General features: G+C 63.3%; 46 protein-coding genes and 1 tRNA gene (2 of these 47 cut by a window edge). 19 read left to right on the forward strand and 28 right to left on the reverse strand.

Features of this window, described 5'->3' with window-relative positions; translation table 11 throughout:
* The 8 genes from K8I04_08350 to leuC all read right to left on the reverse strand — a co-directional run.
* Positions 1–599 carry the 5' portion of a phosphoribosylanthranilate isomerase gene (locus tag K8I04_08350; protein ID MBZ0071716.1) on the reverse strand. The gene continues 37 nt to the left of window position 1, outside the view, so 599 of the gene's 636 nt are visible here — the first part of the coding sequence; the start codon lies at positions 597–599; the stop codon falls past the left edge of the window.
* A 96-nt stretch (positions 600–695) separates the two neighbouring features.
* On the reverse strand, positions 696–1475 hold the full coding sequence (truA, locus tag K8I04_08355) for a tRNA pseudouridine(38-40) synthase TruA (protein MBZ0071717.1): 780 nt from the start codon (positions 1473–1475) through the stop codon (positions 696–698).
* A gap of 62 nt (positions 1476–1537) precedes the next feature.
* The gene (locus K8I04_08360; protein MBZ0071718.1) at positions 1538–2221 is read right to left on the reverse strand and encodes a hypothetical protein; all 684 of its coding nucleotides are present in this window, start codon (positions 2219–2221) and stop codon (positions 1538–1540) included.
* Between the two features lie 166 nt (positions 2222–2387).
* Positions 2388–4886 (reverse strand): hypothetical protein, encoded by a 2499-nt coding sequence (locus K8I04_08365; protein ID MBZ0071719.1) that lies wholly within the window; start codon positions 4884–4886, stop codon positions 2388–2390.
* 137 nt (positions 4887–5023) lie between these two features.
* Positions 5024–6046 carry an aspartate-semialdehyde dehydrogenase gene (locus K8I04_08370; protein MBZ0071720.1) on the reverse strand — a complete coding sequence of 341 codons (1023 nt, stop codon included), beginning with the start codon at positions 6044–6046 and terminating at the stop codon, positions 5024–5026.
* Positions 6047–6202: 156 nt separating this feature from the next.
* On the reverse strand, positions 6203–7279 hold the full coding sequence (leuB, locus tag K8I04_08375; GenBank protein MBZ0071721.1) for a 3-isopropylmalate dehydrogenase: 1077 nt from the start codon (positions 7277–7279) through the stop codon (positions 6203–6205).
* Between the two features lie 169 nt (positions 7280–7448).
* A complete protein-coding gene (leuD, locus tag K8I04_08380) occupies positions 7449–8090 on the reverse strand; it encodes a 3-isopropylmalate dehydratase small subunit (protein MBZ0071722.1) in 642 nt (213 codons plus the stop codon).
* 248 nt (positions 8091–8338) lie between these two features.
* Positions 8339–9742 (reverse strand): 3-isopropylmalate dehydratase large subunit, encoded by a 1404-nt coding sequence (leuC, locus tag K8I04_08385; GenBank protein ID MBZ0071723.1) that lies wholly within the window; start codon positions 9740–9742, stop codon positions 8339–8341.
* A 112-nt stretch (positions 9743–9854) separates the two neighbouring features.
* Between leuC and K8I04_08390 the strand changes: the two genes are divergently transcribed.
* Positions 9855–10739, forward strand: coding sequence for a LysR family transcriptional regulator (locus K8I04_08390; GenBank protein ID MBZ0071724.1), 885 nt, complete (start codon positions 9855–9857; stop codon positions 10737–10739).
* Between the two features lie 124 nt (positions 10740–10863).
* Here K8I04_08390 and K8I04_08395 read toward each other — a convergent pair whose 3' ends face one another.
* The 9 genes from K8I04_08395 to prmB all read right to left on the reverse strand — a co-directional run bounded on the left by K8I04_08395 (position 10864) and on the right by prmB (position 20723).
* Positions 10864–12018 (reverse strand): MFS transporter, encoded by a 1155-nt coding sequence (locus K8I04_08395; protein ID MBZ0071725.1) that lies wholly within the window; start codon positions 12016–12018, stop codon positions 10864–10866.
* A gap of 92 nt (positions 12019–12110) precedes the next feature.
* On the reverse strand, positions 12111–13211 hold the full coding sequence (aroC, locus tag K8I04_08400) for a chorismate synthase (protein ID MBZ0071726.1): 1101 nt from the start codon (positions 13209–13211) through the stop codon (positions 12111–12113).
* 377 nt (positions 13212–13588) lie between these two features.
* The gene (locus tag K8I04_08405) at positions 13589–14854 is read right to left on the reverse strand and encodes a hypothetical protein (GenBank protein ID MBZ0071727.1); all 1266 of its coding nucleotides are present in this window, start codon (positions 14852–14854) and stop codon (positions 13589–13591) included.
* Positions 14855–14940: 86 nt separating this feature from the next.
* On the reverse strand, positions 14941–16776 hold the full coding sequence (locus K8I04_08410; GenBank protein MBZ0071728.1) for a carbamoyltransferase: 1836 nt from the start codon (positions 16774–16776) through the stop codon (positions 14941–14943).
* Between the two features lie 14 nt (positions 16777–16790).
* On the reverse strand, positions 16791–16940 hold the full coding sequence (locus K8I04_08415) for a DUF5989 family protein (GenBank protein ID MBZ0071729.1): 150 nt from the start codon (positions 16938–16940) through the stop codon (positions 16791–16793).
* 49 nt (positions 16941–16989) lie between these two features.
* Complete coding sequence (locus tag K8I04_08420; GenBank protein ID MBZ0071730.1) at positions 16990–17406, reverse strand: hypothetical protein; 417 nt, start codon at positions 17404–17406, stop codon at positions 16990–16992.
* Positions 17407–17824: 418 nt separating this feature from the next.
* Entirely contained in the window at positions 17825–19207 is a 1383-nt protein-coding gene (gene hemN, locus K8I04_08425; GenBank protein MBZ0071731.1) for an oxygen-independent coproporphyrinogen III oxidase, read from the reverse strand.
* A 249-nt stretch (positions 19208–19456) separates the two neighbouring features.
* A complete protein-coding gene (locus K8I04_08430) occupies positions 19457–19774 on the reverse strand; it encodes a hypothetical protein (GenBank protein ID MBZ0071732.1) in 318 nt (105 codons plus the stop codon).
* Between the two features lie 19 nt (positions 19775–19793).
* The gene (gene prmB, locus K8I04_08435; GenBank protein MBZ0071733.1) at positions 19794–20723 is read right to left on the reverse strand and encodes a 50S ribosomal protein L3 N(5)-glutamine methyltransferase; all 930 of its coding nucleotides are present in this window, start codon (positions 20721–20723) and stop codon (positions 19794–19796) included.
* Positions 20724–20875: 152 nt separating this feature from the next.
* Between prmB and K8I04_08440 the strand changes: the two genes are divergently transcribed.
* The 6 genes from K8I04_08440 to K8I04_08465 all read left to right on the forward strand — a co-directional run bounded on the left by K8I04_08440 (position 20876) and on the right by K8I04_08465 (position 24942).
* Entirely contained in the window at positions 20876–21538 is a 663-nt protein-coding gene (locus K8I04_08440) for an SCO family protein (protein ID MBZ0071734.1), read from the forward strand.
* Positions 21535–21999, forward strand: a complete 465-nt coding sequence (locus K8I04_08445) for a copper chaperone PCu(A)C (GenBank protein ID MBZ0071735.1) — start codon at positions 21535–21537, stop codon at positions 21997–21999. The genes K8I04_08440 and K8I04_08445 overlap by 4 nt, the downstream gene beginning before the upstream one ends.
* A 15-nt stretch (positions 22000–22014) precedes the next feature.
* Positions 22015–22899, forward strand: a complete 885-nt coding sequence (gene asd / locus K8I04_08450) for an archaetidylserine decarboxylase (protein MBZ0071736.1) — start codon at positions 22015–22017, stop codon at positions 22897–22899.
* A 149-nt stretch (positions 22900–23048) separates the two neighbouring features.
* Positions 23049–23846: an inositol-1-monophosphatase gene (gene suhB / locus K8I04_08455; protein ID MBZ0071737.1), complete on the forward strand. Its 798-nt coding sequence runs from the start codon at positions 23049–23051 to the stop codon at positions 23844–23846.
* Between the two features lie 152 nt (positions 23847–23998).
* Complete coding sequence (locus tag K8I04_08460; protein MBZ0071738.1) at positions 23999–24259, forward strand: hypothetical protein; 261 nt, start codon at positions 23999–24001, stop codon at positions 24257–24259.
* A 350-nt stretch (positions 24260–24609) separates the two neighbouring features.
* The gene (locus K8I04_08465) at positions 24610–24942 is read left to right on the forward strand and encodes a hypothetical protein (GenBank protein MBZ0071739.1); all 333 of its coding nucleotides are present in this window, start codon (positions 24610–24612) and stop codon (positions 24940–24942) included.
* A 145-nt stretch (positions 24943–25087) separates the two neighbouring features.
* Here K8I04_08465 and secF read toward each other — a convergent pair whose 3' ends face one another.
* The 5 genes from secF to queA all read right to left on the reverse strand — a co-directional run bounded on the left by secF (position 25088) and on the right by queA (position 30753).
* On the reverse strand, positions 25088–26020 hold the full coding sequence (secF, locus tag K8I04_08470) for a protein translocase subunit SecF (protein ID MBZ0071740.1): 933 nt from the start codon (positions 26018–26020) through the stop codon (positions 25088–25090).
* Between the two features lie 15 nt (positions 26021–26035).
* The gene (secD, locus tag K8I04_08475; protein ID MBZ0071741.1) at positions 26036–27901 is read right to left on the reverse strand and encodes a protein translocase subunit SecD; all 1866 of its coding nucleotides are present in this window, start codon (positions 27899–27901) and stop codon (positions 26036–26038) included.
* A gap of 239 nt (positions 27902–28140) precedes the next feature.
* Entirely contained in the window at positions 28141–28464 is a 324-nt protein-coding gene (gene yajC, locus K8I04_08480; GenBank protein MBZ0071742.1) for a preprotein translocase subunit YajC, read from the reverse strand.
* Positions 28465–28547: 83 nt separating this feature from the next.
* Positions 28548–29684 (reverse strand): tRNA guanosine(34) transglycosylase Tgt, encoded by a 1137-nt coding sequence (gene tgt / locus K8I04_08485; GenBank protein MBZ0071743.1) that lies wholly within the window; start codon positions 29682–29684, stop codon positions 28548–28550.
* A 25-nt stretch (positions 29685–29709) separates the two neighbouring features.
* On the reverse strand, positions 29710–30753 hold the full coding sequence (gene queA, locus K8I04_08490; GenBank protein MBZ0071744.1) for a tRNA preQ1(34) S-adenosylmethionine ribosyltransferase-isomerase QueA: 1044 nt from the start codon (positions 30751–30753) through the stop codon (positions 29710–29712).
* Between the two features lie 104 nt (positions 30754–30857).
* Here queA and K8I04_08495 point away from each other — a divergent pair.
* Both K8I04_08495 and glgP read left to right on the forward strand, forming a co-directional pair.
* Positions 30858–30944 (forward strand) — tRNA-Leu (locus tag K8I04_08495).
* A 174-nt stretch (positions 30945–31118) separates the two neighbouring features.
* Positions 31119–33680, forward strand: a complete 2562-nt coding sequence (gene glgP, locus K8I04_08500; GenBank protein ID MBZ0071745.1) for an alpha-glucan family phosphorylase — start codon at positions 31119–31121, stop codon at positions 33678–33680.
* 40 nt (positions 33681–33720) lie between these two features.
* On the opposite strand, the gene malQ is transcribed toward glgP, so the two are convergent.
* From malQ to glgC, 3 genes are read right to left on the reverse strand one after another with little or no spacing between them, the layout of a single operon-like run.
* Positions 33721–35205 carry a 4-alpha-glucanotransferase gene (gene malQ / locus K8I04_08505; protein MBZ0071746.1) on the reverse strand — a complete coding sequence of 495 codons (1485 nt, stop codon included), beginning with the start codon at positions 35203–35205 and terminating at the stop codon, positions 33721–33723.
* Between the two features lie 11 nt (positions 35206–35216).
* Positions 35217–36938, reverse strand: a complete 1722-nt coding sequence (locus K8I04_08510; GenBank protein MBZ0071747.1) for a glycoside hydrolase — start codon at positions 36936–36938, stop codon at positions 35217–35219.
* The gene (glgC, locus tag K8I04_08515) at positions 36928–38196 is read right to left on the reverse strand and encodes a glucose-1-phosphate adenylyltransferase (protein ID MBZ0071748.1); all 1269 of its coding nucleotides are present in this window, start codon (positions 38194–38196) and stop codon (positions 36928–36930) included. Before glgC ends, K8I04_08510 begins: the two co-directional genes overlap by 11 nt.
* 181 nt (positions 38197–38377) lie before the next feature.
* Here glgC and glgB point away from each other — a divergent pair, with 181 nt between their 5' ends.
* The gene (gene glgB / locus K8I04_08520) at positions 38378–40567 is read left to right on the forward strand and encodes a 1,4-alpha-glucan branching protein GlgB (GenBank protein ID MBZ0071749.1); all 2190 of its coding nucleotides are present in this window, start codon (positions 38378–38380) and stop codon (positions 40565–40567) included.
* Between the two features lie 156 nt (positions 40568–40723).
* Here glgB and mog read toward each other — a convergent pair whose 3' ends face one another.
* From mog to amrS, 3 genes are all read right to left on the reverse strand, one after another.
* A complete protein-coding gene (gene mog / locus K8I04_08525) occupies positions 40724–41263 on the reverse strand; it encodes a molybdopterin adenylyltransferase (GenBank protein MBZ0071750.1) in 540 nt (179 codons plus the stop codon).
* A 123-nt stretch (positions 41264–41386) separates the two neighbouring features.
* Positions 41387–41881 (reverse strand): retroviral-like aspartic protease family protein, encoded by a 495-nt coding sequence (locus K8I04_08530; protein ID MBZ0071751.1) that lies wholly within the window; start codon positions 41879–41881, stop codon positions 41387–41389.
* 206 nt (positions 41882–42087) lie between these two features.
* On the reverse strand, positions 42088–43185 hold the full coding sequence (gene amrS, locus K8I04_08535; protein MBZ0071752.1) for an AmmeMemoRadiSam system radical SAM enzyme: 1098 nt from the start codon (positions 43183–43185) through the stop codon (positions 42088–42090).
* A gap of 535 nt (positions 43186–43720) precedes the next feature.
* Here amrS and K8I04_08540 point away from each other — a divergent pair.
* From K8I04_08540 to K8I04_08580, 9 genes are all read left to right on the forward strand, one after another.
* A complete protein-coding gene (locus K8I04_08540; GenBank protein ID MBZ0071753.1) occupies positions 43721–44803 on the forward strand; it encodes a tellurite resistance/C4-dicarboxylate transporter family protein in 1083 nt (360 codons plus the stop codon).
* The gene (locus tag K8I04_08545; GenBank protein ID MBZ0071754.1) at positions 44800–48552 is read left to right on the forward strand and encodes a nitrate reductase subunit alpha; all 3753 of its coding nucleotides are present in this window, start codon (positions 44800–44802) and stop codon (positions 48550–48552) included. Before K8I04_08540 ends, K8I04_08545 begins: the two co-directional genes overlap by 4 nt.
* Entirely contained in the window at positions 48549–50111 is a 1563-nt protein-coding gene (gene narH, locus K8I04_08550) for a nitrate reductase subunit beta (protein ID MBZ0071755.1), read from the forward strand. The genes K8I04_08545 and narH overlap by 4 nt, the downstream gene beginning before the upstream one ends.
* Before the next feature lie 8 nt (positions 50112–50119).
* Positions 50120–50836, forward strand: coding sequence for a nitrate reductase molybdenum cofactor assembly chaperone (gene narJ, locus K8I04_08555; protein MBZ0071756.1), 717 nt, complete (start codon positions 50120–50122; stop codon positions 50834–50836).
* Positions 50836–51525, forward strand: a complete 690-nt coding sequence (gene narI / locus K8I04_08560) for a respiratory nitrate reductase subunit gamma (protein MBZ0071757.1) — start codon at positions 50836–50838, stop codon at positions 51523–51525. Before narJ ends, narI begins: the two co-directional genes overlap by 1 nt.
* A gap of 74 nt (positions 51526–51599) precedes the next feature.
* Positions 51600–54311, forward strand: a complete 2712-nt coding sequence (locus K8I04_08565) for a glucosidase (GenBank protein MBZ0071758.1) — start codon at positions 51600–51602, stop codon at positions 54309–54311.
* A gap of 2 nt (positions 54312–54313) precedes the next feature.
* Complete coding sequence (locus K8I04_08570; protein ID MBZ0071759.1) at positions 54314–55852, forward strand: GMC family oxidoreductase; 1539 nt, start codon at positions 54314–54316, stop codon at positions 55850–55852.
* Positions 55849–57078: an MFS transporter gene (locus K8I04_08575; protein ID MBZ0071760.1), complete on the forward strand. Its 1230-nt coding sequence runs from the start codon at positions 55849–55851 to the stop codon at positions 57076–57078. Before K8I04_08570 ends, K8I04_08575 begins: the two co-directional genes overlap by 4 nt.
* A gap of 214 nt (positions 57079–57292) precedes the next feature.
* Positions 57293–57671 carry the 5' end (the start) of a peptidylprolyl isomerase gene (locus tag K8I04_08580; GenBank protein ID MBZ0071761.1) on the forward strand. The gene runs 389 nt beyond the window's last position, so 379 of the gene's 768 nt are visible here — the first part of the coding sequence; the start codon lies at positions 57293–57295; the stop codon falls past the right edge of the window.

Consider the following 57671-nt stretch of genomic DNA (forward strand, 5'->3'; position numbering starts at 1 on the left):
CGAATGAATTCCATCATCTTGGCCGGATCCTTGACGCCCTTACTCGCCTCGACACCGCTGCTGACATCCACCGCGAACGGCCGCACCTGGCGCACGGCAGCGATGACGTTGCCCGGATGCAGGCCGCCGGCCAGCACGATGGGCGCCGGCCGCTGCGCCGGCACCCGCGACCAGTCGAAGTGCTCGCCGCTGCCGCCGGGTACCGCCGGGTGATAGGCATCGAGCAGAAAGCCGCTGGCGCTGGGATACGCGCTCATATAGGTGCTGACATCCCGCTGCGGGTGCATCCGCACGGCCTTCAGATACGGGAGGCCGAACTGCACACAGTACGGCTCGACCTCGTCACCGTGGAACTGCAGCAGATCCAGGGGCAACTGCACCAGGACCGCCTCGACCTCCGTGACCGCGGCATCGACGAACAACCCCACCCGGGTGACGAATGGCGGCAGCATGGCGGCGATCGCCCGCGCCTGTCCGACCGTCACGGCCCGCGGGCTTTGCGGATAGAACACCAGACCGACTGCGTCGGCACCCAGCGCTGCCGCGCGCACGCCGTCCTCGGGACGGGTAATGCCGCAGATCTTAACCCGCGTCCGCACGCTGGAGCCACCCACTTTTAAACTGATTTTCCATTGATCTGCTGCGATCAGGCCGGTAAACGGCTATTGTGCCACCGTCCGGCGACCAACTGCCACTCACCCCACGCACGGCAACCGCGCCGCCTGCGGCACGCCGAACCGTTCCGGATACTGCACCTGCACCAGGTACAGACCCGTGGCCGAAGCGGTTATCCCGGCGACACTGCGGTCGCGGGCGGCCAGCACCTCGGAGACCCACTCCGCCGGCCGCTCGCCCCGGCCGACCGCCATCAATGTGCCCGCGATATTGCGCACCATGTGGTGCAGAAACGCGTTGGCCGCGACGTCGAGATAAATGAATTCACCCTGCCGCCATATATCCAGGGAATAGATCTCGCGCCGGGGATGCCGGGCCTGGCAGCCCTGGGCACGGAAGGAGCTGAAATCGTGGTCGCCGCGCAGGCAGACCGCGGCCGCGGCCATGCGTGTGTCATCCAGTGGCCCGTACTCCCAGCACACGCGCCCGTGCAACAGGGCGGGACGGACCGGACGGTTGAGGATGACGTAGCGGTAGCGGCGGCCGGTCGCGGAAAAGCGCGCGTGGAAGGCCTCAGTGACCGGCTGCGCCCAGGTCACGCACACCTCGGGGGGCAGTTTGCAGGTGGCGCCCAGAACCCAGGCCCGCGGGCTGCGCTCGGCCTCGGTGTCGAAATGCACCACCTGCGCCGTCGCATGCACACCGGCGTCGGTGCGTCCGGCGCACACGACCTTGACCGGGTGGTCCGCCACGCTCGAGAGGGCCTCTTCCAGCACCTGCTGTACGCCGACGGCGTGCGTCTGGCGCTGCCAACCGCTGAAGCGGCTGCCGTCGTATTCGATCCCCAGCGCGATGCGCATGCCCCTTGACCCGGAAACACCTGACCGGCGCGCATGGTAGCAGACCAACCACGGGTGCGCCCTCAGCCCAGTAACAGGCCCGCGAACAGTACCACCAGGGACAGGGGCACCAGCCACTGTCCAACCGGTACCGGCGATCGCTCCGGCACCTCGATCGGACCGTGCGCTGCATCGGCCTGCTGCAGGGTCGCGCGCAGGGTCTCGCCGGCGGCGCCCGCCAGACGCTCGAGGCGCGAATGTCCGGTCTGCCGCCGCAGGGCATCGCGCGCCAGATCCTGCACCTGCGGCACGGCCTCCAGCGCCAGGATCAGGCGCACGGCGAAACGGTGATCATCCAGCCCCAGACGACGCGCCGGCGCACCGAACCAGAGCAAACCGCCGACCAGTGCGCCGCGTGCCGTGGTCGCAAGCAACAGATAGACGGCGGCCACGATCACGACCAACGCCACCACCCGGATCGCGCCCAGTCGCATCCCTTCGGCACTCGGCGACCAGGCACTCAGGATCGGCAGCAATGGTTCACCTGGCGTGAGTCCGCCGTATACCAGCAGGATGGCCAACAGCAGCCAGCGCACCCGTCGCAGCATGCGACCGACGCCGCGGGCATCGAAGCCGGGGACCCTGATCGCCGCCACGGCCCAGCCGGCGAATACCACCAGGGTCCCGGCTGCCAGCAACAGCGGCCGCCCCGTCGCCAGGGCGGCGGCCACCACCAACAGAGTCAGGATACGCACCGGTGGTGCCATCGGCGGGCCTCCGAATCAGGCGTCTGTCACGACGCCGGGCAGAGTATGTAAGACCGGGGAAGGATAAACCTTCCGTGGCTGACAGGGGGTTTCTGGATGAAACGAAACCCCGCCGAGGCGGGGTTCGATGGTGGTCAGGGACTCGGGGTGTCCGGCATCCGGGGCGTCAGGAGACCTTCTGCAACAGCGATTCCGCCTCCGACCGCTGGGTGTCGCTGCCTTCCTCCATGACTTCCTGGAGGATGCCGCGGGCACCGTCGGGGTCGCCCATTTCCATATAGGCACGCGCCAGATCCAGCTTGGTCGCCACCTCGTCGGACGCGGTGAGGGTCCCCTCGTTGGCGGCCTCGTCGTCCTCGGCCACGGTGCTCAGGTCGAACTCCAGGTCATCCGCGACCGCCGCTTCCGACTCCGCGGTTGCTGCGGGCCTGGCAAAGGCTTCGAAATCGCCCAGATCGAAGTCCAGACTGTTGTCGTCGTCGCCCGACATCGAGGCCTCCGACGACTCCAGGTCGGCATCTCCCACTTGCTCGCCCATGCCAGCCATGTCGCCCATGTCGCCCATGTCGAAGGCGAGGCCGTTGTCCGCAGCGAGTTCCTCATCGACAGGCTCGGGCTCGGCGGCCTCCGCAACGGCCACAGCCGCTACGGGGGATCTGGCCGCACTCACGCTGCCGGATTGATACAGGGGATTCGACGGACTCAGTTCGCGCCCCATTTCAGCCACGCGCTTCCAGGTCTCGTCATCCTGGTCACCCAGGTCGGCCAGCAGGGCCTCCGCCTCGGTATCGAACGGACCGCTGTTCTGAGCGGCAGCCAGGATTTCGAACAACTTCAGCCTGACATCGATCCGCTCGGGTGCACGCGCCATGGCACTGCGCACCAGTTCCTCGGCCTGCTGGTAACGTCCATAGGCGAGATAGACATCCGCCTCGGCGATCGGGTCGGCCTCATCGTCGTTCTGGATCGCGCCCATGTCGCTGACGGCGAAATCGGTGAACAGCGACGAGTCCGAATGGCTGGATGTCGCCGCTTCCGCGGCCTCCGGTTCGGCCGGGGCAGGTGCAACGGCCGCAGCCGCAACCGCCGCAGGGGCCGCGCTGGGCGTCGCAGTCACCGACTGTCTCTCCGCCAGGATGCTCTCCTGGAAGCGGCCGTCCTGCATACGCCGGCGACGGTTCGCCAACCAGGCGAACAGCGCCACCAGGATCGCACCACCGGCCGCGCCCCACTTCGCCATGGGGTTGGCAAGCAGGCTGGCGACCAGACCTTCATCCTGTGACGCTGCGGGTGCCGGGGGCTCCGCGTCAGTGGCAGCGGGCTCAATGGCCGGCAGGGGCGTTACCGCGGGTGTCGTGCTCTCTTCTGCCAGAGTATCGTCCGCCAGTTCCATGGCCGATTCGACCGGGGCCTGCTCCGGAACTGCGTCATCCATGCCGGGCGCGCCTTCGGCCGGCGCCTCCGACCCGATGCCGGCCACCGCCATTTCCACGCCTGTGTCTGCGGCCGGAATGCTATCCGTGGCCGTGTCCGCAGGCATGTCTGGCGACGTACCGGGTACCTCCGGCATTGGCGTTACCGTACCGCCCAGCTGGGCGAGTTCGTTGTTCTTCAGCTCGACGAGGCGGTTCAGGGTGGCAAGCTGCTCTTCGAGCTGCTGCACGCGCGCATTGAGTTCCTGATTCTGCAGGCGCTCGGCCGCGACGGCCTCGCTCGCCAACGCCAGCTCTTCCCGCAGCCCCGCTACGCCGGCGGCATCCTCAGCACCGCTCCCGGGCACGCCCTCCGGCGCAACGAGCTTCAACTGCGGCTCCGCTGCGTCGATGGTCGGTGCGGCTACGCCGTCGGTCACAGCCGGATCGTCCCCCGCGACCGGGGTGTCTGGCGCCGCGACGGCCGCTGTGCGACCGTCACGCCAGAGACGATTCTGCCGACGCACATCGGCGAGCGCGTCGGCCTGTTCGATTGCGGCCAATTCGTCTACACCCGGCACGCGCAGGACATAACCGGCCTTCAGATTGTTGATATTCTGATCGTAGAACGCCTCGGGATTGGCCGCGAGCAGGCCGAGCATGGTCTGTTCCATGCTGACGGCATCGCTGGGCCGTACCTCAGCGGCAATGCGCCACAACGTATCGTGGTGGCTGGTGCGATATTCACCACCGCTGTAGCCGGCTGCCGGGGTGGCGCCGCGCGGGGCGGGTGCAGCCGCCGACACCGGCGGGGGCGCCGCCACGGCCGGGGCGCGGGTCACAGGTACCGGGCCCGGCATCAGGGCCGGCGGATCCACCAGCACGGTGTACTCGCGCAGCACCTGACCGGAGCCCCAGGTCGCCTCGACCAGAAAGTCCAGATAAGGTTCGCGTACTGCATCACGGCTGGTGACCTTGATCACCGCCGACCCATCGGGCCGGGGTACCACCGCGAAGCGCAATTTGGTGTGGAAGAATGCCCGTTCGACACCGGCCCGGCCATACGCTTCCGGTGACGCCAGTACGACCCGCAGCTGCGCGAGGTCACCGGCCGTCGGTGAGAGTAATTCGATCTCTGCGTTGAAGGGCTGATTGAGGACGGAGTTGAGGCGGATGTCGCCGAGTCCCATCGCATAGGCTTGGTTCGCGAACGCTGCCAGCATGGCCGTCACCAGGGCCGTTTTCCTTACCATGTTGCTTCCTCTTGTGGCCGACCGGCTCGCCTTTGGCGACAAGCCGATCCTATCTGCCGAAGGTGAGTGAGGTTCGTAGTGCAACCAAATCGTTCTAGTCGGTAGTTTTCGTTAACAAACCCGGAGACGACTATAGTCTATAAGTGATCTCTTACCAGCAGCTCCGCGATCTGGATGCTGTTCAAGGCCGCCCCCTTCCGCACGTTATCGGCGACCACCCACAAATCTAAACCGGTGGGGTGGGAAATATCCTCCCGGATACGACCGACATAGACCGGGTCATGGTTGGCGCCCTCGGTGACTGCAGTCGGATAGCCACCATCCTTACGCTCATCCACGACCACGATGCCCGGGGCTTTGGCAAGCAATTCACGTGCCTGATCTGCTGTGATCTTCGTACGGGTCTCGATGTGCACCGCCTCGGAGTGCCCATAGAAGACCGGCACCCGCACCGTCGTCGGGTTCACCTGGATGCTGTCGTCGCCCATGATCTTGCGGGTCTCCCAGACCATCTTCATCTCTTCCTTGGTGTAGCCGTTGTCCATGAATACGTCGATCTGCGGCAGCACGTTGAAGGCAATCTGGCGCGGATAGACCTTGGCCTCGCATGGCTTGGCGTTGAGCAGGTTGGCGGTCTGGGTTGCCAGTTCCTCGATCGCCTCCTTGCCGGTGCCGGACACGGCCTGATAGGTACAGACGTTGATGCGGGTGATGCCCACGGCGTCATGGATCGGCTTGAGCGCCACCAGCATCTGGATGGTCGAGCAGTTCGGGTTGGCGATGATACCGCGGCGCTTATACTGCGCGATGGCCTGCGGATTGACCTCCGGCACGACCAGCGGGATGTCGTCGTCGTAACGGAACTGCGAGGTATTGTCGATCACCACACAGCCGGCCGCCGCCGCCTTGGGCGCATACACTGCCGACACCGATGCACCCGGCGAGAACAGACCGATCTGGACCTTGGAGAAGTCAAACTCCGCCAGGTCCTGCACCACCAGCCAACGATCGCCGAACTTGACCCGGCTGCCTGCCGAACGGCTGCTGGCCACGGCATAGACCTCGCCGACGGGAAATTTGCGCTCCGCCAGGATCTCCAGCAGGGTCTCACCGACCGCACCCGTCGCACCCACCACCGCCACATCGAACTTCTTGCTCATGTCCGCTCAGACCTCGAATTGAAGAATGCCAAATTTAACCGCAAAGGACACAAAGGCGCGCAAAGGTGTTTTCAATAAAAGCTTCTTTGTGGAAGTTCTTTGCGTCCCATCGCGTCCTTTGCGGTAAAAGTTCTTTGCATGTCAGTGCGCCAGGGTTCAGCGCAATGCCGCGACCACCGCGTCGCCCATCTCTGCCGTACCCACCTGCTGCATGCCGGGGGACATGATATCCGCCGTGCGCAGGCCCTGATCCAGCACGCGGCCGACCGCAGCCTCGATACGCACGGCCAGGTCCGCGCGCTCCAGGCTGTAGCGCAGCAGCATCGCCACCGACAGGATGGTCGCCAGGGGATTGGCCACACCCTTGCCGGCGATATCGGGGGCCGAACCGTGGATGGGTTCGTACATGCCCTGCCCCCGCTCGTTGAGCGAGGCCGAGGGCAGCATGCCGATGGAGCCGGTGAGCATGGCCGCTTCGTCGGAGAGGATATCCCCGAACATGTTCTCCGTCACCAGCACGTCGAACTGCTTGGGCGCGCGCACCAGCTGCATGGCGGCGTTATCGACATACATATGCGAAAGTTGGATGGCCGGATACTCCTTGGCCAGATCCGTCATCACCTCGCGCCACAATTCGGTGCATTCGAGCACGTTGGCCTTGTCGATGGAGCACACCCGACCGTCACGCCTGGCGGCAATCTCGAAGGCGACCCGGCCGATGCGCCGGATCTCCGACTCGGTGTAGGTCAGGGTGTTGAATCCCTGGCGTTCACCGCCATCCAACTGGCGCACTCCGCGCGGCTGACCAAAATACATACCCCCGGTCAACTCGCGCACGATCATGATATCCAGGCCGGCAACCACCTCCGGCTTGAGCGAGGAGGCATCGGCGAGCTGCGGATAGAGGATCGCCGGGCGCAGGTTGGCGAACAGCCCCATGCCGGCGCGCAGGCCGAGCAGCCCCTTTTCCGGGCGCACGGCGATCGGCAGCGATTCCCACTGGTGGCCGCCAACCGCGCCGAGCAGCACCGCGTCCGCGGCCTTGGCCTGTTCCAACGTCGCCGCCGTCAGCGGCTCGCCGTGGGCGTCGTAGGAGGCACCGCCGACCAGGCCCTGCTCGATCTCGACGTCGAGCCCGCCGTCTTTGCGCAGATGGTCGAGGACCTTCAACGCCTCGGCGACGATCTCGGGACCGACGCCATCGCCGGGGAGTACCAGGATTTTTTTTGTCATGTGCGGTTCCTGAAATGCTTTGTTTTAACCACCAAGGACACGAAGGACACAAGGAAAAATCATCAATGAATGTCGAACGGCAAGCCCCCTCCCCGTTGATGGGAGAGGGAGAACTCACGGTTTTACATTGTTCGGGATTTCCTTTGTGCCCTTGGTGTCCTTCGTGGTTCTAATTACCAAATAACCACGGCGCCTCGGTGCGGCGGCGTTCCTCGTAGGCACGGATCGCGTCGGCGTGCTGCAGGGTCAGGCCGATGTCATCGAGCCCTTCCAGCAGACAGTGTTTGCGGAAGGGATCGACCTCGAAGCCCAACACCTCACCGTCCGGTGTGGTCACGGTCTGGGCCTGCAGGTCCACCGTCAACCGGTAACCGGGCGTCGCCGCCACGGCCTCGAACAACGCATCGATTCTGGCCGGGTCCAGCACGATGGGCAGCACGCCGTTCTTGAAGCAGTTGCTGAAGAAGATGTCGGCGAAGCTCGGTGCGATCACGACGCGGAAGCCATAATCCTCCAGCGCCCACACGGCATGCTCGCGCGAAGAACCGCAGCCGAAATTCTCGCGCCCGAGCAGGATGCGCGCGCCTTGGTAGCGCGGCTGATTCAGCACGAAATCCGGGTTCAGCGGCCGGCCACTGTTGTCCTGACCCGGCTCCCCATGATCCAGATAGCGCCACCCATCGAACAGGTTCGGGCCGAAGCCACTGCGGCGGATCGACTTCAGGAATTGCTTGGGGATGATCGCATCGGTATCGACGTTCGGCCGATCCAGCGGTACGACCAATGCCTGCAATGTCGTGAACTTTTCCATTACCACCTCGTTTGTGAACCGCCAAGACACCAAGAAAAGACAGTGTTGAACCGCCAAGGCGCCAAGACGCCAAGAAAACCGTTACTAATGTTGATCAGCTTTTTCATTAAGCATTCTTGGCGTCTTGGCGTCTTGGCGGTTCCCATAGCATTCTTGGCGTCTTGGCGCCTTGGCGGTTCCCATAGGCTTCTTGGCGTGCTTGGCGTCTTGGCGGTTCAATAACATTTTCGGTGCCCTGGCGGTTCAATTCATACATTCCGCACATCGACGAAGTGACCGGCGATCGCCGCCGCCGCGGCCATTGCGGGACTGACCAGGTGAGTGCGGCCGCCCTGGCCCTGCCGGCCCTCGAAATTGCGGTTCGAGGTCGAGGCGCAACGCTCGCCCGGTTCCAGGCGGTCGGCATTCATCGCCAGGCACATGGAGCAGCCCGGCTCACGCCATTCGAAGCCGGCAGCCGTGAAGATCTCGTGCAGGCCTTCCGCCTCGGCCTGGTGCTTCACCAGACCGGAGCCCGGCACCACCAGCGCCTGCTTGATGTTGGCCGCGACCCTGCCACCCCGGATCACCGCGGCCGCCGCGCGCAGGTCTTCGATGCGCGAGTTGGTGCAGGATCCGATGAACACCTTGTCGAGGCGGATGTCGCGGATCGCGGTGCCCGGCTCGAGAGCCATGTAGTCCAATGCGCGACGCATGCCATTGGCCTTGACCTGGTCTGTCTCAGCGGCGGGATCGGGTACGCTCGCATCGACGCCCACGACCATCTCCGGCGAGGTACCCCAGGTCACCTGCGGCACGATGGCGGCGGCGTTCAGCACGACGGTCTGGTCGAACACGGCGTCGGCGTCGGAATGCAGGTCGGACCACGCGGCCACGGCCTGCTCCCAGAGATCGCCTTGCGGCGCATAGGGGCGGCCCTGTACGTATTCGATCGTGGTCTCATCGACGCCGATCAGGCCGGCGCGCGCACCGGCCTCGATGGCCATGTTGCATACGGTCATGCGCCCTTCCATCGACAGCGCACGGATCGCCTCGCCGGCGAACTCCAGTGTATAGCCGGTGCCGCCGGCGGTACCGATACGACCGATGATCGCGAGTACGATGTCCTTGGCGGTCACGCCCGGCGGCAACATACCGGCCACGCGCACCAGGAAATTCTTCGCCTTCTTCTGGATCAGGCATTGCGTGGCCAGCACATGCTCCACCTCGGAGGTGCCGATGCCGAAGGCCAGTGCACCGAACGCGCCGTGCGTGGCGGTGTGTGAGTCACCACACACCACGGTCATACCCGGCAGGGTCGCACCCTGCTCCGGTCCGATCACATGTACGATGCCCTGGCGCCGATCGTCCATCTTGAATTCGGTGATGCCGAACTCGGCGCAATTGGCGTCCAGGGTCTCGACCTGCAGGCGCGATATCGGGTCGGCGATGCCGGCGGCACGTGCGGTGGTGGGCACATTGTGGTCGGGCACCGCCAACACGGAACTGGTCCGCCAGGGCCTGCGACCGGCCAGACGCAGGCCCTCGAAGGCCTGCGGCGAGGTGACTTCGTGCACCAGATGGCGATCGATGTACAGCAACGTGGTACCGTCGGCATCGCTGCGCACCACATGGGCATCCCAGAGTTTGTCGTAGAGGGTCTTACCGGCCATGTCTGTCTCTCCCGCTCAGGCAACCGATGGTAGACTCGGCAATAAGATAACTCAAATTCATATTTTTCATGTTATATATAACCATTAAGAATTCCAGTATGAGATTTTCAGTATGGACATCGCCAACCTGCGCGCCTTCGTCGCCGTCGCTGAATCCCAGTCGTTCTCGGCCGCCGCGACCCAGCTGCACCTGACCCAGCCGGCGATCAGCAAGCGCATCGCGACCCTGGAGACGGGCTTCCAGACACGGCTGTTCGACCGCATCGGCCGCGCGGTGGACCTCACCGAGGCGGGTCGGGCGCTGCTGCCGCGGGCGCGGCGCATCCTCGCCGAACTGGACGACAGCCGGCGCGCCCTCGCCGATCTGAGCGGGACGGTCGGCGGCACGCTGCGCCTGGGCACCAGCCACCACATCGGGCTGCATCGCCTGCCGCCGACGCTGCGCACCTTCGCCGCCCGCTACCCCGCAGTCACCCTGGATTTGCATTTCATGGATTCGGAGGCCGCCTGCCACGCGGTGGAGACCGGTGACCTGGAACTTGCCATTGTCACGCTGCCGCCGGAGGCGCACGCCCCACTGGACCTGCGGCCGGTCTGGGACGATCCGCTGGTGGTGGTCTGCGCCCCGGATCATCCCCTGGCGCAGCGCCGCCGGATGCAGATCGCCGACCTCGCCGCCCACCCGGCGATCCTGCCGGCCAGTTCGACCTATACCCGACAGATTGCCGAACGCGCCTTCCACGACCTCGGCATCGGGTTACGCAGTTCGCTGTCCACCAATTATCTGGAGATCATCAAGATGCTGGTGTCGGTGGGGCTGGGTTGGAGTCTGCTGCCGCAGACCATGGTCGACCGGCAACTGCACATGCTGCCGGTGCGTGATCTGCGTCTGCGGCGCACCCTCGGCACCGTCCGGCATCGCGAGCGTACCTTGTCGAATGCGGCGCGGGCGATGATCGAACTGCTGCCCGTCCCCACCCACACGGCCAGCCGGTAGACGGCATCGAGATACCGCCTGACGCACCGGGTTCGGGTGCCGATACGGTGTCGCTGTACCAACGCACCCTGTAGCGGACCTGCTGATTCATCCACGTCATGGGTACCCGGATGCAGGTCCGCTCTCAACCGAACCGAACGGGCTTCAATCTCCTCCAGGCGACTGCCCAGGCGAGCCCACTGATGGCGGCGGCGGCAACATAGGTCCACTGTGCACCGACGGCCGTCCAGAGATAACCCGCCGCCAGGCTCCCGACCGCACCGCCTGCACCGAAACTGAGGCTGCTGTAGAGCGCCTGGCCGCGCCCCTGGTTGCGACCGACGAAGTACTGATGAATGAGGTGGATGGCGACGGCGTGGTGAACGCCGAAGCTTGCCGCATGCAGCAACTGCGCGCCGAGGATGATCGACAGGTGATCACCGCAGCCGGCGATGAGCAGCCAGCGCAGCGTCGTCAGTGCCAGGCTGGCGATCAGCAGCCGGCACGCACCGAAGCGCGGCAGCCAGCGATGCATCATCAGGAACACACCGATCTCGGCGATCACCCCCAGCGCCCAGAGCTGGCCGATGGCGGAGCGGCTGTAGCCGTAATCTTCTAGATAGAGTGTAAAAAAGGTGTAGTAGGGCCCATGGCTGGCCTGCATCAGAAAACACACGAGCAGCAGCGCCACGACCTCGGGGCGGCGCAGCACCTGCCGCAACGGCGCGTGTGGCTGAGACGAGGCCAGTCCCGGGTGATCCGGCACCAGCAGGCTCGCCACCCAGATCCCGCCCAACAACAGCAACAGGATGTAGGGCAGAAGACCCGGGCCGTAGGCGTCCAGCAGCGGTCCCAATCCCGCCACTGCGAGAATGAAGCCGATGGACCCCCACAGGCGGACATGGCTGTAGCGGTGACTGGACGCACCGAGGTGCGAGAGGGTGATCGCCTCGAACTGTGGCAGGGCCGCATTCCAAAAGAAGCTGAAGCCGATCATGACCAGCGCCAGCCATCGGTAGCTGCTATCGACCAGCACACCGGCGAAGATCAGCGCGGCCAGCAGTGAGGCGATCTGGATGATCAGTATCCGCCGCCCGCTGCGGTCGGCAAGCCAGCCCCAGAGGGCGGGTGCGATCAGGCGGGTGGCCATGAGGATCGCGACCAGCTCGCCGATCTCGGCTGCGCCGAAACCCTCACTGCGGAGATACAGGCTCCAGTACGGCAGCAGCGCGCCCAGCGTCGCGAAGTAAAACAGATAAAAGCCGGACAGACGCCAGTAGAGGAAACGCGGTTGAGTCACGACGAAGATATGGGTCCGATGCGGCCGCCTGCCACCGCGAGGATTCTATCAATACTTGAATGGGCCGCGACCGCGGCTGTTGCCAGCCGAGGTCACTCCGCTGCAGCCGGAATGATCGGCGTGCGGGACTTCACGTCCGGATTCTGCGCGCGCTGGCGCAACAGATGATCCATCAGTACCAGGGCAACCATGGCCTCGGCGATCGGCGTGGCACGGATGCCGACACAGGGATCATGGCGGCCGTGAGTGACGACCTCCACCGGCGCGCCGTCGAGGTTCACGGAACGTCCCGGCAGACGGATGCTGGACGTCGGCTTGAGCGCGATACTGGCGACGATGTCCTGCCCGGAAGAAATGCCGCCGAGGATACCGCCGGCATTATTGCTCAGGAAGCCCTGCGGGGTGATCTCGTCGCGGTGCTCGGTACCCTTCTGTTCCACGCAGGCAAAGCCGGCACCGATCTCTACGCCCTTGACGGCATTGATGCTCATGAGCGCGTGGGCGAGTTCGGCATCGAGGCGGTCGAAGATCGGCTCACCGAGGCCGGGAGGCACGCCGTCCGCCACCACCGTGACACGTGCACCGATGGAATCACCGGACTTGCGCAGCGCATCCATATAGGCCTCCAGCTCGGGCACCCCGGCCGCATCCGGCCAGAAGAACGGGTTATCCTCGACCACCGACCAGTCGAAGGCGCGCGGCCGGTTGGGGCCGAGCTGTGACAGGTAACCACGGATGCGCAGGCCGTGGTGTGTGCGCAGATACTTCTTGGCGATGGCGCCGGCGGCCACGCGCATGGCGGTCTCACGCGCCGAGGAGCGGCCACCGCCGCGATAGTCGCGGAAGCCGTATTTCTGCTGGTAGGTGTAGTCCGCGTGCCCCGGCCGAAAGCGGTCGAGGATATTGGAATAGTCCTTGGAACGCTGATCGGTGTTGTGGATGACCAGACCGATGGGGGTGCCGGTGGTGCGGCCCTCGAACACGCCGGAGAGGATCTGCACCGCATCGGCCTCGCGGCGCTGGGTGGTGTGCCGGCTCTTGCCGGGCTTGCGCCGGTCGAGGTCATGCTGCAGATCCGCTTCGCTCAGCTCCAGTCCGGGCGGACAGCCGTCAACGACGCAGCCGATGGCCGGGCCATGGCTCTCGCCGAAGGACGTGACGATAAAGAGTTTGCCGAAGCTGTTTCCTGACATGGCGGCTATTGTAGCCGCTTCACCCGGCGCCGTCGCTACCTCAGATAAAAATTCCTGGCTCCGCGCAGACAGCTCCCACACGGGTGCATACAGAAGCTCCGATCAAACCTCTCGGCGATCATCCATCGAGCATTTCCCTCGATGGGGTAAAGCACGGTGAATCGCAGAAACTGTAAGCTCGACTCCAAGATCGACAATCACGCGAGGAAGCGAACCCTCAAGACCACCTGCTGCTCGATCAGCTGGGGAAGCATGACCTAGTGATTCCGGAGAGCTTGATGTATCGGCACCGCTCCTGGGCCCCTGTTCGGTAGCATGGCATACCCGACGACGCACGAACCAATCGAAAAAAATCAATACAGTATCGTAGACAGACATCACTCAGAAGAGCCACTGCATGTGACCTTTCTATGTGCTGCCAGGGCACGTGCCAGTTCTTGCGCAGCAACCTCGATGCCTGCACGGTTCCAATGCGTATCGTCACGCCAGTAGGTCAGTTCGCCCTGCTGCAGCAGTTCGCGTGAACGCTCGAGCATCGGATTGGTTAAATCCAAGAGCGGCACATCCAGTACAGCTGCAACCTTGGCCAGGTGGTTGAACTGCGCCTGTGGCATCCCGACGGCTGGGTGCTCATCCAGCAATTGCCCGTACACCCGATACTTCTCTGGAACAAACACGATCAGATCGGGCGTTCCCCTAGCAAATTGATCCTGGATATAATTGAAATCGTCATAGCTATCACGCTGCACGACCTCGGTGTAACCTCGCAGGAATATCATCGGCGCGCCTGCGACGTTACTCACGAATGTCACCCCTGACCCCGCATTCGCCATAGTATCGACCTCCGGCACACGCAATCGTTCGATTGCCTGGGTATACAACCCATAGAAGACTTTTGATACCTCGAACGGCGCCTTGATCGCACCGAAATAGGCTTTCACGAACTCTTGGGCGCCTCTCGGCACGGCCTTGCGCGCCGCCAATTCGGCGGGATCGATAAGCTGAAAATCATTGCCTTCGAACATCACCACGACGATGCATGCGTCCCCATCCAGTTCGGTGCGGGCAGCCTCGACGGTATTAGCGTACTGAAACGGGCCCGCCGGGAAACTCATGCTGTAGGCAGCAATACCGTACTCCCGCCTCAGTTGGGCCGTGAGCATATCCGCCTGCGTGTTTCCCGTTCCGACGACGAAGGAATCACCGACAATGAGCAATCGCTCGGATTCGAGATCGGCATCGTTGCGGAATCCGCGGGAATCCGTATTGAAGACGACCTCTCTCGGCTGCGACAGCGCGCGATCAAGACGCGGGTCTATCGCCAGCAGATCACCATGTTGTTCGAGTATTTCGATATGCTGATTTGCACGATAGCGGGTTTCCTCGGCGAGCATTTCATGCGCCCGGTAGTAAGGAGTTATGACACTCCCGCCACTGAGGCGTACAAAGACCTCCAGCGTGAGCACCAGCATGAAAGAGGAAACGACCAGCAGCAAACCATTGCGATGATCGATCAGCAGGGTCACGGCTGCGACCAGCATGACGAATAGCAACCCGTAGGGCGTAATCGGCGCGAAGATCGCAACGACATGAAAGGCGATGAATGCAACCAGAATACGAAGTGCAAACTTTTTCAAAGTCATGGGCAGGCACCCTTGTTTCGATGACCTTCGAATCACCTATGGGTTATAGACAATCCAAAATCCATGGTCAGCGGAAAAACCGGCCATCAATCAAGTTCGAATGCATTCTTATAATCAAGCAGCAGGGACTGGTCCTGTTCCGACTTCTCCAGGATGCAGTTCTCGACCACGAGCACGTCGAGGTTGGTCCCCATGAAGCACCGGAACGCGTCCTCCGGCGTACAGACGATGGGTTCGCCGCGCACATTGAAGCTGGTGTTCACCAGCATAGGACAGCCTGTGAGGCTCTTGAACTTTGTCAGCAGCGCATGATATCGCGGATTGACGTCCTGCTCGACCGTCTGGATACGCGCCGAATAATCGACGTGGGTCACTGCGGGGATTTCTGAACGAGGCACGTTCAGTTTGTCGATGCCAGAAAGGCGCTGCTCATCATCGGTTATCTGTCGCCGCCGCGATGGTTTCACATCGGCGACGATGAGCATATAGGGCGATTCACCATCCAGATCAAACCAGTCTGCGACATCTTCAATCCGCACAGAAGGTGCGAAGGGGCGGAAACTCTCCCGAAATTTGATCTTGAGGTTCAGATCACGCTGCATCGACGGCGAACGCGGATCGCCCAGAATTGACCTTCCGCCGAGCGCGCGCGGACCAAACTCCATTCGACCCTGGAACCAGCCGACCGCAAGGCCGTCGGCGAGTGCCTGGGCCGTGCGCTGTACAGTCTGATCCTCTGACAGAACTTGATACCTGGCACCCGCTGCCGTGAGCCGCCGCTCAACGTCGGCCTGTTTGAAGCGGGGGCCGAGGAACGCGCCCTGCATCCGGTCGCCCTTGCCGCGCGCCTCCCGGGGCAGGCCAAGTTGCATGTGCGCCGCCACCATCGCAGCACCCAACGAACCACCGGCATCGCCAGCTGCAGGCTGAACCCAGATCGACTCGAAGGCACCATCTCGCAGAATCTTGCCGTTGGCTACGCAATTCAAAGCTACCCCGCCGGCCAGGCAGAGATTGGGGATACCGTACTCCTTGGCGAGGGAGCGAGTCAGACGCAGCACGATTTCTTCCGTGACGGCCTGCACGGAAGCAGCGAGATCCATCTGCCGTTGTTCGACCCGATCCTCGGACATGCGGGGTGGTGCACCGAATAACGCGTCGAAACGCGTGTTGGTCATCGTCAGCCCGGTGCAATAGTTGAAGTAGTCCATATCCAGACGAAAAGTGCCATCCGGCTTGAGGTCCACGAGCTTGTCCAGGATCAGGTCCTTGAACCTGGGCTCGCCGTACGGGGCAAGCCCCATAACCTTGTATTCACCGGAATTCACCTTGAAACCGGTATAATACGTGAAGGCCGAATACAGCAGACCCAGGGAATGCGGGAAATGTAGCTCCTTCTGGATCTCCAGGCTGTCGCCGATACCGAGCGCAACCGAGGTCGTGGCCCACTCGCCGACACCGTCCATGGTCAGCACCACAGCCTTGTCGTAGGGTGAAGGGAAATATGCGCTCGCAGCGTGGCTGAGATGGTGCTCCGAGAACAGCAGCCGGCCGGACCAGTCCACACCGGGATAACGCTTCTTGAGCTCACTAGATAGCAAGTCTTTCTGAAAAAGCTTCTCCCTCAACCAGAGCGGAATCGCCATCTTGAAGGATTTGAAGCCCCGCGGCGCATAGGCGACATAGGTCTCCAGCAGCCGCTCGAATTTGAGAAACGGCTTGTCATAGAACGCAACATGATCGATGTCTTCGGGGCCGATACCGGCCTCGTCGAGACAGAACGCCACGGCATTGCGTGGGAAGGATGAGTCATGCTTCTTGCGTGTGAACCGCTCCTCCTGTGCTGCGAAGCGTATTCGCCCGTCCTCGACCAAGGCCGCTGCACTGTCATGGTAGTAAGCCGAGATGCCCAGCACTCGCATGACTCTAGCGCCCTTTAGAACAAAGTGTAGATGAATGGCGCGACCGCTGAGCCCTTGGTCAGCACTACCAACCCGCCGAGCACAAGCATCATGAACATGATGGGCAGCAACCAGAATTTCTTGCGAACCCGCATGAACATCCATAATTCTTTTACCATACTCATCGCATCTCCCCGGCTATCTTAATAGTTTGAATTTTTATTCTGTTTTTGTTCAAAATTGGTTGTCAAAGCTGTCGCGCGCAGGACCTGGCGGATCACGCTTGATCCAATAGGACTCTGCCTCAGGGTCAAATTTCAAACGTAGAAGGTCTTTGCCCAGAAGCCGCATCACCAGCCCAGTCGGAGTCACAGCGAGGTAGAAGAGCAATCCCATGATCAGCGGGCTGATGATGGCGTGCAGCAGGAGCCCGAACCGGAACCAGAGCTGATTGAGCGACGCCAATGCCCAAGGCGTGAGGAAAGCTGCAATCAGGAAGGCAGCCGCAACGCCAAACGACCAGTAAAACGGTGAATGAGAGCGTAGGAGCGGTAACAGACCGATGATCGCGAACACCACCGCAAACACGATACCGAACGACCGCTCGGAGCCTCGCCGCACCTCTGTGCGGTCCACGAGTTCCTCATGCATGCGGCCGGCTTGCTTGGGATTTGTCATACCAATCATCGGATACCGCCCGTTTTATTGTTGTCTAGTCGATCCGGCGCCTTTATTCAAAGATGCGCACCCGATCGCTCCGTCCCACGCTGACCCGGCCCTTGACACGGTTGCGCAGGCTCTGTCCATGACTCGCCACAGGGGCGGCTCCCAATCAGCGTCCGCGGGTAGCGTATGGGGAAGGGTATTAGTCCATTGCTATCAAGTCTATGTAAATGAGCTTGTACGATCACGGAATTTTACTTATATCGCTGTCAGGCAATGCTGAAAACCACAGCCTGCCCCGGCCGCCGGCTAGTCGACACGAGGGCGATATAAGTAATTACAGCGGAATAAATGAGTTACACCGTTAAGCTCACAGCCGATCCAGCCTCAAACTGTAGGAAGCAGGTCAGATGACTTTAGAGAAGCGCTGCTCGCGGCCGGTCTTGAGGTAGCGATCGAACTGCATGCAGATGTTGCGGATCAGCAGGCGGCCGCGCGGCAGCACCCGCAGTCCGTCGCTGCGACGCTCCAGCAGACCGTCGTCCTCCATGGTCTGCAAGGCCGCCAGTTCCGGCTGGAAGTAAGTCTCGAAGCTGATGCCGAAGCGACGGCCGATGGCCGCGTAGTCCAGCTCGAAATTGCAGATCAGCCGGGTGATGACCTCGCGTCGCAGCAGATCGTCGGCCTGTAGCTCCACGCCGCGGAACACCGGCAGCGAACCGGCGTCGATGCGCACCGCATAATCCTCCAGCGACTTGAGATTCTGGCTGTAACTGTTGCCGACCATACTGATCGCGGTCGCACCCATGGCCACCAGATCACAGTTCGCGTGGGTCGAATAGCCCTGGAAGTTGCGGTACAGCGTACCCTCGCGCTGCGCCACTGCCAGCTCGTCGTCCGGGCGCGCGAAATGATCCATGCCGATGTACAGATATCCCGCCCCGGTGAGTTTCTCGATGGTCAGGCCGAGGATCTCCAGTTTCTCCTCGGCGCTCGGCAGCTGCGCCGTGTCGATCTGGCGCTGTGTCTTGAACATCTGTGGCAGGTGCGCATAGTTGAACACGGACAAGCGGTCCGGTCCCGCTGTGATGACCTTGTCGAGGGTCACGGCGAAGCTGTCCAGTGTCTGCAGCGGCAGACCGTAGATCAGATCCACGCTGGCCGACTTGAAGCCCTCGCGGCGAGCCGCGTTCATCACCGCCCAGGTCTCCTCCTCGGACTGGATGCGGTTGACAGCCTGCTGCACGCGCGCGTCGAAATCCTGCACCCCCAGGCTGAGACGGTTGAAGCCCAGCTCACGCAACACCGCAATGGTCTCGGCATCGGCCTCGCGCGGGTCCACCTCGATGGAATATTCGCCGCTGTCGTCGTCGCGCAGCTGGAAGTGCTCGCCGGTCACGCGCATCAGGTCGCGCATCTGCTGATGGCTGATGAAGGTGGGCGTGCCGCCGCCCCAGTGCAGCTGGTCCACCGGACGGCTGCGGTCGAACAGCGCACCCTGCAGCGCGATCTCGCGGAACAGCTGGTCCAGATAGGGAACGGCACGCTTGCGGTTCTTGGTGATGATCTTGTTGCAGGCACAGTAGAAGCACACCGTGTCGCAGAAGGGGATGTGGAAATACAGCGACAGCGGTGCCCCACCCGCATTGCTCGCCTGCGCCAGCTCGCGGTAGCGCGACTCACCGAATTCTTCGGTGAACTGCACCGCAGTTGGATAGGAGGTGTAGCGCGGGCCGCTGGCGTCATAACGCCGGATCAGGTCCGGATCGAATTCGAGTGTCTGGTGCATGCGGGCCTCTCGCGGGTTGCGCTCAATCAACCTGAAAACTCATTTCAGTCACCGAAGCACACGGCAGGCGCTGAAATGAAACCACGTCGTGAAGCCCCGGCTCAGCGCTTGGCGGATGAGAAGGGCTGTAGCTGTGAAGCGTAATGACCTTGTCAGTGTTTTTCCGTGTGCTTCCGTGGCAAATGCGGTTTTCAGGATCATAGGGAATGGTCGGTGACATAGGCGATGACTTATATCAAGCCGACCGGCTCACCTCGGGCCGGTGTTCAACCCCAGTAGATGCGTGGCATTGACCATGCGCAACAGGTCCTTCGAAGACAATACCCGGCCACTCTGTTGCTCGACAATGCGCATGAACGGCAGGTCGATCTTGCCGAACGGGTAGCGACCTGCGATCAACACCTGCTTGAGCGCAACCACATCGCGCTCGAGCAAACTGCGAAAATCCAGGACGTCACCCATGGAGTTCGTGTCGTATTCGTCGGCGACGCGCAGATCGCCGAACTCGAGCCGGGCCTGGTCGAGCCGGTCCACATGCTGTTCAGCGGTCTTGGGACGGTGATCCATATCCTGCTCCGGTGCGCGATTACGTCAAGGCGGCATCGAAATCGGCCTGGTGCTCGGCCAGCTGCTCGGTCGTCAGCAACAGCACGCCGTCGCCCCCGCGGGCGAATTCCAGCCACACGAAGGGAACCTGCGGGAGGCGCTCGATCAGTGCCGGCGCGCTGTTGCCGACTTCGACCACCAGAATGCCCCGAGGGTTCAGATGAGCGCCGGCGGCCTGCAGTATGCGTAGTACGAAATGCAGGCCGTCTTCCCCGCCCGCAAGCCCGAGGACCGGCTCATGGCGATACTCCAACGGCAACGCCGCCATGGCGGCCGCATCCACATAGGGTGGATTGCTGACGATGATGTCGTAGCGGCGCCCCTCGAGTGCGGCGAACAGATCGGATGAGATCAGCTCGACCCGGTCGGCCAGTTGGTGGCGCTCGACATTGCGCCAGGCCACCGCCAGCGCGTCCACCGACAGGTCCGTACCATCGACCCGGGCATGCTCGAAATAATGCGCACAGGCGATGGCGATGCAACCGCTGCCAGAGCACAGATCGAGGACTGCGGACACCCGCTGCGGCTCGATCCAGGGCGAAAACTGTGTCTCGATCAGTTCTGCGATCGGCGAGCGCGGGATCAGCACGCGGTCATCCACGTGGAAAGGCAAACCGGCGAACCAGGCCTCACCCATGAGATAGGCGGCCGGGATCCGTTCCTTGAAGCGAGTGCGCAGCAGGTCGACCACGGCGTGCCGTTCGTCGAGGGTCAGGCTTGCATCCAGGTAGGCGCCGGGCATGTCCATGGGCAGGTGCAGGGCGTGCATCACCAGGATGCCCGCCTCATCGATGGCATTGTCAGTGCCATGGCCAAAGGCGAGTTCATGCTCGTTGAAGCGACTCGCCCCCCAGCGGATGAAGTCGCGCACCGTACCCAGCACCTGCACTACGGAATCCGGATTGTCCATCGTTACTGTTTCCTGGCCCGCGCCTGGCCTGATCGGGCCTTGTATGATAACGGATTCCCCGCCCCCGTGAAGGATCACCGCCCGCTGTCGCCAGGCACTGCCGGAAACGACGGGATAGGCCGGACCGACCGACTGTGGGATAATCCCGCCTCATGCACAGCACCGCACACCGACAAGGGGGCAAAGGCCTGGCCGTCTGGCTCCTGGGTATCGCCGCCCTGGCTGCCGGCCTGTGGCTCGCGTTGCAGTCGCGGCAGGCGCCGCCACCGCCGACGCTCAGCCCCGGTACGGTCCGCCTGGATGAGCCGCGCCCCCTGCAGGCCTTCGACCTCGTCGACCATCATGGTCAGCCCTTCGACCTGGACCGACTGCGTGGGCACTGGACCTTCCTGTTCTTCGGCTACACCCATTGCCCGGACGTGTGTCCGACCACCATGGCCACGCTCAATGCCGCGGCCCGGCGCATGGCCGAACTGGAAGAACCGCCGCCACTGGCGCAGTTCGCCTTCGTCTCCGTCGACCCTGAGCGCGACACGCCCGAACAGTTGAGCAAATTCGTGCCGTACTTCAACAAGACATTTCTCGGCGTGACCGGGACGCCGCCGGCCATCGACGCCTTCACCCGACAGCTCGGCATCATGCATATGAAAGTGGATACCGACAGCCCCGATGGCTATCTCGTGGACCACAGCGCCTCGGTGGTGCTGATCGATCCCCAGGCACGTTTCCACGCCCTGTTTTCCGGCCCGCTGGATCCGCTCGTCATCGCCCGTGACTACCAGCAGCTGACACACTACTACGAGGCCCAGCAATGAGACTCCGCACCCTGCCGTCGATCGCCCTCGCCGCCCTGTTCCACACCGCCGCACAGGCCGCCCCGCTCGTCGTCAATGATGCCTGGGTGCGCGAGGCCCCGCCGACCGCGCAGGTGCTGGCTGCTTACATGCAGATCACCAACCCCGGCGACCAGGCGCGCATCATTACCGATGCCACCAGCGCGTGCTGCCAACGTGCCGAGATCCACCGCACCGAGATCGTCGCTGGCATGGCGCGCATGATCCCGCAGCCGGAACTGACCGTGGAAGCAGGCACCACCGTTGCGCTGGAACCCGGTGGCCTGCACCTCATGCTGATCGCACCGCAGGCGCCCGTGGTGCAGGGTGACCATGTCGTGATTGAACTGCGGCTGGACGACGGCGCGACGCTGGAGGTCCATGCCGAGGTACGCCGTGACGGTGAGCCGGCCACGGACCACAGCCATCATATGCATCACTGACGCCAGCCGTTGTCCATGTCCCCCGACGACCGCGCTGCCGTCAGTGACTTTCTGTATGTCTGGCCGCAATACCTGCTACCCCATCATGCCCTGTCACGGCTGGTGTTGGCCGCGACCCGCGTCGAACAGCGCTGGTGGACGCAACGGCTGATCGGTGCCTTCCGCCGTCGCTTCGGCATCAGCCTCGCCGATGCCGTGCACACCGACCCGCGCGACTACCGCAGCTTCAATGCCTTTTTCACCCGCGCACTGCAGCCCGACGCACGCCCCATTGATGCCACCCCCGGGGCAATCGTCTCGCCGGTGGATGGTCGCGTCAGTCAGGCCGGCCGCATCGACGCCGACCGGATCTTTCAGGCCAAGGGCCGCGACTACAACCTGTTGGAACTGCTGGGCGGTGACGCCGAGCTGGCGGCACCCTTTCGCAACGGCTCCTTTGCCACGCTCTATCTGTCGCCGCGCGATTATCACCGCATCCATATGCCGCTGGCCGGCACGCTGACGGACACGGTGTACGTCCCCGGCCGGCTGTTCAGCGTCGCGCCGCACACCGTGCGCCGGGTACCACGCGTGTTTGCCCGCAACGAACGCCTGGTGGCCCGGTTCGATACCGAGGCCGGTCCCATGGCGATGGTGCTGGTGGGTGCGCTGTTCGTCGCCTGCATCGAGACCGTCTGGGCGGGCGTCGTCACGCCGCCCCACGGGCACCGTATCCGCCGGCAGTCGTTCAGCACCGCCACACCGGCGGTCCAGCTGGCGCGCGGCACGGAAATGGGCCGCTTCAATATGGGCTCGACGGTGATCCTGCTGTTCGGCGAGGACCGCGTCCGCTGGGAGGCCGGGCTCAGCGCCGGCCAGGCACTGCGTATGGGGCGGACGATCGGCCGCCTGGAAAGATAAGGAAGGATAAGGGTGGGACGGGAACGGCACGTACTTTAACCGGTTGTTGCCACGGAAACCGCTGCGCCGCGGCAGGTATTTTCCGGCACGTCCCGGCGAACTCTGCTATCCTTGCCCGCCGATGTAGAGACACCCTCCGGACTCCGGCCATGCACCCGATGCTCAATATTGCCACGCGCGCCGCGCGCGCCGCGGGCGACCTCATTGTGCGCTACGTGGATCGACTCGATCAGGTAGCGGTAATCAGCAAGGACCGCAACGATTTCGTGTCCGAGGTCGACCGCCAGGCCGAGGACACGATTATCCGCGTGCTGCGCAAGGCCTATCCGCAGCATTCCATTCTGGCCGAGGAAAGCGGCAGCCATGCCGGTAATGAGTTCCAGTGGGTCATCGATCCGCTCGACGGGACCACCAACTTTCTGCACGGGTTCCCGCAGTTCGCCGTCTCCATCGCCCTGTTGCACAAGGGCCGCCTGGAACAGGGGGTGGTCTACGATCCACTGCGCCAGGAGCTGTTTACCGCCACCCGCGGCGCGGGTGCCATGCTCAACAACCGCCGGCTGCGCGTGAGCCCGCGCACCACCCTGACCGGGGCCCTGCTCGGTACCGGCTTCCCCTACAAGGACCACCAGCATCTGGATGCCTATCTGGGGATGTTCAAGGACCTCATCCAGGAGACCGCCGGGGTGCGTCGCCCCGGCTCGGCGGCGCTGGATCTGGCCTATGTGGCCGCCGGCCGGCTCGACGGTTTCTGGGAGATCGGACTACGCCCCTGGGACCTGGCCGCCGGTGCGCTGCTGATCCAGGAGGCGGGTGGCATCGTCGGTGATTTCACCGGCGGCCCAAGCTTCATCAAGAACGGCAACATCGTCGCCGGCAATGCCAAGATATTCGCGGCGCTGATCAAGGCGATACGGCCGCACCTGACGCCCGATCTACAGGGCTGAGGCAGCAGCGCGTCATCTGTATACGGGCGTCCACCGCGCCGTTCCAGCACTCAAGTTCTCCAGACCAAACCCGACATACTCGGCATCACCCGCATCATCCAACGGGTCCGCGCCGGCTGCAGCGGTGCCTTTGAAGAGCCTGGGAACACCGCATGGACCTGACGCGCCTCAGCCCCGCCGCCCGCCACAAGCTCCGCCTGGAATTGTCCATGCGTGACGTCCTGGATGGCCTGGAGGAACTGGTCTGCCTGGATGTCTACCGCTTCGGATCGGGCTGCTTCGAGATACTGGGCATCGAACGTCCGCTCCCCGAGACCCCAGCCGTCCCGGCGCAGCCGCCGTTCACGACCCCGGCCCAGCTGCTGCGTTTCCCCACCGTCCGTACACCCCGCAGACGCGCCCATGGCGGCTGATCCCGTCGCGAGCGCCACCCACTCCGAGCGTTGCACTCAGAAACTGAATTTGCCACGAAAGTACACGGGGAAAAAGGATGAGACCAGCGCCTCCGCGCAGGCGCCACGGTCATCCGGAAGGCGGCGCGCGGCCACTTCAAGAATATTCTGTACTTCAGGGCCTTCCATCTGCCCCCGTGGCTGAAATGACCTCCCAGCTGCAACGGTCGGGCATGATGCCTACCCTGCAGCGGCGCCGGCTTTCTGCAGATCTGTTCGATTTCCCTGTCATGACAATTGTGTTATACACAGTCTAAGTCCGATCAGATGGACTGCGACCGCCCATCCCCAACGAGAGGCCGGTGTATAACATGAAAACTCTGCTCACCCTCCTGACCCCTCCCGTTGCCGCCTGCCGCTACGGCTGTGCCAGTTGCTGTGCCGCGCCCATCGGCGTGTTCTGGCTCACCGGTATCGTCAGCATCCTCTACGGCGCCCTCTGGGGCGGACCGGCCGACGGCACCGGCTGGCAGACCATCGTATTGGGACTCGGACTCTGGGGCATCGCGGCGACCTGGGCCTACCTGTCGCTCCGCAACACCGACTCGGAGGGCCGCGACGAGCGCTCCGGGCGACTGTGCAGCAAGATCCTGCCCAGTGTGGAGGAACCGGATCCCTTCGACGAGGTGCGCAAGGCGCGTTGAGCCGGTACGGGATGCGGGGTCCGCCGCGAGATCGCTGGCGGACCCCGCAAACGAAGGCACCGCAGACAGATGCGGGAAACCCCTCATGAGGTCCTGCCGCATCTGCCTGCGGTGCCTGTTTTATGTCTGGGGACGCCCGCTGGTGCTACGGTCGTTCGTTCCGCTCGGCCCCTTCCTTGGCGACCGGCAGGAGGTCGCTCTTACTCAGGCCCAGGCCGAGCACGGTGGCGCTGGCCATGAAGATCGATGAATAGGTGCCGACCACGATGCCGATCACCAGCGCCAGCGAGAAGCCGTGGATCACCTTGCCACCGAAATACAGCATGGCGAGCACCACCAGCAACGTCGTGGCCGAGGTCATGATGGTGCGTGACAGGGTCTCGTTGATCGCGATATTCATGATCTCCAGCGGACTGCCCTTGCGTATGCGTCGGAAATTCTCGCGGATACGGTCGAAGACGACGATGGTATCGTTCAGTGAATAGCCGATCACCGCCAGCACCGCCGCCAGTATCGTCAGGTCGAACTCCAGGCGGAACAGGCTGAAGATACCCACCGTCACAATGACATCGTGCAGCGTGGCCACGATGGCGCCTACTGCGAATCGGTACTCGAAGCGCAGCGCGACATAGATCAAGATACCGATCAGGGCGAAGGTGATCGCCAGCCCACCCTTTTCGATCAGCTCCTGACCCACCTGCGGCCCGACGAATTCCACCCGTCGCATCTCCACAGCGGGCGTATCCTGCCGCAGTGCCTGGAGCACGCGTTCGCTCAGGGCTGCGCTGCTCTCCTCCGGGCGTGGCGCCATCCGGATCAGTACATCGCTGGCACTGCCGAAATGCTGCACCTGGGCATCGGTGAAATCCCCGGCCAGCGCCGTGCGCACGGCGTTGAGGTCGGCACCATCCGGATAGGCCACTTCGAGCAGCGTGCCACCGGTGAAGTCGATACCTAAGTTGAAACCCCGGAACAGGATCGAGCCCAGGCAGATGAGGGTGACGATGATCGACAGCACCATGGCCAGCTTGCGCTTGCCCATGAAATCGAAGGTACTGTTGACTTTGAAGATCTCCATGACAGGCCCTCTGGGCTAGATCGACAGGCGGCTGACGCGGCGGCCGCCGTAGACGAGATTGACGATGGAGCGGGTGACCATGATGGCCGTGAACATCGAGGTCACGATACCCAGCGACAACACCACGGCAAAGCCTTTCACCGGCCCCGTACCGAAGCTGAACAGCACCAGTGCGGCGATCAGTGTGGTGATGTTCGCATCGGCGATGGTCCCGAAGGCCTTTTCGTAGCCGGCATGGATCGCCGCCTGCGGGCTGTTACCGTTGCGCAGCTCCTCGCGGATACGTTCGTTGATGAGCACGTTGGCGTCCACCGCCATGCCCATGGTCAGCACGATGCCGGCGATACCCGGCAGGGTCAGGGTGGCCTGCAGCATCGACAGCAGCGCGATGATCAATACCACGTTCGCCAGCAGCGCGACGTTGGCGAACAGTCCGAATACACGGTAGTAGACCGCCATGAACACCAGTACCAGCGCCATGCCGATGACCACCGACATGAAGCCCTGGTTGATGTTGTCGCGGCCGAGGCTCGGCCCGACGGTGCGCTCCTCGATGATCTCGATGGGCGCCGCCAGTGCGCCGGCACGCAGCAGCAGCGCCAGGTTGCGCGCCTCCTGCGGGTTGTCCAGGCCGGTGATCTGAAAACGGTTGCCGAGCTGATCGCGAATGCGGGCGATGTTGATGACCTCCTTCACCACGCGCCGGTCCTTGACCAATTGGCCGTCGACCTCGTGCGTCTCGACCTTGTTTTCGATGAAGACCACGGCCATCAACTTGCCGATGGCGTCTTTGGTCGCATTGGTCATCAGGCGGCCACCCTTGCCATCGAGGGTGATGAACACCGCCGCACCACCGCTGTCACGGTCGAAGCCGGAGGCGGCGTCGGTGATGTAGTCGCCGGTCAGGATGACGCGCCGGTCGAGCAGCACAGGGTTGCCGTTGCGCTCCCGGTACAGCTCGCTGCCGGCCGGGATACGGCCGCTGGCGGCCGCCGCAGCGGCGTCGTGCCCCTCATCCACCATGCGGAATTCCAGGGTTGCGGTCGCACCCAGAATCTCCTTGGCACGGGCCGTGTCCTGGACACCGGGCAGTTGCACCACCACGCGGCTGTCACCCTGTTGCTGGATGACCGGCTCAGCCACACCCAGCTCGTTGACGCGGTTGCGCAACGTCGTGATGTTCTGCTGCAGGGCGAAATTACGGATCTCGCGCCGCTGCTGCTCGCCGATCGTAGCCGTCAGCGTCCACGTATCGGCGCTCTCGGAGGTGCTGAATTCCAGATCACCATACTCAGCCTTCAGTGCGGCCAGGGCCTGATCACGTTCGGCGGCACTGCGGAACTGGGCGATGACGCCGTTGCTGCCGCGGGCGACGCTGATGTAGCGAATGGGTTCAGCGCGCTTGCGCAGGAAATCGCGAAACTCGCCTACGTAACGCTCCTCGGCCTGCTTCACCACGGCGGCCATGTCGACCTCCATCAGGAAGTGCACGCCGCCGCGCAAATCGAGACCGAGATACATGGGCATGGCGTTGAAGGCCTGCAGCCAGCGGGGCTCGGCGCTGGCGAGGTTCAGCGCCACGACGAACTTGTTGCCCAGAGCCTTCTCGACCCGGTCGGCGGCCTGCAACTGGGTCTCGGTATCGTTGAAGCGTACCAGCAGCCGGCCGTCACCGAGTTCGTCTGCCTTAGGGGTGATGCCGGCATCACGCAGCACGCCCAGCACCTGGTCACGGATCGCCTCGTCGACCTGCTCGGTGCGTGTTGCCGATACCTGAATGGCAGGATCCTCGCCGTACAGGTTGGGCAACGCATAGACCACACCCACGACCAACACGACCGCGATCAAGATATACTTCCACAACGGATACTGATTGATCATCTGACTCCCGCCCCCAATGCCCGACAAGGATGCATCCGACCCACCCCTGCATGTCTAGCGCCGCACCGCTTCCTTCGTCACCCCGGCGGATGCCCGGATCCAATCCAGGATCCACTCTGGGATCCACTCCAGCATCCACCCCAGGCCCCACTCCGGACTCCACTGCGGAACCCGGCACCCCGGGCCTCGTGGATTTTCACATCCACGGGGACGATGGTGGCTGAATCGCCGCGGTATTCTTAGAGTTCCTTGACCGCGTCCTTCGGCATCAGCGCGGTGATCGCCGGCCGCTGCACCTTCACCTCGACCTTGTCCGCCACCTCCAGCCTGACGAAGTTCTCGCCCAGGTCGGTGACCCGGCCAAGCATTCCGCCGGTCGTAACCACCCAATCACCCTTCTTCAGCGCCTCGACCATGGCCTTGTGTTCCTTGGCGCGCTTCTGCTGCGGACGGATGAGCAGGAAATAAAAGACCACGAAGATCAGGACCAGAGGCAGGAATCCCATGATCGGATTGGCCGCCGGCGCGTCAGCCGCCCAGGCGTTGGAGATGAAGAAGCTCATAGCGGTTCCTTGAAAGAATGAGTTACGAAATCGGGTCGAACATCACCACCGGGCACCCCGGCCCACCGGCAAAGCGGCCGGTATTATGGCACAGGCGGCTCCGGCCGGTCGCGCCTGCGGTAGAAATCCGCCACGAAGCCTGCCAGGGACCCGGCGGTGATGGCGGCGCGCAGGCCGCGCATCAGGGTCTGATAATAGTGCAGGTTATGGATAGTGTTGAGGCGTGCGCCCAGGATCTCGCCGCATTTGTCCAGGTGGTAGAGGTAGGCCCGGCTGTAATGGCGGCAGGTGTAACAGTCGCAGTCCGGGTCCAGCGGGCCGGTGTCGGTGCGGTGGGGACTGTTGCGGATCTTCACCACCCCGGTATGGGTGAACAGATGGCCGTTGCGGGCGTTGCGGGTGGGCATGACGCAGTCGAACATGTCGACGCCGCGGCGCACCGCCTCGACGATGTCCTCAGGCCGCCCCACCCCCATCAGATAACGGGGCCGGTCCACGGGCATGCGCGGCAGCAGATGATCGAGGATATGCAGCCGCTCGGCCTCGGTCTCACCGACCGACAGGCCACCGATGGCATAGCCATCGAAGCCGATGTCCGTCAGGCCTGCCAGCGAGATGTCCCGCAGCTCCGGATACATGCCGCCCTGCACGATACCGAACAGGGCCGACGGGTTGCCGCGGCCATCCGCGTCGGTCGCGTCGTGAGCCTGCCGCGAACGACGTGCCCAGCGCAGCGACAGTTCCATGGAGGTACGCACCTGCGCCTCGGTCGCCGGATAGGGAGTGCATTCATCGAAGATCATGACGATGTCCGAGCCCAGGGCACGCTGTACCGCCATGGACTCCTCCGGGCCGAGAAACACCTTGGATCCGTTGATCGGTGAGCGGAAGGTGACGCCCGCCTCGGTGATCTTACGCAGCGCCCCCAGGCTGAATACCTGGAAACCACCGGAGTCGGTCAGGATCGGCCCGTGCCACTGCATGAAGTCATGCAGATCGCCGTGTGCCTGCATCACCTCCACGCCCGGACGCAGCAGCAGATGAAAGGTGTTACCCAGCACGATCTGCGCACCGGTGGCGATCACCTCCTCCGGCGTCATCGCCTTCACCGTGCCGTAGGTGCCGACGGGCATGAACGCGGGCGTGTCGATGGCGCCGCGCGGCAGGGTCAGAACGCCTCTGCGCGCGTTACCGTCCGTGTGCTGGATCTCGAAGTTCATAAATTCAGGTTCTAGGGCCTAGGTCCTAGGTCCTAGGTCCTAGGCCCTGCCCTTCAACATACATCGCATCGCCGTAGCTGAAGAACCGGTAACGCTGTTCGACGGCGTGCCGGTAGGCGCGCATCACCGCGGCATAGCCGCCGAAGGCACAGACCAGCATCAGCAGGGTCGATTCCGGCAGATGAAAATTGGTGATCAGGGCATCCACCACACGGAACTCGAATCCGGGCGTGATGAACAGCCGTGTATCGCCGGCATAGGGCTGCAGTCGTCCGGACTGGGCCGCGGCCTCCAGGCTGCGGACCACGGTGGTACCTGCGGCGACAATACGCCCGCCCTGCGCCTTGGCCGCCGCGACCTGCGCACACGTCGCGGCGCCGACCTCGACCCGCTCGGCATGCATGTGGTGATCTTCCAGACGTTCGACCCGCAGCGGCTGGAACGTCCCGGCGCCGACGTGCAGCGTGACATAGGCGATATCGATGCCGGCAGCCACAAGATCGTCCAGAAAACCCGCCTCGAAGTGCAGCCCCGCCGTCGGCGCCGCCACCGCACCGGGGGCACGCGCGAACACCGTCTGGTAGCGCTCACGGTCGGCGGCGCCGTCCGGGCGGGTGATATACGGCGGCAGCGGCATGTGTCCGTGACGCTCCAGCAGCGTCAGGGCATCATCCGCGTCGCCCCGCAGCTCCAGGACGAAGAATGCCTCATCCCGGCTGAGCACGACTGCCTCGATGGGCCCTTGGAGGTGCAGCCGCGCACCCTCCCGGGGTGACTTGCTGGCGCGCACCTGCGCCAGCACGCGGTGGGGGCCGAGCAGGCGCTCCACCAGCACCTCGACCCGCCCGCCGCTATCCTTGTGCCCGCGCAGGCGGGCCGGGATCACCCGCGTGTCGTTCAGTACCAGCAGGTCCCCCGGACGCAGCAGGTCCGCCAGGTCGCGGAACCGTCGATCAGTGCTCGCCCCGGCCCCATCCAGGTGCAGCAGGCGGCTGGCCGCACGCTCCGGAAGCGGTATCTGGGCGATCAGTTCAGGTGGAAGTTCGAAGAAAAAATCACTCCGCTGCATGGCGCGGCATGGTATCACAGGCGCGCTTGCCCATCCGTCGGGATGGCTTATACTAACCCCCTTGTCCGGCCGCCCAGGCAGAGTATGCTGCAGCCGGCTGTCATGCCGGGATGGCGGAATCGGTAGACGCAGTGGACTCAAAATCCACCGGTGGCGACACCGTGCGAGTTCGAGTCTCGCTCCCGGCACCATTAAATATGTTTGTTAACGTATTCTGTACGTAGATGTTCCCCCCCATGCGGGCCACCGCGTCCGCACAACCCGTATCACCGGCATGGAACCCACGCTCCTGGGGTTGATACCGGTATACGACCCACGCGGGCGCCTTGGGGGCGCACGCTCGACTCAAGGGCATATCCGACACTATGGCAGGCACCCACTTTTCCGTTGAAGTCCAACCCATGCTGCCCGCGCGCCTTGGCCGTCTGCAGGAATTGGCCGAGGACCTGCTCTACAGCTGGGACCGTCAGGTGCGCGCCCTGTTCTGGCGTCTGGACAACCAGTTATGGGACGACTGCGGCCACAATCCCAAGCTGTTCCTGCGCCGGGTCTCGCAACAACGCCTCGACGAGGCGGCCGAGGACCGCGTCTTCATCGAGGACTACAACCGCGCGTTGTCGGCCTACGACACCTACCACGAGGAGGCACTGCCCACCGGGGTGGAAGAGTATCTCGATCCGGAAGCGGATCTGGTCGCCTATTTCTGTGCCGAGTTCGGCCTGCATGAGAGTCTTCCCATCTATTCCGGCGGCCTGGGCATCCTCGCCGGCGATCACTGCAAGGCCGCCAGTGATCTGCGCATCCCCTTTGTCGCCGTCGGCATCATGTACCGCCAGGGCTACTTCAACCAGACCATCGACGGCCATGGCAACCAGATCGCACATTACGCCCCGACCAATTTTGCCAATCTCGCCATCCGCCCGGCCCGGGTTGAGAACGGCCAGGATCTGCATGTCTTCGTCGATCTGCCCGGCCGCCGGGTCATGCTCAAGGTGTGGGAGGCCAAGGCCGGTCACATCAAGCTGTATCTGCTCGACAGCGACCTGCCGGAAAATCAGGATACCGACCGGGCCATTACCTATCAGCTCTACGGCGGCGACATCACCACCCGCATCCAGCAGGAGATCGTGCTCGGCATCGGTGGGGTGCGCACGATCCGCGCGCTTGGCCTGAAACCCACCGTATGGCATATCAATGAAGGTCATGCGGCCTTCCAGATCCTGGAGCGCTGCCGCGAATGGGTGCGCAAGGGCCCCCTGGATTTCGCCAGTGCCCTGGAACTGGTCGCTGCGGGCACGGTGTTCACCACCCATACGCCGGTGGCCGCGGGGCATGACATCTTCGACCATGCCTTGATCACGAGCTACTTCGACGGGTACGTCAAGGAGCTCGGCATCGACATGGACGAGTTTCTGCAACTGGGGGCGAGCCCGAATATCCCGTACGGTTTCAACCAGACGGCCCTGGCACTGCGCGGCTCGCGCTTCCACAACGGCGTCAGCCGTATCCACGGCGGCGTCGCCTCGCAGATGGAAAGTTATATCTGGCCACAGATCCCGGCCCGTGAGAACCCCATGCGGTACGTCACCAACGGCGTGCATGTACCGACCTTTCTGGCGCGCGACTGGACGAATCTGTTCGACATGCGCTTCGGTCGCGGGTGGGACAACGAGCTGTTGAACCGGGATTACTGGGAACGTCTCGACGATATCCCGGAGCACAGCTTCTGGAGCCTGCGCCAATGGCTGAACGGCAAGCTGCTGGCGGAGGTACAGCGTCGTATCACCTGGCAGCACCGCCGCAACGGCTGCTCTGAGACCTTGATCGAGCGCATGACGCAATATCTCTCCGTGGAGGCAAGCGACGTCCTGACCATCGGCTTTGCGCGTCGCTTCGCCAGCTATAAGCGGGCGACGCTGCTGTTCGCCGACCCCCAGCGGCTGGAGCGTCTGCTGAACAACCCCGACCGCCCGGTCGTGCTGATCTTCGCCGGCAAGGCGCATCCCAGTGATCTGCCGGGGCAGCGTCTGATACAGGTGATCCATGAATTCTCGCGCCGCCCCGAGTTCATCGGCCGGATCATCCTGGTCGAGGGCTACGATATCGCGCTGGCCCGCAAACTGGTCACCGGCGTCGACGTCTGGCTCAACAACCCTGAATACCCGATGGAGGCCAGCGGGACCTCAGGGCAGAAGGCGGGTCTCAACGGCGTCATCAACCTCAGCGTACTGGACGGTTGGTGGGGCGAAGGCTACAACGGCGAGAATGGCTGGGCGATCACGCCGCACGGCGCACAGTTCGATGCCGGCTACCGCGATCACGAAGAAGGCAACGAACTGCTCGACATCCTCGAACACCAGGTGATACCGCTGTACTACCAGCGCAATACGCAAGGCTATCCCGAGGGCTGGGTACGGATGTCCAAGGCCTCCATCAAGTCCATCCTGACGCAGTTCAATTCAGAACGCATGGTGATGGACTACGTCCGTGGCTTCTACAGCCCCGCCAGCGCACAATGTCGTAAACTCGCCGCCAACCAGTGCAGCGGCGCCCGTGATCTCGCCGCTTGGAAGGCCCACGTACAGCATACCTGGCCGCAGATCTCGCTACGGCTGGTCGATGCCCCGCCGGACGCAATCCGTTCCGGGCATACCGTGCCGATCACCGTCGCCGCCCGTCTGCACGATTTGAAAGCGTCGGACGTACGCGTGGAGTGCGTCGTCGGGAAGGAGAACGAACATGGCGAGTTCATCGGTGAAGCACACTTCGATTTCGCGCCGGCCAGCAGCGGCGACGATGGCGAGACGCTGTTCCGCCTGGACCTGATCCCACCGCTGCCCGGCCTGCAGCGCTACAAGCTACGCATGTTTCCGACACACCCGCTGCTCAGTCATCCCTTCGAGATGGGCTGCATGCTGTGGCTGTAAGGATCGGCGGTGTGTCGGATACCGTGCAAGAAGCCCATCATCAGCGGCGGCCGTACAGCGTCGTCAGCTGACGGACACGCTCGGCGAGTTTCTGCGGCAGCTGATCCCATTGAAACCGCCAGCGCCAGTTGCCCTCGGCCACACCCGGCGTATTCATGCGGTGTTCCGAGCCCAGCGACAACACGTCCTGCAGCGGTACGATGGCGAGTGCGGCGACCGATGCGAAGGCGGTGCGGATCAGCGGCCAGGGCATGGGCTCGGACGGGTGGCCGAGATAGTCGTGCAGGTGCGTGCGCGTGACCTCGTCGAGGCCAGCATACCAGCCCAGACTCGTGTCGTTGTCATGTGTGCCCGTATAGACGACGCTCAGCCGCTCGTGGTTATGCGGCAGGTAGGGGTTGTCCGCGGCACCGCCAAAGGCGAATTGCAGAATCTTCATGCCTGGCAGGCCGAAACGCATACGTAGCGCGTCGACCTCGGCCGTGATGATCCCCAGATCCTCCGCGACCAGGGGCAGGTCATGGAAGGTATCGAGCAGTGCCTGGAACAGGCGCTCACCCGGACCCTTCACCCACTGACCATCGATGGCGGTCACGGCCTGCGCGGGGATCTCCCAATGCGCCTCGAAACCGCGAAAGTGATCGATGCGGATAAGATCGAAGAACTCGCGCTGGGTACGCATGCGCTCGATCCACCAGCCGAAACCATCCTGTTCAATGCGGTCCCAGCGATAATGCGGGTTACCCCAGCGTTGACCGGTCGCCGAGAAATAGTCCGGCGGCACACCGGCCACGACTTCGAGGTGGCCCTCGGCATCGACCCGGAAGTATTCACGCCGCGCCCAGACCTCGGCACTGTCGTAGGCGACGAAAATCGGCATATCGCCGAACAGCAGCACGCCGCGGCGCGCCGCGTAGTCGCGTAACGCGTGCCACTGGGTGAAAAACACGAACTGTTCGAACTGTACCTGGGCAATGACCGCTGCCAGGCGCACCCGTGCGGCGGCCATTGCCTCCGGCTGACGGTCGCGCAGGGGCGCGGGCCAGTCCGACCAGACGCACTGCCCGTGTTCGTTACGCAGCGCCTCGTAGAGCGCGAAGTCGTCGAGCCACGTGCGGTGCTGGTCGATGAAGGCCTCGAGGGCGCGCCGGTCGTCCGCCTGCGCCCGCTCGCCAAAGCCGGCATACGCTGCCCGCAGCCGTGCCGCTTGCCACGCCGCCGATAATTCGACCGGTGGCGCCGCAACGGACCCCAGCCAGCCACGCTCGACCAGCCCGTGGAGACAGATCAGCCGTGGATTGCCGGCATGTACGGAGGTGCATTGATAGGGAGAGCAATCCGCATGGGTCGGCCCCAGTGGCAGCATCTGCCAGACCGACACGCCGGCCGCCGCCAGAAAATCCACGAAGCGCCGTGCCTCCACACCCAGTGCACCGGTGGCACTGTCTGGAAAGGAGGTCGGATGCAGCAGGATGCCTGCGCGGCGACAGGTGAAGGGCGACGCCTCCTCGTAGCGATGCGTCATCGACTCTCCTGTCAACTGCTCTGCTGCCCGCGGCGCATCACACCACCGTGCGCTGGCGGTTCGGGCCTCGTGCTGCCATGAGAGAAGACCTGGGTGAGATATTCCGGCGGCGTCTTGCCGAGCAACTGATACAGATTCGCGAGGTGCATGCGGTAGAGGTGGTCGAAATCGTGCACGGTCTCCGCCGGGTTGTAGTCACCGAACCACCAGAACCAGTCGGAGCCCTCACAGATGGCCAGCTGATGTTGTGCCTCGGCCAACTCGTTCGCCGTCAGGCGGCCACTGGCGACGCTGGCATCGAACATGCGCTTGGCGTCACCCAGCATCTCCCAGGCACGATTTTTGTCCTGGTCGCCGATCCAGGTGGAGAAGGTACCGTACACCCAGCTGCCCGCCACCAATTGAGTAAGGGGTGTGGGCTCGCCGCCGCTGTCCAGGTATTCAGAAAACGTGGTGAGCCGGATACGGGGATGATCGCTGAGCCGCCGGTAGAGAGCGCTCAGGAAATAGTAGCCGTTCTCCGGGTAATATTCCCAGGCGTTCTCGCCGTCGAGGATGATGGAGACGATGCGCTGCGCGTCAGGTTGTCCGGCCGCGGCGATGTTCTCCAGATTGTGGACCAGGTTGGCGATGGCGTCGTCGGCATGCCAGGTGGAATAGGTGAAGCCGATCGTGTCGGACAGGCCATCATCGCGGAAGAAACACGCGGTTCCATCTTTCTGTACGCGGTACGGCCGATACAGGGACTGCTCGCGCGGGGTGTTCTGGCGCTGCGGATTGCGCGCCAGGCTGTGGACCAGTACGCTCTCGCCACTCGCCGTCCAGTGGAAGCCGTGCGCGTGCAACTGCTTCAGCGTGGCGGTGCTGACCCCGCCCTCCGATGGCCAGCAGCCCCGCGGGCGGAAGCCGAAATGCCGCTGACAGGTGGCGACGGCCTCGCGCAGATGCCAGTCGATGCGTTCGGCACCGCCGGGATACGCATCGAGCTGCGGCAGCGGCACGTCCGGTAAGGCTTCACGTGCCGTCTGCAGATCCAGCAGCAGCGGCACGATCGGATGTGCGTAGGGCGTCACGGAGATCTCGATCTTTCCCGCCTGCGCCAGCCGTGCATAGCGACCGATGACACCCGACAGCAGCCCGCTGATGATGGTCATGAGGGTATGTCGGTCATGCAGTGAGTAGCCACTGCCCTTCTGCATCAATTCGGCCACGCGCGCGTCGGCACGCCGCACCGTCTCGCCCAGCCAGGCGAGGTGATACCAGACCAGGATATCGGCCACGAACTGATCGGTGATGTAGCCGATCGATTCGCTGTGCTCGCTGCACCATTGCCCCAGCTCGGCGAGTCGCTTGTAGACCGGGAAGCGGTCGATGAGGCGTGTCTTGTTGGCACGCAGACAGGCCTTCACCAGCCGCAGGCGCATCTCTGGTTCCAGCGGCAGGCTGGCCGCACCCAGCGCCGCCAGCAGCGGGTCGCGGATGGCGCTGCCTTCACGCAGAAAGCCGCGCACCTGCCCGGCATAGTCGGCGAGCTGATCGAGCAGGATGGGCGCGAAGTTCACCACCGCCTTCGCCCCGGGGCTGGCTTCGATGTGCGCCGCCATATCGACGTAGTCCTTGATGGCGTGCAGGTAGGTCCAGGGTTGCAGATACTCCCCGCTGACGGTGTTGCAGTACTGCGGCTGGTGCATGTGCCAGCACAACACGACGTTCAGGCGCGGCTCAGCGGACATGGTGCAGCTCCTGGCCAAGCATCTCCGGTGTGATCAGCACGACACCCCCCTCCGAGACATGGAAGCGCCGTGCATCCTCGACGGGGTCCTCTCCGACCACCGTGCCCGCCGGGATCCGGCAGCCCTTGTCGATGACTGCGCGCGTGATACGGCAGTCCGGGCCTATGTTCACGTTGGGCAACACCACGGTGTCCTCGACCACCGTATGCGCGTGCAGCCTCACGTTGGAGAACAGCAGCGAATGGCGCACCCGCGCACCGGAGACGATGCAGCCACCGGAGACCATGGAGTCCACCGCCATACCGCGCCGGTCATCGTCGTCGAAGACGAATTTGGCGGGTGGCAGCTGTTCCTGATAGGTCCAGATGGGCCACTCCTCATCATAGAGATTGAGCTCCGGGGTGACACCGATCAGTTCCAGGTTGGCCTCCCAGAAGGCATCCACGGTACCGACATCCCTCCAATAGGCCTGCTTGCCGGTCTCCTCGTCACGGAACGAATAAGCGATCACCTTGCTGTCCTTGATGATGTGCGGCAGGACGTTCTTACCGAAATCGTGCTCCGATGCGTCGTCGTCCGCATCGCGGATCAGTTCCTGATAGAGAAATTCCGTGTTGAAGACATAGATGCCCATCGAGGCCAGTGCGACGTCCGTGTGTCCTGGCATGGGTGCAGGCTGTTCGGGTTTTTCCTGGAAACCCACTACACAGCCCTCGTCGTCCACGCTCATGACACCGAAGGCGCTGGCGCGCGCCAGGTCGACCTCGATGCAGCCGACCGTCATGTCAGCACCGCGCTTGACGTGTTCTGCGATCATGGGGCCGTAATCCATCTTGTAGATGTGATCCCCGGCCAGGATCAGTACGAAATCCGGCCGATGGTTACGGATGATATCGAGGTTCTGGTAGACGGCGTCGGCCGTCCCCTGATACCACGACACCTCGATGCGCTGTTGCGCCGGCAACAACTCGACGAACTCGCCGAACTCACCGCGCAGAAAATTCCAGCCACGGTGGATATGCTGGATGAGCGAGTGCGCCTTGTACTGGGTGAGGACACCGATGCTGCGGATCCCCGAATTCAGACAGTTGGACAGCGGGAAGTCGATGATGCGGAACTTACCCCCGAAAGGTACCGCCGGTTTGGCGCGCCATAGCGTCAGGTGTTTGAGGCGGGATCCCCGCCCTCCCGCCAGGATGAGCGCGAGGGTATTGCGGGTGAGGCGGCTGACGAAGCGCCGGGTGTGTCCGGTACGCATGCTCATAAATCTCCCTTGAATGTCGGCATTGGGCTCATTACCTGCCCAACGCCGGTACTGCCCTGCGGTCCAGCATCCCCCGCAGGGCCCCGTACACGGCTCTATGGTACCATCCACCCACCAACTTGGAATGGCATTCTGCCCATCCCGGGCGTATGCGAGCCAACTCCCAGCGACGGCCATGTCTCAGACCGCGAAACCGCCGATCGACCTACTCGGACCCGACCTTCGTCAGATCGCCGCGGCCCGGCATCATGACCCCTTCACTGTGCTGGGACGCCATCCACACGGTGGTGGCGAGCGTGTCCTGGCCTATCTGCCGGGGGCACGGGGCGTACGGCTGGTCGAGACCGACGCGGCGCTCACCCGGATACCAAATTCCGACTTCTTCACCTGGCAGGGACGCGCCGGCACCGTGCCACAGCGCTACCGTCTGGAATGGGTCGATGACCACGGTGCCACGCGAACGGCCTACGACCCCTACTGTTTCCCGGCGCAGGTGAGCGACTTCGACCTGCACCTGTTCGGCGAGGGCCGGCACTGGCACGCCTACCGTTTCATGGGTGCCCACCCACATCGCTGCGACGACATCGACGGTGTCCGCTTCGCCGTCTGGGCACCGAGCGCTGAGCGGGTCAGTGTGGTGGGCGACTTCAACGGCTGGGACGGGCGCCGCCACCCCATGCGCGTGCGCGGTGGCAGTGGTATCTGGGAGCTGTTCATTCCCGGCCTCGCACCGGGACAGTTCTACAAATACGAGATCCGCAACCGCGAACACGGCAGCATCCACCTCAAGACAGATCCCTATGGGCAGGAATTCGAGTACCGCCCCGGCACCGCCGCGCGCGTCCCGGACATCGATGAGTATGCATGGGATGACGCCGACTGGTTGCGCGCGCGCCACGACCACGACTGGCTGCATGCGCCCATGTCGATCTATGAAGTGCATCTCGGCTCCTGGCGGCGCGACCCGCAGGGCAGATTCCTGAGCTATCGCGAGCTGGCCGAGCAGCTTATCCCGTATGTGCAGGACCAGGGCTTCACCCATATCGAACTGCTGCCGATCACGGAACACCCGCTGGACGATTCCTGGGGCTATCAGGCCACCGGCTACTACGCACCGACCAGCCGTCACGGTACGCCCGACGATTTCCGCTTCTTCGTCGACCAGTGCCATCAGCACGGCATCGGCGTCATCCTCGACTGGGCACCCGGCCACTTCCCCAAGGATGACCACGCCCTGGCCCGCTTCGACGGCAGCGCGCTCTACGAACACGCGGACCCGCGGCGGGGCGAACACCGCGACTGGGGCACCCTGATCTTCAACTACGGCCGCAACGAGGTGCGCAATTTCCTGCTCTCGTCCGCCCTGTATTGGATCGAGGAGTGCCATATCGACGGCCTGCGCGTGGATGCCGTCGCCTCGATGCTCTACCTGGATTATTCACGCGATGCCGGCGACTGGCTCCCGAACATCTACGGTGGGCGCGAGAACCTGGAGGCGATCGACTTTCTCCGTCAGCTCAACGAAGTCACTCAGGGCCGCCATCCCGGCACGCTGATGATCGCCGAGGAATCCACCGCCTGGCCGCAGGTCACACGCCCCCCCTACGTCGGTGGCCTGGGCTTCTCGATGAAGTGGAACATGGGTTGGATGCACGACACCCTGGTGTATTTCAGCAAAGACACGGTGTACCGGCACTACCACCATGCCCAGCTCACCTTCGGCCTGCTGTACGCCTTCACCGAAAACTTCGTCCTGCCTTTCTCACACGACGAGGTCGTGCATGGCAAGTCGTCCATGCTGCACAAGATGCCGGGCGACGAATGGCAGCAGTTCGCCAACCTGCGCCTGCTGTACACCTACATGTGGACCTATCCGGGTAAAAAACTGCTGTTCATGGGTTCAGAGTTCGGGCAACGCTCGGAATGGAACTGCAACGCACCGTTGGAATGGCAGGCACTGGACTATGCCCCGCACGCCGGCGTGCACAGCCTGATGCGCGACCTCAACCACCTGTACCGGAACGAACCCGCGCTGCACGCCTGCGAATTCGAGGCCGAAGGCTTCGCCTGGATCGACTGCCACGACGCCGCGAAGTCGGTCATCAGCTACCAGCGCCACGCCGAGGCCGAGCTCCTGGTGAACGTCTTCAACTTCACGCCGGTGGTGCATGAGGAGTATCGGTTGGGGGTACCCGAGCACGGTCGCTACCGGGTACTGCTGAACTCGGACTCACTCTTCTACGGGGGCAGTAACGTCGGCGAACAGATCCTGCACACCGAACCCACGCCGTGGATGGGTCACCCATACTCCATCGCCCTCACCCTACCGCCGCTCGCGGGGGTGGTGCTGAAGCGGGAAGGGTGACGGAGTTCTGTTGCAGAAATTCAACCACGAAGGAAAACTTCGACGAGTGTTGATCGCAGAATCCCCTCCCCCATAAAGTGGGGAGGGGATTCACGGTTTTACACTTATCGAGGTTTTCCTTAGTGCCCTTCGTGTCCTTCGTGGTTGAAGTGGCCTTTACGTCTGCTTCGGCCGGAACGCCTTGACCACCGCCTCGTCGGTGGTCAGGAACGGGCCACCGATGAGGTCGATGCAACAGGGCACGGCCGGGAACACCGCCTCCAGACATTCCGCGATGGCAGCGGGCTTGCCCGGCAGGTTGATGATCAATGAACGCCCACGGATACCGGCGAGCTGGCGCGACAGGATGGCGGTCGGCACATGTCGCAGCGACACGGCACGCATCTGTTCGCCGAAGCCCGGCAGGTGCTTTTCGATCACCACCTCGGTCGCCTCGGGCGTGACATCGCGCGGCGCCGGGCCGGTACCGCCCGTGGTCACCACCAGAGAGCAGTTCTCCCGGTCACAGAGGTCCCGCAGCACGGCCTCGATCTCCGGACGCTCATCCGGGACCAGTCGCAGCAGCGGCTCCCACGGCGAGGTCAGTGCGCGCGTCAACCAGTCGCGGATGGCCGGTCCACCGAGATCCTGGTAGTCGCCGCGGCTGGCGCGGTCGGACACAGTCACGATGCCTATGCGGGCCGACGTCCGGCTCATGGGATTCCCCTCGGTAACGGTACGGACGTCGCAGTATAGCAAGGCGCGGAAGTTCGTCGGGAGGGAAACGGTTGACCGGGACGGCCAGCGTGCTGACCTCCCGGTGGACCGGTGGCAAGGCCTTCAGGAGGTCTTGCCGCCCGCCTCGGCCACCCGTTCGACGCAGTTGCTCAACACCAGTTTGGGCGGATCCATGGAGAAGATGAACGGCGCCGCCTGCCGCAGGGCGCTCAAACCGAGGATCTGCCGGGTCTTGCCGGGGAACACCGCCGCCTCGACGTCGTAGAGCGTACAGACCGGGCCGATCCGCACCTGGCCCAGACGGTATACCGGCACCGTCATTCTGCTGCCGTCGGCGAGGATACCGGACAACTCCTTGACGTAGACCACCCCGCCCGCTTCCCGCAGTATCCCCAGCGTCTCTTCGTTGATCGTCATATACCCGGAGCCCGTGTCGACCATCAGATCGACGGCGCCGACACCCGCGATCTCCCCCGCTACATAGTACGTTGCCGCGCCCCGCTCCTGCATGGGGATGTTGCTGTCGAAATCGGCGGCGGCCGCCGGTCCGGCCACGATGGTGGCGGCCAGGACCGCCCAGTGTCTGCTGTGCTGCATAAGTCCCTCGCCAAGGTTGCGCGGCAGTGCGGGTCGTGCTCAGTGCTCAGCGCCTGCAACGATCAGGCCAGTTGCTGGGACTGCCGACGTTCAGATCGGCTTAGCGGCGGGGTGGAGGGGGGGCTTGATCGGCACGGGCGGGATGTGAGAGCTGGTACGCACTCTGGGTGCCCGCACGCACGGGGCCGGCGGTCGCAGGGGCGTGATCAGGCGTAGTGTGTCATGTCGACCGGCTGGCGTCGGGCGCCCCAGCGACCGGGGACGGCCTCGAAGACACCGGCCAGTGGCGTACCGCAGCGCCGGCAGCCACCCGCCGGTGTCAGATTCCAGTCACCGAGCACGTAGCCGTCGCGCGCGATCAGCAGTTCACCACACTGATGACAGTAGGTACTCTGCCCGCCCGGGTCGTGCACATTGCCGGTGTAGGCATACCGCACGCCCTGCTCGAGGGCAATGTGGCGCGCCCGCGCCAGGGTGGCCGCCGGTGTCGGTGGCACATCCGACATCTTCCAATCCGGATGGAAGGCACTGAAGTGCATGGGGACCCCCGGACCGAGGTGCTCGACCACCCAGCGGCACATGCGCTCGATCTCGTCGCTGGAATCGTTATGGCCGGGGATCAGCAGCGTAGTCAGCTCGAACCAGACCTGCGTCTCGTGCCTGAGGTATTCCAGCGTCTCCAGGACCGGCCGCAGATGGCCACCGGAGAGCTTCCAGTAGAAGTCTTCCGTGAAGCCCTTCAGATCCACGTTGGCCGCATCCATGTAGCGATAGAACTCCTTGCGGGGCTCTGCAGTCACATAACCGGCCGTCACGGCGACCGACTTGATACCACGTTCGTGACAGGCCTGTGCCACGTCGATGGCATATTCATGGAAGATCACCGGATCATTGTAGGTGTAGGCGATGCTGCGGCAGCCGAGCGCGGCGGCGACCCGCGCGATCTTCTCCGGTGAGGCGGCAGCGGCCAGCGTATCGATCTCACGTGAGGTGCTGATGTCCCAGTTCTGACAGAACTTGCAGGCGAGATTACAGCCTGCGGTACCGAACGACAGTACCGGCGTGCCCGGGAGAAAATGATTCAAGGGTTTTTTCTCGATGGGATCCACGCAGTAGCCGCTGGAACGGCCATAGGTGGTCAACACGATGGCAGCGTTCTGATTGGCACGCACGAAGCACAGCCCGCGCTGCCCCTCGCGCAGCTTGCAGAAACGCGGACACAGATCACACTGCACCCGGCCGTCGTCGAGCGTATGCCAGTACTTGGTCGGAACCACCGCTGCGGCTTCCCAAGCGTTCGTCATCGAATCAACGCCTCAATGAGCCTGCAGACCCCGGTACAGGCGCAAGCAGAAAGTGCAATTCTTTCGTCACTCCGCACCCCTCGTGCAGCCCCCAGTATAGGCGCTGGCAGGAAGTGCAAGGGTACGACATTCACTGCTGCACACCTGGCGCGGACGAGCCCATCCGGTGCAAGTCATAGTATTCATTCAAAAAATCATATGTGCCACGAAAGTGTCTGGAAAAATACGGGCAATGACCTATGTTTTTCACAGGCACCGGCAGCGACTGAAAGGTGATGCACAACTGCATAATAGCAATACCTGACCATCGTTGTTGTCATCCATCGATCGATGGACCGGGCGGGTGCACGGTTTCATACCAAGGCCAATCCCTCAGCCATGAGCGCCATGAGTGTTCGCTACGTAACGGGAGATATCGCAGCAGGTCGTGTTTCGTGACCGGGTCGCTGCAACCTGACAACGCCTGTTGGAGGCTCAGCGCGGACCTGCTTCGATCCGGCCCCGCGTCACCGCTGAATGCCCGGCACCTGTCGCCGTGAGGCTGCGCTTCGAGCATGTGCCGCACGAATCGCTGGAGCGGATGCATCCAGCGTATTTCGCCGGGGTGATGGCAACAGGCATTGTGGCGTTGGCGGCGCAATTGCAGGGTTTGAATTGGATCTCCGCACCACTCTTTTGGCTCAACACACTGTTCTTGCTGTGCCTGGTGATCGCCACGCTCATGCGGGTGCTGCGCCATCGGCGCAGCTTCATTGCTGATCTGCACGATCACAGCCGCGCCGTTGGTTTCTACACCACAGTGGCGGCGTTCGGGGTCTTTGGCGTGCAGTTGATCCTGCAGCAGCACGCGCTGCGGCTGGCCAGCACCTGCCTGGTGGTGACCGGCGTCCTGTGGGTCGTGATCATGTACGGCATCCTGGCTGTGTTGACGGTCAAGCAACACAAACCGGACATCCAGCACGGTCTCAACGGTGGTTGGCTGGTCAGCGTGGTGGCCACCCAGTCGGTCGCGGTCCTGACGATCTTCGTGCTCTCCCTCGACGGGTTCGCGGCACTGCAACAACCCCTGATGTTCCTGGCGCTGACGTTCTGGCTGGTCGGCGGTGCCCTGTATCTGTGGCTGACGACGCTGATTTTTTTCCGCTATACCTTCATCGAAATGGCACCCGAAGATCTGTCTCCGCCGTACTGGATCAACATGGGCGCAGTGGCGATTTCAGCACTGGCCGGCAGCGTGCTGATCGAGCACGCGGGCCGGTCCCCGGTGATCACAGCCGTGTTGCCGTTCGTCAAAGGTATGACGCTTTTTTACTGGGCCATCGGCAGCTGGTGGATCCCGCTGCTACTGGTGCTGGGCGTATGGCGTTATCTGATCCGCGGTGTGCCGTTCCACTATGACCCCCTGTACTGGGGCGCCGTGTTTCCACTGGGCATGTATGCCGTCTGCACCCAGCAACTGACCACGGTGATGCCGCTGCCATTTCTGACGGGCTTGTTCACGCTGGCGACGTATATCGCGCTCCTGGCCTGGCTGGCCACGCTGGCGGGCATGATCGACAGCCTGTTCGGCAGCGTACGCCAGCGCGGGTCCCTGTCGCGACATGGAGACAAGACATGAGCCACTTTCTTGACCGCCTGATGTTTTTCCGCAAGGTGCGGGGTGAATTCGCCGCTGGACACGGCCAGACCACACTGGAGGATCGTTCCTGGGAGAAGTCCTACCGCCAGCGCTGGCAGCACGACAAGATCGTGCGCTCCACGCACGGCGTCAACTGCACAGGCGCGTGCTCGTGGAAGATCTACGTCAAGGACGGATTGGTCACCTGGGAGACCCAGCAGACCGACTACCCGCGCACGCGCCCGGACCTGCCCAACCATGAACCGCGCGGCTGTCCGCGCGGCGCCAGCTACTCCTGGTATCTCTACAGTGCCAACCGCCTGAAATATCCCATGATCCGCGGGCGGCTGCTGAAGCTGTGGCGTGCCGCCAAGGCGCAGCATCAGGATCCGGTGAGCGCCTGGGGCGCGATCGTCGAAGACCCCGCCAGCGCCGCCGCATACAAGTCGATCCGGGGCCTGGGTGGCCTGGTGCGGGTGTCGTGGGATGAGGTCAACGAGCTGATCGCCGCTGCCAACGTCTACACCGCCAGACAATACGGACCCGATCGCATCGTCGGGTTTTCGCCCATCCCGGCCATGTCGATGCTGTCCTACGCCTCGGGTGCGCGTTATCTCTCGCTCATCGGCGGCACCTGCCTGTCGTTCTACGACTGGTACTGCGATCTGCCGCCCTCCTCGCCGATGACCTGGGGCGAGCAGACCGATGTGCCCGAGTCGGCCGATTGGTACAACGCCAAATTCATCATCCTGTGGGGTTCCAATGTGCCGCAGACGCGCACCCCGGACGCCCACTTCATGACCGAGGCGCGCTACAACGGCACGCAGATCGCGGTGGTGTCACCGGACTACGCCGAGGCCACCAAGTTCGCCGACATCTGGCTGGCACCCAGGCAGGGCACCGACGCGGCGGTTGCCATGGCCATGGGTCATGTGATCCTGCGTGAGTTCCACCTTGATCAGCCCACCGATTATTTCATTGACTACGCCCGCCGCTACACCGACCTGCCGTTCCTGGTGCGGCTCGATGACGGCCCCAAGGGCCTGGTGCCAGGGCGCTTTCTGCGCGCGGCCGACTTCGACGCCGGTCTGGGCCAGGAGAAAAACCCGGACTGGAAGACCGTCGCCTGGGATGAGCTCGGCGACCGTGTGGTGGTACCGCAGGGTTCGGTGGGTTTCCGCTGGGACAAAAGCGGGCGCTGGAATCTCGAGGAAAAGGAAGGCGGCGCGCAAACAGACGTGAAGCTGACCCTGAGCCAGCTCGGCCGTCACGACGCAGTGGTCGCGGTCGGCCTCCCCTACTTCGGCAGCATCAAGAGCGATCACTTCAACTCTACCGAGCACGCGGACGTGCTGGTGCGCAAGGTGCCGGTCAAACACCTGCGCCTGGCGGGCGGCGCGGAGGCACTGGTCGCCACGGTCTACGATCTGATGCTGGCGCACTACGGTCTGGATCGCGGACTGGACGATGCCGGCGCGGCAAAGAGCTACGACGACGATGTGCCCTACACGCCGGCCTGGCAGGAGCACATCACCGGCGTGGACCGGCGCAAGATCATCAGTACGGCGCGCGCCTTCGCCCAGACCGCCGCCAAAACACAGGGCCGCTCGATGGTGATCCTCGGCGCCGGCATCAATCACTGGTACCACATGGACATGACCTATCGCGGCATCATCAACATGTTGATGCTGTGCGGCTGTATCGGCCAGTCCGGCGGCGGCTGGGCGCACTACGTGGGGCAGGAGAAGCTGCGCCCACAGACCGGCTGGCTGCCGGTGTGCTTCGCCCTGGACTGGGTGCGACCGCCACGGCAGATGGCCGGTACCTCGTTCTTCTATGCGCACAGCAACCAGTGGCGCTACGAGACGCTGAAGGTCTCCAGCCTGCTGTCGCCGCTGGCCGACCCGGCCAAGTGGCAGATGAGCCTGATCGATTGCAACGCGCGCGCCGAGCGTATGGGCTGGCTGCCGTCGGCACCGCAGTTCGACCGCAATCCGTTGACGCTGGTGGGCGCGGCCCAGGCCGCGGGCCAGGCGCCGGCCGCCTATGTGGTCGATCAGCTCCAGCGCGGCGAGCTGAAGTTCAGCTGCGAGGATCCCGACGATCCGGTGAACTTCCCGCGCAACCTGTTCATCTGGCGCTCCAACCTGCTGGGCTCCAGCGGCAAGGGCCACGAATATTTCCTGCGCCACCTGCTGGGCACCAGCGACGGTGTACAGAGCGAGGAATTCGGACCCGAGAGCATGCCCGAGACCAGCGACGTGAAATGGCGCCAGGAGGCACCGCGCGGCAAGCTCGACCTGCTGGTGACGCTCGACTTCCGCATGTCCACCACCTGCCTTTACTCAGACGTGGTGCTGCCGACCGCGACCTGGTACGAGAAGGACGACCTGAACACCTCGGACATGCACCCGTTCATCCACCCGCTGTCCGAGGCGGTCAACCCGGCCTGGGAATCGCGCAGTGACTGGGAGATCTTCAAGGGTATCGCCAAGGCGTTTTCCAGGGTCTGCGTGGGCCATCTGGGGGTGGAACAGGATCTGGTCAGCCAGCCGCTGCAACACGACAGCCCGGCCGAGCTGGGCCAGCCGTACGCGATCGCGGACTGGAAGGCCGGCGAATGCGAGCCCATCCCTGGTAAGACCATGCCGCACCTGCATGTCGTCGAGCGCGACTATCCGGCCACCTACGAGCGCTACATCTCGGTGGGGCCGCTGCTGGAGACGCTCGGCAACGGCGGCAAGGGCATCCACTGGGACACCCGCACCGAGATCGAGGAGCTGGGTGCGCTCAACGGCCGCCATCGGCAAGGCCGCGCCAGTAGCGGCCGACCGCGCATGGACACCGCCATCCAGGCCGCCGATACCGTCATGGGGCTGGCGCCGGAGACCCACGGCGAGGTCGCGGTCAAGGCCTGGCGGGCGTTGTCGGCGATCACCGGCCGCGAGCATGCGCACCTGGCGCTACACAAGCAGGACGAAAAAATCCGCTTCCACGATATCCAAGCGCAGCCGCGCAAGATCATCAGCTCGCCGATCTGGTCGGGCATCGAATCGGACCAGGTCAGCTACAACGCCGGCTGGACCAACGTGCACGAGCTGATCCCCTGGCGCACGCTCACCGGACGCCAGCACTTCTACCAGGATCACCCGTGGATGATCGCCTTCGGCGAGGGTTTCGCTGCCTACCGCCCGCCGGTCGAGACGCGCGACGTCGAGGCGCTGCTGGGCAAGCGCGGAAACGGCCACCACGAACTGGTGCTCAACTGGATCACACCGCATCAGAAGTGGGGCATCCACAGCACCTATTCCGAAAACCTGATCATGCAGACCCTGTCACGCGGCGGCCCCATCGTGTGGATCTCGGAGGTCGACGCCAAGACGGCCGGTATCGTCGACAACGACTGGATCGAGGCCTTCAACCGCAATGGCGCGCTGGTCGCGCGCGCAGTGGTCTCGCAGCGGGTGCCGTCGGGCATGGCGATGATGTACCACGCGCAGGAGCGCATCGTGAACATGCCCGGATCGGAGATCACCGGCGGTCGTGGCGGCATCCACAATTCGGTCACGCGCGTGGTACTCAAACCCACCCACATGATTGGCGGCTACGTGCAGCAGAGCTACGGCTTCAATTACTACGGCCCGGTCGGCTCCAACCGCGACGGCTTCGTGATCGTGCGTAAGATGGACAAGGTCGACTGGCTGGAGGGTGACGACGCCAGCATCCTGGCGCAGGAGTACACACGATGAAGATTCGTGCCCAGATCGGCATGGTACTCAACCTCGACAAGTGCATCGGCTGCCACACCTGCTCGATCACCTGCAAGAATGTATGGACCTCGCGCGAGGGGGTCGAGTACGCCTGGTTCAACAACGTCGAGACCAAGCCCGGTATCGGCTATCCCAGGGACTGGGAAAATCAGGATCACTGGAACGGCGGTTGGCAACGCACCGGCACGGGCGAGCTGCTGCCGAGGCAGGGCGGCAAATGGCGGCTGCTGGCCAATATCTTCGCCAATCCCAACCTGCCGCAGATCGATGAATACTACGAGCCGTTCAACTTCGACTACCAGCGCCTGCACAACGCCCCCGAGTCCAAGGCCCAGCCGACGGCCAAGCCCTATTCGGCACTGACCGGCAAGCCGATGGACAAGATCGTATGGGGTCCCAACTGGGAGGAGATCCTGGGTGGGGAATTCGCCAAACGTTCTAAAGACTACAACTTCCGCGAGGTCGAAAAGGAGATCTACGGACAGTTCGAGAATACCTTCATGATGTACCTGCCGCGGCTGTGCGAGCACTGCCTCAATCCGAGCTGTATCGCCTCCTGTCCCTCGGGCGCGATCTACAAGCGCGAGGAGGATGGCATTGTGCTGATCGACCAGGACAAGTGCCGCGGCTGGCGTATGTGCATCTCGGGCTGTCCCTATAAGAAGATCTACTACAACTGGCAATCGGGCAAATCCGAGAAGTGCATCTTCTGCTATCCACGCATCGAGGCCGGCTCGCCGACGGTGTGCTCGGAGACCTGCGTCGGGCGCATCCGCTATCTCGGCGTGCTGCTCTACGACGCCGACCGCATCAAACAGGCCGCCTCGGTAGCCGACGAACGCGATCTCTACCAGGCTCAGCTGGACATATTTCTCGATCCGGAGGATCCAGCGGTCATCGCCCAGGCGCTGGCCGATGGCGTGCAGCAATCGTGGCTGAATGCCGCCCGCCGGTCGCCGGTCTACAAGATGGCGATGGACTGGAAGGTCGCCTTTCCGCTGCACCCGGAGTACCGCACCCTGCCGATGGTCTGGTACGTACCGCCGTTGTCTTCGATCAGTGCCGCCGTGGATCAAGGCCAGATCGGCTTCGACGGCGAGATCCCTGATGTCGCCTCGCTGCGCATCCCGGTGAAGTATCTGGCCAACCTGCTCACGGCCGGCGATGAAAGGCTGGTGATCGAGGCCTTGCGGCGCATGTTCGCCATGCGCATCTACCGGCGCCACCTGACCGTGGACGGCGCCACCGACACCGCCGTCCTGGGCCAGGTGGGCCTGAGTCAGGTGCAGGTCGATGAGATGTACCAGATCATGGCCATCGCCAACTACGAGGATCGCTTCGTCATCCCCACCAATCACCGCGAGTTGTCGACCGGCGATCCCTACGGCGAGCGCAGCGGATGCGGCTTCAGCTTTGGCGACGGCTGCAACACCAGCGGCATCAATCCGACCAATCTGTTCGGTTCCAAAAACCCCCAGCGGCGTAAATTCCCGATACCGGTCAAGGTCGTGCCCAAGTCATCCGCAACGCGCAAGTGAGGCCACCGATGCGCATCTTCCAGATCATCGCCACACTGCTGCACTACCCCGACGAGTCCTTGTGGCGGCATGTCGAACCACTGCGTCAGGCCCTGACCGAAGAGGCTGTGTTGAACGCGGCCGAACAGGATGCCTTGGATGGATTTCTCGACGATCTGATCGGGCACGATCTGATCGACGCACAGGCCCGTCATGTCGATACCTTCGACCGCGGTCGCGCCCGCTCGCTGTACCTGTTCGAGCATGTCTACGGTGAATCGCGCGATCGCGGCCAGGCCATGGTCGAGCTCAACCGGCTGTATCGGCGCCACGGCTATGTCATCAGCGCCCGCGAACTACCCGATTATCTGCCACTGTATCTGGAGTTTCTGTCACGGCTGCCACCGGGCGAGGCACTGGAGCGCCTGGGCGAGATCGGTGGCCTGGTGCAGCACCTGTACGCACAGCTGGTCGAGCGCCGCAATCGCCACGCTGTGCTGCTGGAGCCATTGCTGCGCCTGTGCGGTCTGGACGGCAACGATCCGCTGCTGCACGAACGCATCGCCGCCGAAGTACCCGACGATACCCCGGCGGCACTGGACGCGGTGTGGATGGAGGCGCCAGTGACCTTTGGCACAGCGGATGGGACCGGCTGCAGTGCCGGTCAGCGGCCGGTGGAACAATCGATCCAGTGGCGGGATCGCCGGGTATCAGGCAATCCCTCTCGGCATGGCGGAGACGAATGATGGATAGCTTTCTGAATAACCTGCTGTTCGGTATTTACCCCTATGTGGCCGGGACAGTCTTCTTATTCGGCAGTCTGGTGCGTTTCGATATGAGCCAGTATACCTGGAAGACCAACTCCAGCCAGATCGTCGATGCCAGCCCCCGTTTCCGGCTGGCCAACAACCTGTTCCACATCGGTGTACTGTTTTTGTTGTTCGGTCATTTCTTCGGCCTGCTGACGCCACACAGCTGGGAAGAAGCCGTGGGGATCACGCCCGGCTTCCATCAGATCCTGGCCATGACCAGCGGCGGCATCTTCGGGCTGTGCGCGGTAATCGGCGGCGCCATGCTCATCCACCGCCGCTGGACAAATCCGCGCGTACGCGCACAGAGCTCACAGATGGACATCCCCATCATCATCATCCTGTTCATCCAACTGCTGCTGGGGCTGGCGACCATCCCGGTCTCGGCACAGCATCTGAACGGCTCGGAGATGCTGACCCTCAGCGCCTGGGCGCAGCACATCGTCACGTTCCGGCCCGGTGCCGCAGCGATCGTGGCGGACGTGTCCTGGATATTCAAACTGCACCTGTTCCTGGGTTTGACGGTGTTTTTACTGTTTCCGTTTACGCGCCTGGTGCATATCTGGAGCGCACCGATATGGTATCTGGGGCGGCGCTACCAGATCGTGCGCATGCGCGGGGATTGAGGTGTAGCGATCCCGGGAACCGGAACGTATCCCACCAGCCGGGCGGTCGAACTCCGCCCTGAATTGGAGCCCCCATGCCACCGAACTCACCATCCTCCACTGTGACGACCGCGTCCGCTGAACGGCAGCGTCTGGCGGAAGACAAGGCCGGCCGGCAGAACTGGCGACGTTGGGGGCCATATCTGTCCGAGCGCCAATGGGGCACGGTACGCGAGGATTACAGCCCCGACGGCCATGCGTGGGAATATCTGCCCCACAGCCATGCCCGTAGCCGTGCGTATCGCTGGGGCGAAGATGGCATCGCCGGCTTCAGTGACGACCAGCAGCACCTCTGCCTGACACTGGCGTTGTGGAATGGCAAGGATTCGATCCTCAAGGAGCGGCTCTTCGGGCTGACGAATACCGAGGGTAATCATGGCGAGGACGTGAAGGAGCTCTATTACTACCTCGATGCCACACCGACGAATGCCTATCTGAAGATGCTCTACAAGTACCCGCAGGCGGAATTCCCGTACGCGCGGCTACTCGAGGAGAATCAGCGGCGCGGTGCGGATGAGGCGGAGTTCGAGCTGCTCGACACCGGGTTATTCGATCAGGATAGATATTTCGACGTCTTCGTGGAGTACGCCAAGGCCGCACCGGAGGATATCCTCATGCGGATCACGGTCCACAATCATGGCCCGGAGGCGGCACCGCTGACCCTGCTACCGCAGCTTTGTTTCCGTAACACATGGTCGTGGATACGCAACGCGCGCAAACCAAAACTCTCAGCGAATAACAGCAGTATCAACATCGAGCACGACCTGTTGGGTGATTTCCGTCTCGCCTGCGACGACCATCCAACACTGTTGTTTTGCGATAACGAGACCAATGTACGTCGACTTTACGGACAAGCCGACGCCAACGGGTTCTTCAAGGATGCCTTTCATGACTATGTGATTGCCGGTGATACGTCGGCGGTCAATCCCGCGCAGACCGGTACAAAGGCGGGTGCACTGTATGAACTGACCATTCCGGCGGGGCAATCCATGACGGTGCGTATCCGGCTCACAAAATCCGGGATGGCATCGATGGGCAGCCCCTGGGTGGATTTTGACGCCATCCTTGCTCAGCGACGCAGCGAGGCAGATGAATTTTTCGCCGGTTTACAGCACGCCATCACCGATGCCGACGCGCGGCTGGTGCAGCGCCAAGCCTTTGCGGGGATGCTCTGGGGCAAACAATTTTTCCATTATGACATCCCGCTGTGGCTGCAGGGCGACCCGACCCAACCGCCACCGCCACCGGCGCGCAAACATGGACGCAACGCCGGCTGGAAGCACTTGAACAATGCCGATGTGATTTCCATGCCGGACAAATGGGAGTACCCCTGGTTCGCCGCCTGGGACTGGGCCTTCCATTGCGTGACCCTGGTCGAAATTGACCCCGAGTTCGCCAAGGACCAGCTCATCCTGCTGATGCGTGAATGGTATATGCACCCGAACGGACAGTTGCCCGCCTATGAATGGGCGTTCAGCGACGTCAACCCACCGGTCCACGCCTGGTCGACGTTCCGTGTCTTTCAAATCGACCGTCGACAGCGGCAGGAGGTCAACCCGGACGACCCCGGCGATCTCGGCTTTCTGGAACGCGTGTTTCAAAAACTGCTGTTGAATTTCACCTGGTGGGTGAACCGCAAGGACATGCGGGGGCGTAATATTTTTCAGGGCGGTTTCCTCGGCCTGGACAACATCGGTGCCTTCGACCACAGCCGGCCGCTGCCAACGGGCGGTCACATCGACCAGGCCGATGCCACGGGCTGGATGGCGATGTACTGCCTCAACCTTCTGCGCATCGCGCTCGAGCTGGCACAGCACGACCATGTCTACGAGGACATCGCCACGAAATTCTTCGAGCACTTCCTCTCCATTGCCGGCGCCATCAACGGCAAAGATGAGGATTCCCTGGGTTTATGGGATGAATCGGACCAGTTTTACTACGATCACCTGAACCTGCCGGATGGGGAGAATGTACCGATGAAAATCCAGTCCATCGTCGGCCTGATCCCGTTGCTGGCTGTCGAAGTACTGGATTCGGAGGTGATGACGAAGCTGCCAGCCTTCGAGATGCGGATGGAATGGTATTTGAAGTACCGCCCGGAACTGGCCACCCTCATCTCCGACTGGAAAATTGGCGGGGTTGGCGATCGTAGACTACTTTCCCTGCTGCGCGGCCATCGAATGAAGGCGTTGCTCAAACGCATGCTGGATGAAACCCAGTTTCTTTCCGGTCAAGGGGTGCGCTCTCTTTCAAAGGCACACGAGCAAAAACCATTTCGTTATGTCACCGGAGGACAGACGTACGAGGTGAGTTACTGGCCGGCGGAATCCCACAACAACTTGTTCGGTGGAAATTCCAACTGGCGTGGCCCCGTCTGGATGCCGATCAACTTTCTGCTCATCGAGTCGCTGCAAAAATTTCATTATTATTATGGCGACGATTTCAAGGTCGAATGCCCGACCGGTTCGGGACAATTCATCACCCTCGACGAGGTCGCTGACGAACTGACGCGCCGTCTCGCCCGGATTTTTCTAACCGGCGCCGACAGCCAGCGACCGGTGTTGAAATACCACCCGAAACTCGCGACCGATCCGCACTTCAAGGACTATGTCCTGTTCCACGAATATTTCCATGGTGACAGCGGACGCGGCGTGGGCGCCTCACATCAGACCGGCTGGACCGGCCTGATCGCCAAACTGCTCCGCCCCCGCAGAAAATCGCCGACGGTACCCGGAAAAGATTCATGAGCATGAATCATTACGATTTCATCATTATCGGCAGCGGGGCCGGCGGCGGCACGTTGGCCCTCAGGCTCGCGCCCTCCGGCAAGCGTATTCTCATTCTCGAGCGCGGTGATTACCTGCAGCGTGAGAAGGAGAATTGGTGCCCAACTGAGGTCTTTGGGAGCAACCGTTATGTATCGAAGGATACGTGGTACGACGCGGATGGTACATCGTTCCAGCCCGGCGTTCACTACTTCGTGGGTGGCGCGACCAAGATGTTCGGCGCGGCAATGTTCCGGTTGCGACAGGAGGACTTTGCCGCCCACCGCACCGCCGATGGCCTGACGCCGGACTGGCCCATCCGTTACGAAGACCTCGAGCCGTACTACACGCAGGCGGAGCACCTCTACCACGTGCATGGCCTGCGTGGCGACGATCCCACCGATCCGCCAGCCAGTGCGCCGTATGCGTACCCGCCGGTGAGTCACGAACCGCGCATCCAGGAGATGGCCGACGGCCTGCGGCGCGCGGGGTATCGACCAGCGTACGCACCCACCGCGATCATGCTCACGGAGGCGGACCGACCTTACAGCCTGTGTATCCGCTGCAATACCTGTGACGGTTATCCCTGCCTGGTCCACGCCAAGGCGGACGCGGAAGTCATCGCCGTCCGGCCGGCGCTGCAGCACTCGAACGTGACGCTGTTGAGGAACGCCCACGTGCATAAGCTCGAGACCGACCCCGGCGGACACACGGTCACCAGGGTGATCGTCGACCGCGCCGGCCACCGCGAGGAATACCGCGGCAGCATCGTCATCGTGGCCTGCGGTGCGGCCAACTCCGCACGCCTGCTCCTGATGTCGGCCAACGAGAGGCATCCGCACGGCCTGGCCAACGGTTCGGACATGGTGGGCCGCCACTATATGTTTCACAATGCCATCGCGCTGATCGCGCTTTCCAAACGCGAGAATCCGACCGTGTTTCAGAAGACGCTGACGATCAACGACTTTTACCTCGGCGCGCCCGATTACGACTTCCCGCTCGGCAATATCCAGATGCTTGGCAAGTCCCAGGGCCCCATGTTCAAAGAGGATGCGCCGAAGTTCGCACCCGGCTTCACCCTGGACCGGATAGCGCGGCATGCCGTGGACTTCTGGCTTACCAGCGAAGACCTGCCACTACCGCAGAACCGCGTCACGGTGAACGCCAAGGGCGAAATTCAGCTCCATTACAAGTTCACGAATGTGGAGCCGGTCAACCGGTTGCGGCAGAAATTACAAGCGATGCTGGGACACATGGACATGCACCCGCACCTGATCCCGAACACGCTCTATATGGGAAAACACATCCCCATTGCCGGTGTCGCCCACCAGTCCGGCACCTGTCGCTTCGGCAGCGATCCGAAAACCTCGGTACTTGACGTCCACTGCAAGGCGCACGAGCTGGACAATCTGTATGTCGTGGACACGAGCTTTTTCCCGAGCATCGGTGCAGTGAATCCGTCGTTGACCGCCATCGCCAATGCCTTGCGCGTGGGCGATCACCTGCTGCAACGCAGCGCATGACAGGCATCCGGGTAACGCGGGCCAAGGAACGCGCGGCCGTATACGGCGCCGGCCTGGCTCAAGGCGTGGCGCTGGTCACGTTTCCAGCCGCCAGCGCCGTCTTCACCAGTGCAAGCGGTTACGGTCTGTCCAGTATGGAATACGGCGGGATGTTCGTGCCGCAGGCGATCACGGCGATCGGTGCGTCGCTGCTCGGCGCCGGCTTGACGCGTCGCCTCGGCACCAGGCGCATCTACCTGCTGGGGCTGGTCGCGAATCTACTGGCGATGGCGCTGCTCGTGGCGAGCCGGTTGGTAATCAATGAGCACGCGCAGGCGTACGCCGTCCTGCTCGCCGCCACCGGCTGTCTCGGTGCCGGTTTTGGATTGACGGTACCGGCGCTGAACACCTTCGTCGCCGCGTTCTTCCCCCGCAAGACAGATAAGGCGTTGCTGGCGCTGAATGCGCTGCTGGGAGCGGGGACCGCGCTGGCGCCGGTTTTCATCGCGCTGTTCGTCGGCCTGGGAATCTGGTGGGGGTTGCCGATCTTGGTCGGCGCGCTGCTCCTGGGCCTGCTTCTTTTCAGTATGCGCCTGCCATTGCGCGAGGACACGGAGACCGGTGGGGACGGATCAGAACCGGGGCACACCGGGGTTCCGGCCCGCTTCTGGGTGTTTGCCGCATTCGCGCTATTGTATGGCGTGTGCGAAACGATGAATGGCAACTGGGCGCCGCTCTACATGATCCGGCAATTGGACGCGAATGCTACGCAGGCGGCGCTGGCACTGACCGCATTCTGGGGCATGGTGACCGCAGGACGCGTCCTCTTTGCCGCCACCGGGAAATGGCTGCCCGAACGCGCCGTCTGCCGGGCGCTACCGCTGCTGCTGGCCGCCGGTTTCATTGCCATCGCCCTCCTGCGCCCACCCCAGCCCCTGCTCGGCATCGCGGCTTTTGCCCTGGCCGGTCTGGGTTGCTCGGCACTCTTGCCACTCGCCATCAGCTTCGGCCAGGTGGAACTCAAGACCATCCGCGCCTCGGTGGCGGGCGGATTGATTGCGTTCTACCAGATCGGTTACGGGATTGCGGCCTTCGGTGTCGGTCCCTTGCAGGCGCAGGCGGGCTTGGGTCTGGATGCGATCTTTAGCGCAACGACCGTCGTCGCGCTGGCGCTGGCCGGGTTGGCATTGTTCATCGCCCGCCATCCTGCCAGAGTCGCCCTGGCAGCGCCACGTGCGCGAACTTGAAGTCCGACCCGATCGGTGCGTCTCCGGGCGAGCAATGAAGATGAAATACCAACCCAATGATCCCGGGTGCCATTTTTTGGTCGCAACGGCGGTTCGCCGGAATGGCCGGCCTGTACATCGGTTTCCCTTTACGTGCCTGGCACGTATCCGGAGCACACCGATCTGGCACCTGGGACGATGCGACCAGATCGTGCGGACGTGCGGGGACTGATCCATGCCGGTTCTTGTCAACGACATCGTGATCAGCGATCGGGAGATCAATATCGAGTCGGCGCACCACGCCGGCAGCATCGCCGAGCGACAGAGCCGCGCGGCGGTGTCGCTGGCAGTGCGCGCCCTGCTGCTCGCGCGCGCCATCGAGCTCGGGTTAGTCGCGGCGCGGGAGGACGCGTCCGCCACCGATGCGATCATCGACGATCTGCTCGCGCGCGAAGTGCGGGTTCCCACGCCTGACGAGGATGCCTGCCGACGCTATTTCGAGGCCAACCGTGCGTCGTTGCGTACACCCGACCAGGCGGAGGTCCGGCACATTCTGCTGGCGGCGGCCCCGGACGATGCCGAGGCGCGCGACCGGGCACGTCGACAGGGCGAGG

This window comes from Gammaproteobacteria bacterium (genome assembly GCA_019911805.1).
In the GTDB taxonomy this organism is placed as follows: Bacteria; Pseudomonadota; Gammaproteobacteria; order Thiohalobacterales; family Thiohalobacteraceae; genus JAHJQQ01.

Coding starts and splice junctions, on each gene's coding strand:
- asd (MBZ0071736.1), top strand. CDS start 22,015: ATGTCCCCCGACGACCGCGCTGCCGTCAGTGACTTTCTGTATGTCTGG.
- K8I04_08565 (MBZ0071758.1), top strand. CDS start 51,600: ATGCCACCGAACTCACCATCCTCCACTGTGACGACCGCGTCCGCTGAA.
- K8I04_08360 (MBZ0071718.1), bottom strand. CDS start 2,221: ATGGCACCACCGGTGCGTATCCTGACTCTGTTGGTGGTGGCCGCCGCC.
- leuC (MBZ0071723.1), bottom strand. CDS start 9,742: ATGGCCGGTAAGACCCTCTACGACAAACTCTGGGATGCCCATGTGGTG.
- queA (MBZ0071744.1), bottom strand. CDS start 30,753: ATGCAGCGGAGTGATTTTTTCTTCGAACTTCCACCTGAACTGATCGCC.
- K8I04_08430 (MBZ0071732.1), bottom strand. CDS start 19,774: ATGGATCACCGTCCCAAGACCGCTGAACAGCATGTGGACCGGCTCGAC.
- mog (MBZ0071750.1), bottom strand. CDS start 41,263: ATGAGCCGGACGTCGGCCCGCATAGGCATCGTGACTGTGTCCGACCGC.
- suhB (MBZ0071737.1), top strand. CDS start 23,049: ATGCACCCGATGCTCAATATTGCCACGCGCGCCGCGCGCGCCGCGGGC.
- K8I04_08370 (MBZ0071720.1), bottom strand. CDS start 6,046: ATGAGCAAGAAGTTCGATGTGGCGGTGGTGGGTGCGACGGGTGCGGTC.
- K8I04_08445 (MBZ0071735.1), top strand. CDS start 21,535: ATGAGACTCCGCACCCTGCCGTCGATCGCCCTCGCCGCCCTGTTCCAC.
- glgB (MBZ0071749.1), top strand. CDS start 38,378: ATGTCTCAGACCGCGAAACCGCCGATCGACCTACTCGGACCCGACCTT.
- K8I04_08460 (MBZ0071738.1), top strand. CDS start 23,999: ATGGACCTGACGCGCCTCAGCCCCGCCGCCCGCCACAAGCTCCGCCTG.
- narH (MBZ0071755.1), top strand. CDS start 48,549: ATGAAGATTCGTGCCCAGATCGGCATGGTACTCAACCTCGACAAGTGC.
- K8I04_08405 (MBZ0071727.1), bottom strand. CDS start 14,854: ATGACTTTGAAAAAGTTTGCACTTCGTATTCTGGTTGCATTCATCGCC.
- secD (MBZ0071741.1), bottom strand. CDS start 27,901: ATGATCAATCAGTATCCGTTGTGGAAGTATATCTTGATCGCGGTCGTG.
- narI (MBZ0071757.1), top strand. CDS start 50,836: ATGGATAGCTTTCTGAATAACCTGCTGTTCGGTATTTACCCCTATGTG.
- K8I04_08415 (MBZ0071729.1), bottom strand. CDS start 16,940: ATGAGTATGGTAAAAGAATTATGGATGTTCATGCGGGTTCGCAAGAAA.
- K8I04_08575 (MBZ0071760.1), top strand. CDS start 55,849: ATGACAGGCATCCGGGTAACGCGGGCCAAGGAACGCGCGGCCGTATAC.
- K8I04_08440 (MBZ0071734.1), top strand. CDS start 20,876: ATGCACAGCACCGCACACCGACAAGGGGGCAAAGGCCTGGCCGTCTGG.
- narJ (MBZ0071756.1), top strand. CDS start 50,120: ATGCGCATCTTCCAGATCATCGCCACACTGCTGCACTACCCCGACGAG.
- K8I04_08410 (MBZ0071728.1), bottom strand. CDS start 16,776: ATGCGAGTGCTGGGCATCTCGGCTTACTACCATGACAGTGCAGCGGCC.
- leuB (MBZ0071721.1), bottom strand. CDS start 7,279: ATGACAAAAAAAATCCTGGTACTCCCCGGCGATGGCGTCGGTCCCGAG.
- hemN (MBZ0071731.1), bottom strand. CDS start 19,207: ATGCACCAGACACTCGAATTCGATCCGGACCTGATCCGGCGTTATGAC.
- K8I04_08545 (MBZ0071754.1), top strand. CDS start 44,800: ATGAGCCACTTTCTTGACCGCCTGATGTTTTTCCGCAAGGTGCGGGGT.
- malQ (MBZ0071746.1), bottom strand. CDS start 35,205: ATGACGCATCGCTACGAGGAGGCGTCGCCCTTCACCTGTCGCCGCGCA.
- K8I04_08465 (MBZ0071739.1), top strand. CDS start 24,610: ATGAAAACTCTGCTCACCCTCCTGACCCCTCCCGTTGCCGCCTGCCGC.
- glgC (MBZ0071748.1), bottom strand. CDS start 38,196: ATGCGTACCGGACACACCCGGCGCTTCGTCAGCCGCCTCACCCGCAAT.
- secF (MBZ0071740.1), bottom strand. CDS start 26,020: ATGGAGATCTTCAAAGTCAACAGTACCTTCGATTTCATGGGCAAGCGC.
- K8I04_08570 (MBZ0071759.1), top strand. CDS start 54,314: ATGAATCATTACGATTTCATCATTATCGGCAGCGGGGCCGGCGGCGGC.
- K8I04_08530 (MBZ0071751.1), bottom strand. CDS start 41,881: ATGCAGCACAGCAGACACTGGGCGGTCCTGGCCGCCACCATCGTGGCC.
- leuD (MBZ0071722.1), bottom strand. CDS start 8,090: ATGGAAAAGTTCACGACATTGCAGGCATTGGTCGTACCGCTGGATCGG.
- prmB (MBZ0071733.1), bottom strand. CDS start 20,723: ATGGACAATCCGGATTCCGTAGTGCAGGTGCTGGGTACGGTGCGCGAC.
- tgt (MBZ0071743.1), bottom strand. CDS start 29,684: ATGAACTTCGAGATCCAGCACACGGACGGTAACGCGCGCAGAGGCGTT.
- K8I04_08365 (MBZ0071719.1), bottom strand. CDS start 4,886: ATGGTAAGGAAAACGGCCCTGGTGACGGCCATGCTGGCAGCGTTCGCG.
- aroC (MBZ0071726.1), bottom strand. CDS start 13,211: ATGTCAGGAAACAGCTTCGGCAAACTCTTTATCGTCACGTCCTTCGGC.
- yajC (MBZ0071742.1), bottom strand. CDS start 28,464: ATGAGCTTCTTCATCTCCAACGCCTGGGCGGCTGACGCGCCGGCGGCC.
- amrS (MBZ0071752.1), bottom strand. CDS start 43,185: ATGACGAACGCTTGGGAAGCCGCAGCGGTGGTTCCGACCAAGTACTGG.
- K8I04_08390 (MBZ0071724.1), top strand. CDS start 9,855: ATGGACATCGCCAACCTGCGCGCCTTCGTCGCCGTCGCTGAATCCCAG.
- K8I04_08510 (MBZ0071747.1), bottom strand. CDS start 36,938: ATGTCCGCTGAGCCGCGCCTGAACGTCGTGTTGTGCTGGCACATGCAC.
- K8I04_08420 (MBZ0071730.1), bottom strand. CDS start 17,406: ATGCATGAGGAACTCGTGGACCGCACAGAGGTGCGGCGAGGCTCCGAG.
- glgP (MBZ0071745.1), top strand. CDS start 31,119: ATGGCAGGCACCCACTTTTCCGTTGAAGTCCAACCCATGCTGCCCGCG.
- truA (MBZ0071717.1), bottom strand. CDS start 1,475: ATGCGCATCGCGCTGGGGATCGAATACGACGGCAGCCGCTTCAGCGGT.